Source organism: Pseudomonas sp. GW821-FHT02H06 (genome assembly GCF_059421525.1).
In genome coordinates, this window is sequence record NZ_JBWKVD010000018.1 from 1 (window position 1) to 57,671 (window position 57,671).

Consider the following 57,671-nt stretch of genomic DNA (forward strand, 5'->3'; position numbering starts at 1 on the left):
GGCGTCGAGGGTGAAACGCGCGCTCACTTCGGAGATCCGGCCGGCACCTTTGGTGACGACGACGAAGTTGATGATCATGAGGATGGCGAAGACGACGATACCGACGACGTAGTTGCCGCCGATGACGACTTCACCGAACGCCTGGATGACTTTACCGGCGGCGGCGTGGCCGTCCTGGCCGTGGAGCATGACGACGCGGGTGGAGGCGACGTTGAGGGCCAGTCGCAACAGGGTGGCGACGAGGAGGATGGTCGGGAATACGGAGAAGTCGAGGGGCCGCAGGGCATAGATACAGACGAGCAGGACGACGATGGACAGGGCAATGTTGAAGGTGAAAAAGACGTCCAGCAGGAACGGCGGCATGGGCAGCATCATCATGGCGAGCATGACGAGGAGCAGTAGCGGGACGCCAAGTTGTCCACGGCCCAGGCCGATCAATCCGGTTCTGGCATGGGAGATGAGTTGTGAGCGTTCCACCGATGGGCACCTGCGCGTTAAATCAATCTTTTGACGCCGAAGCGTTGTATCGGGGTTATTGCAAGAAGGGGTCCAACATTTGGGATTGGGTGAAAATATCAGAGTGCCAGTATTTAGATTTGAAATCTGAGTCGTGGCTTAGTACGCCAAGATCACAAGCGTCGGCCTAACGGCCTCGGTTTCGCCTTCGGCGAGTTACTTGGAAAAGCACCCCAAGTAACCAAGGGTGCCTGCTCCTGGCTAGGTCCCTCCTCCGTCGGGATTCCCTCACTCCGACGACGCTCCGTGGGCCCGCGCCGAACGGACATCCATGTCCTGACGGCGCTCTCGCCGCATCCATGCGGCTCGACCCACTCCGCGTCGTCTGCGTTCGGCCTGCACCCAAGTCGCGTTTTGTGGTGTCTGGACTTTTTGCGTAGGAAGATCAAAGGCAAAAGCTTCCCGGCTAAAGCCGGTCCCACTGACTGCACGCGGTGCCCTTGTAGGACCGGCTTCAGCCGGGAAGAGGCCGGTGTGACCACCACCCATTTCGCTGAATGCACGCGCTGCTATTTGTGGGACCGGCTTCAGCCGGGAAGGCGTCAGATGTGACACCGCAAATCATCAAGGGCAAACGACGCTCATGTGGGAGTGAGCTTGCTCACGAAAGCGGCCTTCCAGACGCTAGATGATTGGCCGATCGTTCCCCCGCTCCGCGTGGGAATGCCGCCCCCGACGCTCCGCGTCCAGCCGCTAGATCACTTTCACCGCCCGCCCAATAAATTGAATCGGCCCCGTAGGCTTGCCGGTCGGGGAGCCGTTGGGGTTTTCGAGGGTGAGTTCGAAGAGTTGGTTGGGTTGCAGCGGCGGCAGTTTGTTCACCGGTACGGAGAGGGTCTGGCCGGGTTTGACCAGGCCCAGGGACACGGGGCCCTGCCAGCCGTCGGCCTTGGTCCAGAACTGGAGGGCTTTGTCGGCGGGGACTGGGGTGGCGCCGAGCGGTATCAGCTGGATTTCTTCCGGGTTGCTGGCCTGGATGACCCAGCCGGGGGCCTGGTTTTGCGGGGCAACGAGCACGACGAGGTAGGTCGTGGGGTTCACCGGGGCGGTTCGGGTCAGGAGCATCGAGCCCAGCAGCAGGGTCGCAACGAGTCCTGCGCCGGCCAGTCCGCGCCACAGGGGCAGGAGATCCCACCAGGAGTGCGACGTCACGGCCGGAGTCTTGACGGAAGCCCGGCGGTCACGGCTGTTGACGCTGCGCTCGATTCGATCCCACAGCCGTGGGCTTGGGGTGTGCGGTTCGGCGAGTTCGGTCAAGGCCAGAAGGCGCCCTTCCCATGCGTCCACCGCCGTACGCAAGTCGGCGTCCGTGGCGAGGCGGTTTTGGACATTGAGGCGTTGCTCGGCCGGCAGTGTGCCTAGCACGTACTCGCTGGCCAGTGCGTCCAGTTCATCGGCGCTGTCGTTCGACGGATAGCCTGTCAACCCATGCACTCCCGCAATGCCACCAGACTGCGTTTGATCCAGGCTTTTACCGTGCCCAGTGGCGCGCCGATTTTCTGCGCTATCTCCGAATGCGAAAAACCGTCTACGTACGCATGAAGAATGCAGTTGCGACGCGCCGGTTCCAGTTGTTCGAGGCACCCGTAAATACGCCCCGAGCGGGCACGGTATTCGAAGGTGTCGGCGTCGGTGGCTGCCTCCAGAGAGACCTCGGCCAGCACCGCGTTTTCGCTTTGCTCGCTGACCTGAACGATGTGCGCGTTGTCACGCATGAAGTTCAGCGCCAGGTGCCGGGTCACGCTGAAGATCCAGCCACGGGCAGTGCCTCGCGCCGGGTCGAAACTGCCAGCGCGGGTCCAGATTTTGAGGAAGGCGTCGTGCACGATGTCCTCGGCCAGCGCGTCGCTGCGGGCGATCCGTTTGGCGACGCCGAGCAGGCGGGCGCTCTCTTGCGTGTAGAGCCCGTGCAACGCCTGCTGCTCACCTCGGGCGCACGCGGCCAGGCAGGCTTCGTAGTCAAAACAGTCTTCAGGTAGGGACAAAATGTTCAACCGCCAACGAAAAGAAATACCCCAGCCCAAAGGCCGGGGTTGCGTCGGTGCAGCGTAGATGACTTTGTGCGTCAGCGACGCTGCCTGACGTGGGACGTTGGTCTACTTCGCGGCCCAGAAAATATACTCCGCCTGATATTTCACGATTTCCTGCTTGCCCTTGGTCGCCGTCGAGCACTCCATCTTCGGCGCGACACCGCCTTTGGTCGCCACCCGCTGGATGTAACTGACGTTGCTCATCGCGCCGTTGCCTTCTGCAGGGTTGGCTTTCACCAACTGATACGGAATGTCGCCCGTCCCGGCGGGAGCCACGGCGAGCTGGGTGCCGGTGATCTTCGAACCGTCAGCGGCCTGCCACGTCGCCGGTGGCCCGAAGTAGGTGCCGACCTGCTTGCCGCTGCGATCATTCAATACCGCTTTCGGGCCGACGAATGTCCATTCGGTCTGGCCGGCGGCGTTGGGCTTGTCGCGGCATTCGTAGGTGATCTCGCCCACGCCTACCGTCTCCATGGCGATCTTGTGACCGTCCGGTACCTTCACCGCATCCGGCAACGCCATCTGCGCGAAAGCCGCCGGCGCCGTTGCCAGCAGGCAAGTGGCAGCCAATGAAACACCGAACGAACCCAGTAATTTTTTAGCGTTCATGCCATCTCTCCATTGGATAAACAGGTCAGCAGCCATCGCTACTACTTGTACTACCCGGGGGAAAGGGAACTGGATGCAGGGATTTGAAAATAAATCTGTGCGGCGAGTGGCGGGGATACGGGGAGGATGAGCAGAAGGGCGCTAAGTCGATCGACATGGCGCCCGCAGAAAGGCCAGGCCATGGAGCCGGCGGACGGAATGAGCGTCCGCCGGGTACTGCAACGATCAGGTCAGCGATTACGGCATCAGCACCGAATCGACCACGTGGATGACGCCGTTCGACTGCATCACATCAGCGATGCTGACCGCGCTTTTGCCACCTTTAGCGTCCATCACCCAGAGCTTGCCGTCATGGGGCATCACGGTGAGGGATTCGCCCTGTACGGTTTTCAGCATCACCTTGCCGCCGTTCATTTTGGCGTCCGCCATCAATTGTTTGGCGGTATGGGTGCCGGCAACAACGTGGTACGTCAGAATTTTGGTCAGGTCAGCCTTGTTCTCCGGCTTGACCAGCGTTTCGACAGTGCCGGCCGGCAGCTTGGCGAATGCCTCGTTGGTGGGGGCGAAGACGGTGAACGGGCCTTTGCTGTTGAGGGTGTCTACGAGACCTGCAGCTTTGACCGCCGCCACCAGGGTCGTGTGGTCCTTGGAGTTGACGGCGTTCTCGACGATGGTCTTGGTCGGGTACATGGCGGCGCCACCGACCATGACGGTATCGGCGGCAAAGCCGGGGGATGCAGCAAGACAAAGGGCAGCGAACGAGACAGCGGCGATGCGTTTGGCGAGGGTCAACATGGTAGTTCTCCCGGATTCTTAGGTCCTTCGGATGAAGGTGGGAGATATACGAAGCGGGCGCCGGAACGGATGCATCAGAGTGAGGATATTTTTCCCTGGGCGACGACCGGTCCGGTCGGCAGCCCGCTCGGCGATCCGTTCAACGGCTCAAGGGTGATCGCGAGCACCGCACCGCTGGCGAGCAGGTCAGCCAGTGGCGGCGTTACGTTCAACGTCGCGGGGGCATTGGCCGGCAGCAGGCCCAGCGACCGAGGCTTGCCATCGGCGGCGATTACCCACGCCTCGGCACTTTTACCCGGCCAGTCTGCGCGGCCCGTGTTGACGAACAGGACGCTTCGCCGGTCAGGGTTGATCGTCGCGGCAAACAGCGTCGTGCCGTCGCTCTGTTCGAGACGCGCCAACAAGGCCGGCCCCGACGTCGGTCGAGGAACAGGTTGCTGAAGCGTCAGCACCGACGCCAGCAACCCGGCAGCCAGCGCCGCCGTTGTCCAGCGCCAGAGCCCTAAGCTGTTCCACCAGCCTGACACCCGTGACGGCGAATGGCTGGCACTCGCAAACAACCGCTGCTCAATCCTGCCCCAGGTGCCCGCGGGAGGACTGGACACGGGCAATTGACCGAGCCACTCGGCGAACTGCTCCTGCCATTGCGCCAGCGCGCGTTGATGGCGAGGCTCCAGCGCAATCATCGCCTCCACCCGCTCACGCTCTTCACGGCTGAGCACGCCCAGCACGTACTCGGCGATCAGCAGGTCCGGGGTCTCGTCGGGCGGCACGGGATGCTCGTTCATAGGCCGAGGCACAAGCGCAGTCGAAGCAGCCCGCGGCGAATCCAGCTTTTCATCGTCCCCAGCGCAATACCGTGGCGCTCGGCCAGTTCGGCGTAGGAACAACCCTCGAAGAACGCCACGCGGATATAGCGTTGCTGCGCGTCTTCCAAGGTTTCAAGGCAGCGGTCCAGCTGACTGCCCTCCTGCTCGCGCTCGAGGGCGTCCGGGATGGGGTCGTCCTGGGTGGGTAATTCGGGGATGGTTTCAAGGGGATCTTGACGGCGATGGGCCCTGCGCCGGTCAATCGCCTTGTGGCGGGCCATGGTCGAGAGCCAGGTGATGGCGCTGGCCCGTTGCGGATCGAATCGAGAGGCCTTCAGCCACGCCATGATGTACACCTCCTGCAGCACCTCTTCCGCCTCGGCCCGATTGCCGGAATAGTGCAGGCATATACCGAACAGCCTGGACGACGTGGCGTGATACATCGCTTCGAACGCCAACCGATTGCCTGTGGCGCATGCCAGCAACAGGACATTCAACGCTTCGGCGCTGGACTGAGCGTCAGACAGTGGCGCTGCATTCGATCGAATGGTCAAGTGGCGAGGCCTTGAAAGGGACTGAGGTCACTCTAGACGCTTTCGGTTTGCGCTGTCATCAAGCTGACGTCCGCCCTCCGTACGAAGATCAAGAGCGTCTGCCTGGGGGCAGACCGTTTCGCCTTCGGCGAGTTACTTGGAAAAGCACCCCAAGTAACCAAGGGTGCCTGCTCCTGGTTGGGCCCGACTTCGTCGGGTTCCTTCACTCCGGTCTCGCTCCGTGGGCCCGCGCCGAACGGGCATCCATGCCCTGACGGCGCTCTCGCCGCATCCATGCGGCTCGGCCCACTGCGCGAGACCTGCGTTCAGCCTGCACCCAAGTCGCGATTGGCGGTGTCTGGACTTTTTGTGTACGAAGATCAAGATCAAAGGCTTCCCGGCTAAAGCCGGTCACACAGTGTGTACGCGGTGCCTTTAGTGGGACCGGCTTTAGCCGGGAAGAGGCCAGCTCAGGCGCCGACATTTTTGCTGACAGTCTCCCTCCCTGTGGGAGCGAGCTTGCTCGCGAATGCTGCATTTCAAACACCAGAAATTCGGTGGATGTACCAACCCCTTCGTGAGCAAGCTCACTCCCACAAGTCCTTAGCGACTGATCTGCTCTTGATCTGCCTTGCTTCGCTTTTGATCTTTCCTACGAAGCAAGTCCAGACACCACAAAACGCGACTTGGGTGCAGGCTGAACGGAGGTTTCGCGGAGTGGGCCGAGCCGCATGGATGCGGCGAGAGCGCCGTCAGGGCATGGATGCCCGTTCGGCGCGGGCCCACGGAGCGTCGTCGGAGTGAGGGTACCCTGACGAAGGAAGGGCCCAACCGAGAGCAAGCACCTTTGGTTACTTGGGGTGCTTTTCCAAGTAACTCGCCGAAGGCGAAACCGAGGCCGTTAGGCCGACGCTCTTGATCCTAAAAACACCCGCCTTAGCGCTTGAGCTTCTTGGCCACCACCGGCAACGGCGCAAACAACGCCGCAATATCCTCATCCTGCAACTTCCAGTCCCCGGCCTTGCGCCCATCCAGCACACCGGCCGCCAGCGCCGCCTTCTCCTGCTGCAAATGCTGAATCTTCTCCTCCACCGTCCCCCGCGCAATCATCTTGTACACGAACACCGGCTTATCCTGACCAATCCGATACGCCCGATCCGTCGCCTGATTCTCCGCCGCAGGGTTCCACCACGGATCGTAGTGAATCACCGTATCGGCCGCCGTCAGGTTCAACCCCGTGCCACCCGCCTTCAGACTGATCAAGAAGATCGGATGCTTCCCGCTCTGGAAATCTTGCACCGGCACCCGCCGATCCTTGGTCTTCCCGGTCAGCAGCGAATACGCGATCCCGCGCTGCTTCAACTCCGCCTCGATCAACTCCAGCATCGACGTAAACTGCGAAAACAAGAGAATCTTGCGATTCTCCGCAAACAACTCCTCCAGCATCTCCATCAGGCTGTCCAGCTTGCCCGAACTCGACTGCCGCGGATTGACCGGCGCACTGTTGACCAGCCGCAGGTCGCAGCAGACCTGACGCAGCTTGAGCAGCGCCTCAAGAATGATGATCTGACTGCGCCCCACGCCCTTACGGGTGATCTCGTCGCGGACCTTCTTGTCCATCGCCAGGCGCATGGTTTCGTATACATCGCGCTGGGTGTCGTTGAGCTCGACCCAATGCACGATCTCGGTCTTCGGCGGCAGCTCGGTCGCCACCTGTTCCTTGGTCCGGCGCAGCAGGAACGGCTTGATCCGTGCGTTGAGGTGCTCCAGACGCTGCTCGTTGCCCAATTTCTCGATCGGCGTGCGGTAATTGCTGTTGAACTGCTTGGCATCCCCCAGCCAGCCCGGCATCAGGAAATGGAACAGCGACCACAACTCGCCCAGGTGGTTTTCCAGCGGCGTACCGCTCAGACACAGACGCTGCCGAGCATTCAACTGACGCGCCGCCTGGGCCGCTTTGCTGGTGGGGTTCTTGATGTATTGCGCTTCATCGAGCACCAGCACATGCAGCAGTTGCTGGCTGAGCACCTCGACGTCACGGGGCAGCAGCGCGTAAGTGGTCAGGATCAGGTCGACATCCTGCAGACGCTTGAAATCCTGATGCCGCTGGGTGCCGAACAGCGCCAGCACCTTGAGTTGCGGCGTGAAGTGCTTCGCTTCGTCCATCCAGTTGGGGATCAGGCTGGTGGGCATCACCACCAGCGCCGGCCGGTCGAGACGTCCGGCCTGTTTTTCCAGCAGCAGGTGCGCCAGGGTTTGCAGGGTCTTGCCCAGGCCCATGTCATCAGCGAGCACGCCGCCGACTTCCAGCTCGCGCAGCGCCTGCATCCAGCTGAGGCCCTCCAGCTGATAAGGGCGCAACGTGGCATTCAGGCCCTCCGGCACCTCACCGCGCACGTCCTTGATATTCACCAGTCGCTCGGAAAACTGCCGCAGCCGGTCGCCGCCCTGCCACACCAGCGGCAGGTCATCGAGCTGCCGCAGCCGCGCGGCGTCGGCGGTGTTCAGGCGAATGGCGTTGTTGCCATCCTCGCGCCAGTAGAAATCGCCGAGGGTTGCCAGCACCGGTTTCAGCCGCCCATAAGGCAGCGCCACCTGAATCGGCACGCCGCCGCGCTGGGTGAAATGGTTGAGCTGAACCAGCAGCTGCTCGTCGTCGCGGCGCTTGGCGATGCCGCTGGCGGTCATCAATTCCGGGTGCGTGCGCAGCAGATTGATCAGAATCGGCAGCAGGCTCAGCCGCTCGCCATTGACGATGATCCCCAGCTCCAGATCGAACCAGTCGCGCTCCGGCTCGTCGTCGACCACTGCGTACCAATCGTCCACCGGCGTCACGTCGAAGCCGAAGTCTTCGCTCATCTCGATCTGCCAACCTTCGGCGCGCAGCCGGGGCAGGTCATCGAGAATGAAACTCAGCCAGGCCTTGTCGGTGGGCAGTTCGAACATCTCGCCGGCACTGTCGGGCAGCGCCTTGCTTTGCCGGGTGGCGATGCGAAAGCCCAGTTCCTGAAGCTGCTTGCGGTACTCGCCTTCACGCTCCGGATGGCGGCGGGTGCGCAGAATTTCGTCCGGCAGATGCCAGAGGATGTCGCCGCCACGGCCGGGGGCGGGCACGCCAGACACATAGGATTCACGGTAGCGAAACGCCAGGGCGGCGCGGTGCTGGATATGCCGCTGCATCTTGCCGTTGCGCGGATCGTAGGCGCTGTACTCGAAGCTGGCGAGAATCAGCCGCGGCTCGGGCTTGATGTTCTTTTCCAGGCGCTCGGGCAACTTGGGTTTTTGCTCGACGACTTTCGGTCTGCGCGCAGTTGGCTCGCCGTCCACCGCTGCAAGAATGCCGGGGCTGTTTGCCGGGTCCTGCAAGAAGAACAGCGCCGCCGCACAGTGCTTGCAGTTGTTTCTCACCGGGCAGGTGCATTTGCCGACAATGAAATTGCGCGTGCGCTCGGGGTCCTTGAACAACAGCGTCTGGGTGTAGTTCTCCAGGCTTGAACCCCGGCACACCGTGCGCACCACATCGCCGCTCAAATGTTCGAGCATCACGCGCTTCTGCCGCGCGTACTCCAGACCCCGCTCGACCGCCTGGGTTTTGAACAGCGGTTCCCACGGCAGGGCGAGGGCTTTTTCCAGTAGGGACGCCACGTCTAGGCCTGCGTCAACGCAGTGGCTGGACGGGGGAAACCTTGATCAGCATGGCGAGGCTTCCGTTGTCCATATAAGTAAGTTCTCCGTTTCTGACGCGAGTGGCCTGACGCATGCGCTCGCTGGTCTCCAGCACGCCGTGGCTGTCCAGCTGGTTGACCCAGAAGTTAGCGTCGATGTCGGTAAAGCGTGCCAGACCCAGGCTCACCGTGCCCTCGATGGGGAAATGGCCGAACTGCTCCTGGCCGTCGCTGATCGCCACCTTGCTCGGCGTGGCACTGAGGTCCTGTTGCCAGGCGGTGTGCAGCAGCACTTTATAGCCATCGCTCGATTCGAGCTTGTTCACCAGGGTATCCAGCGCCGTGGGCGTCTGGCTGTCCGCGCCCAGCCGTTGCGCCCCGGCGGCCCAGTCTTCCGGCGCGGGTTGATTGGTCGCCGCCGGCTCGCCGTTCTGACGGAACAGGATCAGTTCCACCTGATAGGTGCCATCGGCGAAGGCCGCCGGGGCAAACAGCACCAGCAGCAGGGTGAAGGAGCGGATCAAACCCATGGTGAATCCTTAAGCCGATTTTTTGGAAGGCGGTGGGGTCAAGCGTTCGAACAGCGCCTCCAGTGTGGCGAAGCGCTCCTCGGGACGCTCCATCGGCACCATGAATTTGAACAGCGTGGCGCCTTCGAACTTGTAGCGTTTGGGCTGGCTCTGGATCAGCTTGATCAGCGTCAGCGGGTCGACCGGGGTCTCCGCCGCGAATTCGATGCGTCCGCCCTGGGGACCGGCATCGACTTTCTTGATGCCCAGTTGCTCGGCCTTCAGCTTGAGCGAGGTCAGGCGCACCAGATTCTTGGTCGGTTCCGGCAGCAGCCCGAAGCGGTCGATCATCTCGACCTGCAGGTCCTTGAGGCCCTCTTCGTCGGCGGCGTTGGCGATGCGCTTGTACAGAATCAGGCGCGTGTGCACGTCTGGCAGATAGGCTTCCGGAATCAGCCCCGGCACCCGCAGATTCACCTCGGGACCGCCACCCAGCGGCTGGTCGAGATTGGGCTGCTCGCCCTTGCGGATCGATTTGACCGCGCGTTCGAGCATTTCCATGTACAGGGTGAAACCCACCGCCTGGATCTGCCCGCTCTGTCCATCGCCCAGCAGTTCGCCGGCGCCACGGATTTCCAGGTCGTTGGTGGCGAGCACGAAGCCCGCGCCGAGGTCCTGGGTGTTGGCGATCGCCTCCAGACGCTTCTCCGCATCCGGGGTGATCTGCTTGCGTGGCGGCGTCAGCAGGTAGGCGTAGGCCTGGTGGTGACTGCGCCCGACCCGGCCGCGCAACTGGTGCAGCTGGGCCAGACCGAATTTGTCGGCGCGCTCGATGATGATGGTGTTGGCGCTCGGCACGTCGATGCCGGTCTCGATGATGGTCGAGGCGATCAGCACGTTGAAGCGCTTGTGGTAGAAGTCGCTCATCACCTGTTCGAGATCGCGTTCGTGCATCTGCCCGTGGCCGATGCCGATGCGTGCTTCCGGCACCAGTTCGGCCAGGTCCGCCGCGCATTTCTCGATGGTCTTCACGTCGTTGTGCAGGTAGTACACCTGACCGCCGCGCAGCAACTCACGCAGCAACGCTTCTTTGACCGTCGGCTTGTTCTGCTCCATGACGAAGGTGCGCACCGACAGGCGACGTGCCGGCGGGGTGGCGATGATCGACAGGTCGCGCATGCCGGCCACGGCCATGTTCAGGGTGCGCGGGATCGGCGTGGCGGTGAGGGTCAAAATGTCGACCTCGCTGCGCAGGGCCTTGAGCTGTTCCTTCTGACGCACACCGAAGCGGTGCTCTTCGTCGATGATCACCAGCCCCAGGTTTTTGATCTTGACGTCGTCCTGCAGCAACTTGTGCGTGCCGATGACGATGTCGATCTTGCCCTCGGCCAGGTCGGCCACGGCGGCGTTGATCTCTTTCGCCGATTTGAAGCGACTCATCACTTCAACCGTCACCGGCCAGTCAGCGAAACGGTCGCGGAAACTGTTGTAGTGCTGCTGGGCGAGGAGGGTGGTCGGCACCAGAATCGCCACTTGGCGGCCACCGTGCACGGCGATGAACGCCGCGCGCATGGCCACTTCGGTCTTGCCGAAACCGACGTCGCCGCAGACCAGACGGTCCATGGGCTTGGGCGCGAGCATGTCGGCGCGCACGGCTTCGATGGTGGTCTGCTGGTCCGGGGTTTCTTCGAACGGGAAGCCGGCGCTGAAGGTGTCGTAGTCCAGCTTCGGATCGGCGAAGGCATACCCCTCGCGAGCCGCGCGGCGGGCATAGATGTCGAGCAGCTCGGCGGCCACGTCGCGCACCTGTTCGGCGGCTTTGCGCTTGGCTTTCTGCCAGGTCTCGGAACCCAGGCGGTGCAAGGGTGCGAGCTCGTCATCGCTGCCGGTGTAGCGGGCGATCAGGTGCAGGTTGGTCACCGGCACATACAGTTTGGCTTCCTCGGCGTAGGCCAGCATGAGGAACTCGGCGACCTGATTTTCGACTTCCAGCGTTGCCAGCCCCAGATAACGGCCGACCCCGTGATCGATGTGCACCACCGGGGCGCCTTCACGCAGCTCGGCCAGGTTCTTGATCACCGCATCGCTGGCGTGGCTGTCGGCGCGCTTGTCGCGGCGGCGACGCTGCATGACCCGTTGACCGAACAGCGGGCTTTCCGCCACCAGCGCCAACGCCGGATCTTCCAGCACCAGGCCTTCGTCCAGTGGCGCGATGGTGATTGCCAGACGCTCCTTGCTGTCGACAAACTCCTGCCAGCTGTCCAGGGTTTTCGGGCGCAGCTTCAGGCGTTCGAGCAGCTCCAGCAGCACTTCACGGCGACCGGCGGATTCGGCGGTAAACAGCACGCGGCCGGGAAATTCGCCGAGGAATTTCGACAGTGCTGCCAGCGGCTGGCTGGCCTTGGCTGCGATGGCCAGATCAGGCAGCACCTGCGCCGGAAAACGCTCGCGGCCAACGCCGCTTTCGACGTCGTCCTGGCTGGCGACCACCCGCGGCCAGTTCTTCAGGCGCGCGAAGCAGTCGTCCACCGGCAGGAACAGCTCGGCCGGCGGCAGCAACGGGCGTTCAGGATCGACACGACGTTCTTCGTAACGGTTGCGCACGTCCTTCCAGAACGTCTCGGCCGCCGCTTCGATGCCCGGCATGGAAAACACCTGGGTGTCCTGGGGCAGGTAGTCGAACAGCGTGGAGGTTTCTTCGAAGAACAATGGGATGTAGTACTCGATACCGGCCGGCGTGATGCCGCTGTTCAAGTCCTGAAAGATCGGGCTGCGCCGGAAATCGACGTCGAAGCGCTCGCGGAAGCGGGCCTTGAAGCGCGTCACGGCTTCCTTCTGCAGCGGGAATTCTTTCGCGGGCAACAGACGCACCGAATCGACCTTGTCGATGGAGCGCTGGGTTTCCGGTTCGAAGGTGCGCAGGGTTTCGATTTCGTCATCGAACAGGTCGATGCGGTAAGGCAGTTTGCTGCCCATCGGAAACAGGTCGATCAGCGCGCCACGGACGGTGAATTCGCCGTGCTCGTACACCGTGTCGACATAGCGATAGCCGCTGGCTTCAAGGCGGGTGCGCATGGCGTCGACGTCGAGCTTCTGGCCGACGTCGAGGACCAGGCTGCTGCCCAGCAGAAAACTGGTCGGCGCCAGACGGTGCAAGGCGGTGGTGATCGGCACCACCAGTACGCCGTGCACCAGCTCCGGCAGCCGGTACAGGCTGGCGATGCGCTGGGAGATGATGTCCTGATGGGGCGAGAACAGATCGTAGGGCAGGGTTTCCCAATCGGGGAAATGCAGGACCGGGAGATCAGGGGCAAAAAACTTCAGTTCCTGCTCCAGTCGCTCGGCGCTCTGGCTGTCTGCGGTAAGCAGCAGGGTGAAGCGTTTCGCGGCGCTGGCAGCCTCGGCGATGGCGAGACTCAGGGCGGCACCGGGGAGGTTACCCCAATGTTGTTTGCCTGCTGCAGCAGGCAGAATCGGAAGGCGCAGAACGGGCACGGAAGTTAAAGCTCCAGGCGTTGCGGCAAAGCCGGGGAGTGTAACTAATCCGCAGATACGCTGTCAGTTTTGTGCGCCGGGAATTATGTAGTGCTCCAGCTCGTGAAAAGTCTGGATTGCTCATAAACAAAGGCCTGTGCATAATGTAGTCCCTTTTTTCAGCCCCTACATGTGGAAGGTTCCCGTGACTCAGAAGCCCGACCAGTGTCTTGGTGAATGGATCGATCGTGAAGCCCTCGCCGAGGCGATGATCCCGCTTATCGGTCAGCTCTACCGCAATAATAATGTGGTGAGTTCGATCTATGGCCGCAGCCTGATCAACCGTTCAGTCATCGCGATTCTCAAAGCACACCGCTTTGCGCGTCACCGCCAGGCCGACGCCAGCGAGTTGTCCGTACACGAGACGTTCCCCCTCGTCAAAGCCATGAGCGAGCTCAAACTGGGCGCCGCCTCGGTGGACCTGGGCAAGCTGGCGGTGAAGTACAAGGCCGAAGCCAATGGCCGCACTCCTGAAGAATTCATCCGCGAAGAAATGGCCGAAGTCATTGGTCAGCAGAACTCCGGCGAGCGCAAGGGCACTGACGTCGTCCTGTACGGCTTCGGTCGCATCGGTCGTCTGCTGGCACGCATCCTGATCGAAAAAACCGGTGGCGGCGACGGCCTGCGTCTGCGCGCCATCGTGGTCCGCAAGGGTGCTGAAAACGATCTGGTCAAGCGCGCAAGCCTGCTGCGCCGTGATTCGGTCCACGGTCCTTTCGACGGCACCATCACCATCGATGAAGCCAACAACACCATTTGCGCCAACGGCAACCTGATTCAGGTGATCTACGCCAAGAACCCGGCCGAGGTGGACTACACCCAGTACGGTATCAAGGACGCATTGCTGGTCGACAACACCGGTGTATGGCGTGATGCCGAGGGGCTGGGCCAGCACCTGCAGTGCCCGGGCATCGACCGCGTGGTCCTGACCGCGCCGGGCAAGGGCAAGCTGAAGAACATCGTGCACGGCATCAACCACCAGCAGATCACCGCCGATGACAAGATCATCTCCGCGGCATCCTGCACCACCAACGCCATCGTGCCGGTGCTCAAGGCGGTCAACGACAAGTTCGGCATCGTCAACGGTCACGTTGAAACCGTTCACTCGTACACCAACGACCAGAACCTGATCGACAACTTCCACAAGGGCGATCGCCGTGGCCGCAGCGCCGCGCTGAACATGGTCATCACCGAAACCGGCGCCGCCACCGCTGCGGCGAAGGCACTGCCCGAGCTGGCCGGCAAGCTGACCGGTAACGCGATCCGCGTTCCAACGCCAAACGTCTCGATGGCCATCCTCAACCTGAACCTGGGGACGGCGACCACTCGCGAAGAGATGAACGAATACCTGCGCCACACCGCGCTGTATTCCGATCTGCACAGACAGATCGACTTCGTGAACTCCCTGGAAGTGGTGTCCACCGACTTCGTCGGCTCGCGTTACGCCGGTGTGGTGGATGCCGAAGCGACCATCGCCATGGATAACCGCGTTGTGCTGTACGTTTGGTACGACAACGAATTCGGCTACAGCTGCCAGGTGGTCCGCGTCATGGAAGAAATGACCGGGGTCAACCCGCCAGCCTTCCCGAAGTAGGTTGAAAGCAGCGGTAAGCGGTGAGCTTAAACGCTAAGCACAAAAAACGCCCCGACTGGTTCGGGGCGTTTTCATGTGTGCGCAAGTCCAGCGAACTGGCAGAAATCCCGAGGCGACCCACGATCCTGTGGGAGCGAGCTTGCTCGCGAAGGCTGACTGTCAATTACCAGAGAAGGTGGCCGTGTCATCAGGAAACAAAAACGCCCCGAATCAATCGGGGCGTTTTTTTGCTTGAGCTTATGGCTTGAAGCTTGAAGCTCTCAGCGATCAGCTCACCGCCGTCACACCCTGAATCCGTGTCTGACCCTTGCGGAACAGCACCAGCGTGGCGATCAGGCCCAGTACCGCAGCGCCGCTCAGCCAGATGCCCGGAGCCGCTTTGTTATCCAGCACGTGAATCAGGTAAGTACAGGCCGCCGGCGTGAAACCGCCGAACGTCGCGGTCGCCAGGCTGTAGGCCAGGGAGAAGCCGGTGGTGCGCACTTCGACCGGCATGATCTCGGTCAGGGAAACCACCATCGCGCCGTTGTACGAGCCGTACAGGAAGGACAGCCACAGCTCGACCATCAGCAGGTTGCCGAAGCTCGGGTTGGCGGTCAGCCAGGACAGGGCAGGGTACGCCGTGATGATCGCCAGAATGGTTGCCGCCAGCAGCAGGGGCTTGCGGCCGATCCGGTCCGACAGCGCGCCCATCACAGGCAGCCAGATGAAGTTCGAAATCCCGACGCAGACGGTCACCAGCAAGCTGTCCAGATCAGACAGGTGCAGCTCATTTTTGCCGAACGTCGGGGTGTAGGCGGTGATCAGGTAGAACGACACCGTGGTCATGACCACCAGCGCCATGCCGGCGATGACCAGTCCGAAGTTCTGGCCGATCGACTTGACCACTTCGCCCAGGCTTGGGCGGTGGTGTTGCGCGCGGGCTTCGAACTCAGGGGTTTCTTCCAGCGAGCGACGGATCACGAAGATCGCCGGAACGATCAGGCAGCCGATCAGGAACGGCACGCGCCAGCCCCATTGGCCCATGTCTTCCGGGCTCAGCCAGTGGTTGAGGCCAACACCCAGCAGACCGGCGAAAACCACCGCCGCCTGTTGGCTTGCCGATTGCCAGCTGACGAAAAAGCCCTTGCGGCCTGGCGTGGAAATCTCCGCCAGATAAACCGAGACACCGCCCAGTTCAACGCCTGCGGAGAAGCCTTGCAGCAGACGCCCGATCAGCACCAGCAGCGGCGCGGCGACGCCCAGGGTCGCGTAGCCCGGCACGCAGGCAATCAGCACCGTACCCATGGCCATCATCGCCAGCGTAATGACCAGGCCCTTTTTCCGGCCGTGGTGGTCGATGTAGGCGCCGAGGAAAATCGCACCCAGCGGGCGCATGAGGAAACCGGCGCCGAAGGTCGCCAGCGACAGCATCAGGGATGCGAATTCGCTGTCGGCGGGGAAGAAGGTTTTGGCGATGGCCGTGGCGTAGAAGCCATAGACCATGAAGTCAAACATTTCAAGGAAGTTGCCGCTCACAACGCGAAATATCGCCTTGCCTTTGCCCGTGTTCGAGGCCATCTGGAATTACTCACTTAAGCTGTCTAGCTGGGGGGATCCGTTATATTTATGCGTCCTCTGCTGCGGCGCCCGCGCTTGGCCTCGGGCGCCCCAGATTTGTAACGATATGTGTAAAGCTGGCGGTTGGCAATCAGAACGCCCCGGCCATCGACCACGGACCTCCCGCTGCGCCCGCGTGAAAACAATATTTATGTATCCCATCGATGGACTCGTTCCCGGTTTAACTCCCCGCACATTCTCTCAGTGCCTCACGGGGCCCTGAGCGATCCTCAATCCATTGCACGAGTTAACTGGCCAATGAGCTCAACCCTTCATCTGATCGCTGGAGTTTCCCGGCGACCGACCTTGCATAACGTCGCGATCAAACAGCTGCAATGCGCACTGCAACAACAATTCCCGGACCTCGAAATCGATCCCGAGATTTGCGTCATCACCCGAACCGCCTCCGACGGCACCCAGCGTGCGGAAACACTGTTGAGAAATCTGCAGCAGGCATTCCTGACGGGCAAGACTCCCCTCTGGCGCTCCGAGGCCAACACACTTGTCATCGATCCCGCCGTACAGGACGCGACCCCGACGCCCATCGATTTCGATCACCTGAATATTCTGGTCGATACGGTTGCTCTGGCGCTGAACGAACAGTTCCAGCAGGCGCTGATGGATTTCTGGGAAGCGCCGGCTGCCGATGGGCAGAGCCCTTGGGCGCGGCTGTCTGATGCACTGAAGAAGGGCTATCTGCGAGCGTTGAACGACACCCCGGCGCTGCACAAAAACGAGGGCGATTTCCTTCGTCCCATCGCTTATTTTCCCGACCAGACCCAACGCAATTTCATGCTGAGTATCGACAAGGTCCATGCGGATGATGTCGTTCGTGCCTGCATCCCCCAGCCAGTGGCCGCTTCCTCACCGGCGTCAGTCCTGCCCGTGCTGGCAGCGACCGGCGTGTGGGGCGGCACGGAGATGTTTTTCACCTGGCAGTCGCCGGGTCTGATCGTTAGGCATGGCTCGCTGGCTGATCTGCTGGCCAGCCTCGATACTTCGCCGGCAGCCACCCACCCCGAGACCTGGGCATTGCGCGACGTTGAGGGAGACCTGTTCGACGCATTGGCCCAGTCAATCCTTGCTTGCCAATTGCAGCAGATCACCCGGCTCGATCACGCCGACGCAGAGGATTTTGCCGATCTAGATCGCCGGATGGCCATCGCCACAGACATCACGCCTTTTCTGATCCCCGCCATCCCCGGGATGGAAACCCCCGAAACCCTTCCTGACTGGTTGCGCAACGCCAGCGTTGCCGACCGCATGGATTTCAGCCGTCGAATGATTGCGTTAGCGAGCGCTCCAGCGGGCGCAGGAAGCACGTTCAACGAAGACATTCCGCCGTTGCTCAATTACGCCAGTCAGCAGCTGCAGCGCGAAATGCTCGCCGATCACCCGGAGGCCGCAGATCTGCTGATAGCCGACCTGGACGTCGTTATCCGCAAAGTGGTCGCCGCCGCGATTCCCGGCGGTGGTCAGGTGGTCACCTCGGGCGTGGTCGAGCCAGTGCGCATGAGCCTGGCCGAGTTTGCTCTGGAGAACCTTTCCGGCGAGCCGGCCGGTGCGCTGCACGTCGTGCACAGGGACGGCACCCCGGCGCCGGACTGGTTCAGCGCCGATTATCTGCGGCTGCTGGTGTGTCAGGTGGACATCGGGCGCCACTACCCTGCGCTGCTGAGACGGGTGCTGGTGACTGACCCCGGTGAATCCGCCAAGCATCGGGCGGCGTACATCGATCAGCTTCGTGCGCAACTGCCATTGCAGGCGCTGGAGCTGAAAATGCGGAGCGAGGGGCACTTTTGTGACAGCGCCTGTCAGCGTGTTGCCGACCTCGTGCAGCCGCCGGAACAGCGCCCTTCAGCGCTGCGCAACACGACGTTGCGTCCACTGGCCTTCCGCGCCATGGTTGGCAGGAAGGCTGATGCGGTCGCCAACATGTTCGTGATCAGTGACCGCGATACGTCCAGGGATCCGGTGGTGCTGTATCGGCCGTTTTCCCGTCAGTCGCTGATCGAATTCGAGTCCTGGGCAGCCCTGCGCGCCGCCATCGTCGAACCCGGTGAGCTTCAGGATGACGTGCTGACGTGGATGGACGATCACGCGCGGCAGATGTACGGCAATGGCGGCTTCGATCAGCCGCACATCGTGCGCTTCGGTCAGGGTTCGGAGTTCGAACCCCTGGAAATCCCGGCGCCTGCACAGTTGGCTGTCGACGAGGTCGTCGGCGACCCGCTGGTTGCGCTGTTCAAGGCCAATGCAGCCGCGCTGGTCGAGCTGGCGGACCGGCAGTCCACGTCCAACGCCGAAAGTCGCTGGGCCTTGCTCAAGCGCGGTGGCTGGCTGGCGCTGGAAACCCTCATGCCCTTTGTCTCCGGCCCCGTCGGCAATGCGCTGTGGCTGGTGCAGATGATAAACGAGGCGCAAGGAGCCCTGGCGTCTGAGCGCAATGCCACTGACCGTGATCGTGAAGAATCCATGGGCAATTTGCTGCTCACCGTGGCGATGTTGCTGTTGCATAGCACCCAGGCTAATCGTGTCATTCCGGCGCGCGGGCGATCAGCAGGGGTAGCTCGGCCGAATCTGGCAGACCTGCTGGCAGCACCCAGTCCGACCCTTGCCCCGGAGCCAACGCCTGTAGCAGAGCCCAACCCGCTGCCCGGCACAGTGAGAACACAGCTGGATTTTTCCTGGTCGCGCGCCGATCTGAGCCTGACGGCTGCCCAGCAGGTTGCGCTGCAGGCGTTTGAAGTCCGGCCAGCGCCTTTGCTGACGGAGCCATCAGGCGCCGCTGGCACCCAAGGGCTGTATGAGCTGAATGGCGCGTGGTACGCGCGCATCGATGGCGCGGTGTACAGGGTTCAGGTGGGCGACAACGTGCAGATTGTCGACCCGCGAAACGATGAACTCACCGGGCCCTGGCTTGCGCGTGAGGGTGAGGGCTGGCGTCTCGATCTGGGTCTGCGCCTTCGCGGCGGCGGCCCCAAGCGCAGCGCCCGGCAACTCGCGCTGGAAAACGCCGCCCGACTCAAGCTGGCCATCGCGGAAAAGTCCGAGCTGCTCAAGCGACAGAACGATCTTTACATCAGGATTGTGGAGAACGACAACCGTATCGATGCCCTGCCGCTCGAAAGGCACCATGAGATCACTTCGTTGCTGGAAACAGACATCCGCGCCGTGATGGAGATCATCGACCGCAAAAATGCTATCGACCAGTCATTGCGTCCTGCCGATCGCACCCCTGACAAAACCTATGCCAAGGATCTGCAAGGCATCGCCCGGCGGATCTGTCTGCTTGAAGGCGTGCTGCTCAGCGACATGCTCATTGTCGCTAAAGAAGAATTGGCCCGGATGCGCGCCGTGTCCGGGATTCTCTCTCTCGAGAATGTCGGTATCTATCTGGGGCTGTTCGAGAAGTCCCTGGTGCTGCAAGAGAGCGGAGTGCACTGGGCGCTGGTCAGGGAAGGACTGTGGCAGCGGTTGCGCGAGGTGCCGAAAGTCGGCGAGGCATACTGGCGCACGGAAGCGCTGGAGTTTTACAACAACCGGATGTTCTCCCTCGTCGATTGGCGCGCCAGTCGCATGTGGTCGTCCCTCGAACTGTGTTTCAGCGCCGAGACCATCCTGGACACCCACAGGGCGGTGACGCTCAAACGCATGCTCAATGACGACTCGCTGCACTCGGCGCTGAGCTCTCAGGCCGAGCTGGAAAGGCCACACGATTACACGATCGCCGAACAGATCGCTGTGCTGGAAAGCTCCCTCAGGGAATATGACCGGGCCTCGATAGTCGCGCTCGCCGCCTTTGAAAGTGAGCCCGAAGCGGTCAATACCGGGCATTTCAATCGTTTTCTCGAGGATCTTTCGTTGATCTCCGACCGCGCCGAGCACCGGCTTTCGGACCTCATTCGCGAGAGCGAGGAGCCCGCCGAGACGCTTGCCGAATATGTTCCGCGCGCGGCCCAGACGCGCAAGCGGGTGATCAAGACCCGAGGCCAACGCACGTTGATTGGCCGTCTGCGCGAAGGTGAAGAGCCTTCACTGGGTGAAGTCGTGGAGGTCAAGGACGCCACCGGTGATCGCGTCGTCGGCACGTACCACCAGCACGCGGAAGGGGAGTGGGTTGAACTCGAGGACCAGCGCCGCCAGCCGGCCAATCGTGACAGCATCGTCCCGCTGGCAGAGCTCATGCGTCGCGGCCGCGCCTTGCTGGAACGGATAGAAACTGACATCGCCAGTGCGGTGCGCCAATCCCTTCGCGCCAGTGAGCCCGAGGACATGGAAGACATCCTGGTGCAAAAGGCCGACAAGCTCGGTGAGCTGGCGGAGAAGCTGCAGATTCATCTGGACGATTCCGACGCGGGGGAAAGCAGGGCCCAGGCCGTGCAGACGCTGCTGGACGAGTTGCGTGAGGCCGGGCAGCGACTTCGCGAGCAGGGCCGGCAATTGCGCATCGACATGATCAAGCGACAGCCGCCGACAGCCAGCCGGATCAGTTATCTGGATCGCCAGCACGAGGTGCACATCGCCCGGGTTGACGGCCGAAAAAATATGTCGGGCGCCCGCCGCAACGACTTCGTGCAGGAATACGCCATTCGCGACAAGGAAGACCATCTGCTGTGGTGGGCGCATTTTCATTACGCCAGTGAAGATGCCGCAGCCGACGCCTTCACCGCCGCGCACCTGAAACTGCCTGAACAGCGACTGATGGGTTACAGGGCGATGCTCAAGGCGGCCAAGGACAATAAGGAAGTCGTGAGCATTTATCGCAGTGCCATCGGCAAGGAACTCGCGCAGCGGTTGTTTCTGCATCTGGCCGAGTAAATTCCAAGGCAGCTGCAGAGGCAGTTGCCTGGACGTGCGATTTTTTTAGGATTCGTCACGCAAGGGATTTATCATCCGCAGCAATTCTGCAGTCGAGTAAGGCTTCCGCCCCTCGACCTGCAACAGTGCAGTGAAGTCTGCCGAGGGACGCGACCAAGGGTTAATGGTCGTTTGCCCTCGGTGCGACTAGACTGCGCCGCGAGTTTCGATCCTTCATGCCGCCCGGAGCGGCATGATTCAGCCAGAGGCACCAGAGTGGTGGCTCGGCCAGTTCTGAGGAGTACGCATGGCTGTCTACAACTACGACGTGGTAGTGCTGGGTTCGGGCCCGGCGGGTGAAGGCGCGGCAATGAACGCTGCCAAGGCCGGGCGTAAGGTGGCAATGGTCGACAGCCGTCGGCAGGTCGGCGGCAACTGCACGCACCTGGGCACGATCCCGTCGAAGGCCCTGCGTCACTCGGTCAAACAGATCATCCAGTTCAACACCAACCCGATGTTCCGCGCCATCGGCGAGCCACGCTGGTTCTCGTTCCCGGACGTTCTGAAGAACGCCGAGAAGGTCATCAACAAGCAAGTGGCGTCGCGCACCGGTTACTACGCGCGCAACCGTGTCGACGTGTTTTTCGGCACCGGCAGCTTCGCCGACGAGCGCAGCATTGATGTTGTGTGCAACACCGGCGTCGTGGAAAAACTGGTTGCCAACCAGATCATCATCGCCACCGGCTCGCGGCCTTATCGGCCCGCCGATATCGACTTTTCCCACAAGCGCATCTACGACAGCGACACCATCCTCAGCCTGGGTCACACCCCGCGCAAACTGATCATCTACGGTGCAGGCGTCATCGGCTGCGAATACGCGTCCATCTTCAGTGGCCTCGGCGTCGAGATCGAACTGATCGACAACCGTGACCAACTGCTGAGCTTCCTCGACTCGGAAATCTCCCAGGGCCTGAGCTATCACTTCAGCAACAACAACGTGATGGTTCGCCACAACGAGGAATACGAGCGCGTTGAAGGGCTGGACAACGGTGTGATCCTGCACCTCAAGTCCGGCAAGAAGGTCAAGGCCGACGCCTTGCTGTGGTGTAACGGCCGTACCGGCAACACCGACAAGCTGGGTCTGGAAAACGTCGGCATCAAGGCCAACGGTCGCGGTCAGATCGATGTCGACGAAGCCTACCGCACCAGCCAGCCGAACATTTATGGTGCAGGCGACGTAATTGGCTGGCCGAGTCTGGCCAGTGCGGCCTATGACCAGGGTCGGTCGGCCTCGGGCAGCGCGGTGGACAACGGCGCGTGGCGCTTCGTCAACGACGTGCCGACCGGGATCTACACCATCCCCGAGATCAGCTCGATCGGTCAGAACGAGCATGACCTGACCGTGGCCAAAGTGCCGTACGAAGTGGGCAAGGCGTTTTTCAAGAGCATGGCCCGCGCGCAGATCTCCAACGAGCCGGTCGGCATGCTGAAGATCCTGTTTCACCGGGAAACCCTGCAGATCCTCGGCGTGCACTGCTTCGGCGACCAGGCATCGGAGATCGTGCACATCGGTCAGGCGATCATGAACCAGCCGGGAGAGGCGAACACCATCAAGTATTTCGTCAACACCACGTTCAACTACCCGACCATGGCCGAGGCCTATCGGGTAGCGGCGTACGACGGCCTCAACCGGCTTTTTTGAGCGGCTCCGGCCGGTGGCCTGAGCCGGCCGGGGAGACCGATTTCAGTACTTCCCAAGGGTGGCGCTGGCCAAACCGGGAAAGTCTGTAATCAGGCTGTCAACGCCGAAGTCGGCGAGTCTGCGCATAAGCGCGGGCTCGTTGACTGTCCACACCGACACATGCAGGCCCTGATTCTGGGCTTTCTTCAAGCGCTCGGGCGTGCACAGCGTCCAGTTCAGCGCGAGTATCTCGCAGCCGTAGCCCTGAGCCACTTTCAGCGGGTCGAGCCAGGCGTATTCCGCCACCAGCCCGCGCGAAATGTCTGGCGTCAGTTCCAAAGCCGCGCGCAGCACTTCTCGGGAACTCGACGTGATCGTTACTTTCTCCAGCAGTCCGTGGCGCTGAGCCATTTCGCGGATGGCCAGCACGGTCGTTGCGGCACGGGTGCGTGACGCGCTTTTGACTTCCAGCTGCCAGTGATCGAAGGGGCATTTCTCGAACAGTTCTTCCAGGCGCGGAATGGGGCAGGGCTGCACCCAGCCCGGGCCGCCCTTGCGCGCGTCGTAGGTCACCAGATCAGCGGCGTCGTGTTCGACGACTTTGCCGCGCCGGTCGGTGGTGCGCTTGAGGGTAGGGTCATGGATCACCATCAGCTCGCCATCGCGGGACAGGTGCAGGTCCAGTTCGCAGCGTTTGACGCCGTGTTTGAGGCATTCCTGAAAGCTGGTCAGGGTGTTTTCCGGTGCTTCGCCCTTGGCGCCGCGGTGGCCGTAAATAAGGGTCACAATCACTCCTTGGTAAGGGAATAAATCGCTCTGAAATAAAGTCGAGCTTGAAGTGGCGCTGGAATCAGTAGGGCTTTACGTCGGGGTCACTTTGCTCACGGGCCAGTCGCCTCTGAGCGGCTTGTCGTTGCAGGATGTGTCGGGCCAGCAGCTGGCGCTGGGCATCGGTGAGGTCGATCCACTCCGTGCCGACGTCAAAATCGCCGATGGTCAAGGCATGGCACTGCGTCACCCGCGCGCGCAGCATCATCCCGGATGCCTGCGGCATCAGCACCATTTTCACCGACAGCAGGGTGCCGGGCTGGAAGGGTTGAGGGGTTTCGAATTGCAGGCCGCCCTCGGACATGATCACGCGCTGCGGGGCGCCGAGCTTGCCCAGTGCGGTGTGCGCAACCACTTGGCCGAGCAGGTCGATGCGTTTGCTCATCGCCCTAAGGAAGCTGTTGGTGGTGCGGTCGCGATCATCCAGCTGACGCAGCAGGTGCTGGGATTCGAACTCAGCGACGTGCAATTCGCTCAGCAGATCGAAGAGCGTCGAAGTGTCGTGATGGCCAGGTTCGTCTCCCGTGCCGGGGCCGGCAATCCGGTTAATTTCCAGTGCGACGCTGTCCTCGATACGGTAGTATTCGCGGCGTTCTTCTTCATCTAGTGTCGGCATGGCGAACCCATGGTAGCGGCGGTTGTCAGAGTGATTGCTCAAGATCATAGCTCAGCTTTCCGAGCATGATTCGGCGGTGATTCGAGTGTAAAGCCGCTTGCCCCAGGCCCGCCACAAGCACGTTCCCATTCCTCCGAACAAGCGCCTAAATGTTCAGACCTCTTTTTGTATTCATCGGCACGCGCTACACCCGTGCAAAGCGCCGTAATCACTTTGTCTCCTTCATTTCCCTGACGTCGATGATCGGCCTCGCCCTGGGCGTGGTCGTGATGATCGTCGTGCTGTCTGTCATGAACGGCTTCGACCATGAGATGCGCACCCGCGTGCTGGGCATGGTGCCCCACGCCACCATCGAGTCCGGCGAACCGATCAATGACTGGCAGGCCCTGGCCGCTCGGGTCAAACAGAACAAACAGGTCGAAGCCGTTGCGCCGTTCACCCAGATGCAAGGCCTGCTGACCAACAACGGCAACGTGCAGAAGATCCTGCTCAACGCCATCGACCCGGCGCAGGAGCGCAAGGTGTCGATCATCGACGGATTCATGAAGCAGGGCAGCCTCGATGATCTGGTTGCGGGCGGCTTCGGCGTGGTGATCGGCGACAAGGCCGCGACCAAGCTCGGTGTCGGCATGGGCGACAAAGTCACTTTCGTGTCCCCGGAAGTCACCGTGACGCCGGCCGGCATGTTCCCGCGCATGAAGCGCTTCACCGTAGTCGGCATCTTTCATGTCGGCGCCGGCGAGCTGGACGGCTACCTGGGCGTCACCAATCTGCAGGACCTGGCGCGGCTGCACCGCTGGAAACCGGACCAGGTGCAGGGCTTGCGCCTGAAATTCACCGATCTGTTCAAGGCGCCGCGCACAGCGTACGAAATCGCCCAGAATCTCGGCGAGCACCAGTATTACTCCCGCGACTGGACGCGCACCCACGGCAATCTCTATCAAGCGATCGGCATGGAGAAATCCATCATCGGCCTGCTGCTGTTGCTGATCGTGGCGGTCGCGGCGTTCAACATCATTTCCACGCTAGTGATGGTGGTCAACGACAAGCGCGGTGACATCGCCATCCTTCGCACGCTGGGCGCGACCCCGGGCCAGATCATGGCGATCTTCATGGTCCAGGGCACGGTCATCGGTGTGGTCGGCACGCTGATCGGCGCAGGTGTCGGCATTCTCGCGGCGCTCAACGTCAGTTCGGCGATTTCCGCGCTGGAAGGTTTGATCGGTCACAAGTTCCTCAATGCGGATGTCTACTTCATCGACTATCTGCCTTCGCAATTGATGGCCCAGGACGTGCTGCTGGTATGCGGCGCGGCGCTGGTCCTGAGTTTCCTCGCCACCCTGTATCCAGCCTGGCGTGCTGCGCGCACCCAGCCGGCGGAGGCGCTACGTTATGAGTGAGTCGGGCATGAGTGATAAAGCTGTACTGAGCTGCCGCAACCTGGGCAAATCCTACGAGGAAGGTCCGGAATCCGTGGTCGTGCTTTCCGGGCTGCAACTGGAATTGCACCCGGGCGAACGCGTGGCGATCGTCGGCAGTTCGGGGTCGGGCAAAAGTACCTTGCTCAACCTGCTCGGCGGCCTCGACACGCCCACCGAAGGCAGCGTCTGGCTGGCCGGTGAAGAGCTCTCGGCGCTGAACGAAAAGGCTCGCGGCCTGCTGCGCAATCGCGCCCTTGGCTTCGTCTATCAGTTCCACCACTTGCTGGCCGAGTTCACGGCGCTGGAAAACGTCTGCATGCCATTGTTGATTGGCAAGACGCCTATTCCGGAAGCCCGTCAGCGTGCAACCGCGCTGCTGGAGCGGGTAGGGCTCAAGCACCGCCTGGCGCACAAGCCGTCGGAGTTGTCCGGCGGCGAACGTCAACGGGTGGCGATTGCCCGCGCGCTGGTCAACCAGCCGGGTCTGGTGATGCTCGACGAGCCTACCGGCAACCTCGATTCGCACACGGCCCAGGGCATTCAGGACCTGATGCTGGAACTCAGCACGTCGTCGCGCACCGCGTTTCTGGTGGTGACCCACGACATGACGCTGGCCCGGCAGATGGACCGCGTGTGGCGTCTTGAAGAAGGCCGTCTGGTCGAAGCCTGACCCGCACGATCGGTGTCTTTCGGGCATCGGCTTTTTACTTTTAGCTGCTTAGTTACGGTGCTCCACGAATGTTCAGACCGTTATCCATCTTTATCGGAACGCGCTACACGCGGGCCAAGCGTCGCAACCACTTCATCTCGTTCATTTCCATGACCTCGATGATCGGGCTGGCGCTGGGCGTGCTGGCGATGATCGTGGTGCTGTCCGTGATGAACGGTTTCCAGCAGGAAATGAGTTCGCGGATCCTCGGCATGGTCCCCCATGCAGTCATCTCCGGGGTGAAGCCCCTGGACGACTGGCAGCCGGCCGCGAAGGCGTCGCTCAAGGACCCGCAAGTCACTGCCGCCGTGCCGTTCACTGAAATGGACGGCATGCTGTCGTACAAGGGCTCGATGCAGCCGATTCAGATCAACGGCGTCGATCCGGCCCTGGAATCCAAGGTCTCCATCGTGACCCAGCACATCGTGCAGGGCCGGCTGCAGGACTTGAAGGCCGGTGAGTTTGGGGTGGTGATCGGCGAAATCACCGCCCGGCGCTTTCGTCTGAACGTCGGCGACAAACTGACCCTGATCGTGCCGGAAATCAGCAATGCCCCGGGTGGCATCACCCCGCGCCTGCAGCGTTTGACGGTGGTCGGCGTGTTCAAGGTCGGCGCTGAGCTGGACGGTTCCATGGCGCTGGTGAACGTTGCGGACGCCGCCGTGATCCAGCGCTGGCAGCCCAATCAGGTGCAGGGTGTGCGCCTGGCGCTGACCGATTTGTACGCCGCACCGCAGGTGTCCACGGCGATTGCCGCCGGACTCGGTGCGGACTACAAGGCGGATGACTGGACTCACAGCCAGGGCAGCCTGTTCAGCGCAATGAAGATGGAAAAGACCATGATCGGTCTGCTGTTGCTGATGATCGTTGCCGTGGCGGCGTTCAACATCATCGCCACGCTGATCATGGTGGTAAACGACAAGGGCGCTGACATCGCGATCCTGCGCACCATCGGCGCGACACCGGGCCAGATCATGGCGATCTTCATGGTGCAGGGCACCGTCATCGGCATCGTCGGTACCGTGATCGGCGGCGTGCTGGGCGTGATTGCCGCGATTAACGTCAGCCAGATCGTCGGCTGGGTCGAGCGCGTGACGGGCCAGCACATCTTCACCTCGGACGTTTACTTCATCAGCAATCTGCCGTCGAAGCTGGAAGGCAGTGACGTGGCGCTGATCTGCAGTGCCGGGTTTATCCTCAGCTTCCTGGCAACGATCTACCCGGCTTACCGCGCCGCGCAGATCCAGCCGGCCCACGCCTTGCGCTACGAATAGGAAATGAGGATGACCCGTCTTTTCGCCATTGCCCTGGTGCTGGGAGCAAGCCTCTCGGCGCAGGCGTCACCCGGCGAGCATTTCGCCTTCGGTCATCCCGCCGATGCGGCTCAGGCAACGCGTACGGTTGAAGTGACCTTGGGCGATATCTACTTTGAGCCTAAGTCGCTGGACGTGAAAAAGGGCGAGACGGTGCGGTTTGTGCTGGTCAACAAGGGCCGGCTGCTGCATGAGTTCAACCTGGGTGACGCGGCAATGCACGCGGCGCATCAGCAGGAAATGCTGAAAATGACGGCCAGCGGCATGCTGACCCCGACCGGCATGAAGCACGACATGGCCGGCATGGATCACGGCATGGCGCATGGCTCGGAGCAGGGCGCCGGGAGCATGAAACATGACGATCCCAACAGCGTGCTGGTCGAACCGGGCAAAACCGCCGAGCTGACCTGGACGTTCACCGACGCCACTGGCCTGGAGTTCGCCTGCAATATTCCCGGGCATTACCAGGCGGGCATGGTCGGCAAGGTGGCGATCAGTCAGTAAACGCTGAAAACCCGGTCCGAACCCGATAAACTTCGCGGCCTTGGTTTTTAACAGCCGCTTTTTAAGGTTCAGGTCCCGCCATGCATCCCGCAGCCGAACACTCGCCGCTGGGCAAGTCCAGCGAGTACATCGCCACCTACACGCCGTCTCTGCTGTTCCCGATACCGCGCGCTGCCAAATGGGCAGAGCTGGGGCTGACCGCCGAGACGCTGCCTTATAAGGGTGTCGATTTCTGGAATTGCTACGAGCTGTCCTGGCTGCTGCCGTCGGGCAAGCCGGTGGTGGCTATCGGTGAGTTCAGCATTCCGGCGGACTCGGCCAATATCATCGAATCCAAGTCGTTCAAGCTCTACCTGAATTCGCTCAATCAGACCGCGTTTGCGTCTGAAGCCGAGCTGATCGCCACGCTGGAGAAGGATCTGTCGGCTGCCGCTGGCAAGCCGGTGGGGGTGCGCATTCGAAGCCTGAAGGACATCGAGGCCGAGGGGATTGTCGCGGTGCCGGGCGTGTGCGTCGATGACCTGGACGTGAGCATTTCAAGCTACGACCGCCCTCAACCCGAGCTGCTGCGCTGCGATGAATCGCGTGTGGTGGACGATGCGCTGCACAGCCATCTGCTCAAGTCCAACTGCCCGGTGACGAGTCAGCCGGACTGGGGCAGCGTTGCGGTTGAATACCGTGGCGCGGCGCTTGATCACGCAAGTTTCCTGGCCTACATCGTCAGCTTCCGCCAGCATTCGGATTTCCACGAGCAGTGCGTGGAGCGCATCTTCATGGACCTGCAGCGCTTGCTGACGCCGGAGAAACTGACCGTGTACGCGCGTTACGTGCGCCGCGGCGGGCTGGACATCAACCCTTACCGCAGCACTGAAACGCTGACGCTGGAGAACGGACGTCTCGCGCGGCAGTAATAGCTCACTCACTTTCTGCAAGTGAACGCACTGTGGGAGCGACCGGCTTGGCGCTCTCACATGAATGGGAAGGGATGATTCAGATCCCCATGCTGCCCAGGGTGACCAATACATTGCGCAGGGTGCCGGCAATGGTGGGGTGATCGACTTCAAACCGCTCGACCGCCAGGTTGACGCCATCGGAGATACTCGGGTCTTGAGAGACTGTTTCGAGTTCGATCTGCGCCTGGATCTGCTCCATGACCTCGGTCAGATTCCCGCGCTCCTCCAGCGTCAGCTGCGGATTCTGCTCAAGTTGCTCGCGCAGCGTGTTGAGTTGTAGTTGCAAGTCACTGACGGACATGGGGTCTTCCTTAATCTGATGAGTCTCACGATGGACCGCAATGCGCAGGCAAAGGTCCTTTACGGTCATAGACTAATCCACTCCCGGCCGCTGTGCATGACCTCAGTCAGCTCAAGGCTTTTCTGATTTCTGCCGGCGCAGCGTGATATCCGCCAGACACGACTCCAGTTCGCCCAAGTGATCGATGACCGAATGCGCGCCGGCGGCATACAGCTCAAGGGTGGCGCGGCCGCGACGGCGCTCGCGATCCAGATCACTCAACGCCTCCCATTGCTCGGGTGACAAACCGCACAGCGGCCCGCAGGACGCCAGCCCGACCGTCCACAGTCCTGCGTTGATCCCGGCCATGAGCAGACGCGGATCGCCGCTGACCAGCACGCAACCGTCCAGTTGCCTGACGCCGAGGGTCATCAGCGCCTGCCAGCACGCATCAGGCGCGGGCCAGCGGTTGGTCGGCGTGGGGGTGGGCAGAACCAGAGTGCCGAGTGGCGCAGCCAGTTGGTCGGTGATAGAGGAGGGGTATTCATCGATCCAGGCGCAGGGAATGCCGAGCTGCTTCAGATGCTTCAACGCGTTGATCGCACCGGGCGCGAGCGTTGCGAATGGCTGGGCGTCCTGCGAGACAAGAGACTTGCCATCACTCCCGAGCAGCGTGCGCGCCTGTGCCCCGAAGTCGACGAGGCAACCGCTCAATCCGAACAATACAGCGGTGAACGACGGCGCAGCGACGGCAACTGGGGCGAGCATGGCATTCCCTCTCAAAGCCGATGACGCTAAGGGATTGCCATGACAAATCGATGACCGAACGATGATAGTGATTCAGGATGTTTATTGCCCTACAAAACACCGACCATTTCAGCGACGTAAATAGTCACAGAACGCTTTATACTCTCGCCTTTGGTTTGGGGCGTAGCGCCCACTTGATTACTTTGACTGGGAGTCTCAGCTATGCCCGAGAACGGTGCTGGCTTTATCAATCGTCTGATTCGAACGTGCGTGTGGGCCAGCCTGGCCGTGGCGCCGATGGCTGCAAATGCGGCAGACGAAGATCCGTGGGAAGGCGTCAACCGTGCGATTTTCCGTTTCAACGACACCGTCGACACCTACGCGCTGAAGCCCATTGCCCAAGGCTATGAGTTCATCACGCCGCAGTTCCTCGAAGACGGCATCCACAACATGTTCAAAAACGTCGGCGAAGTGACCAACTTTGCCAACGATGTGCTCCAGGCCAAACCTGAAGCCGCCGGCGTCGACACCGCCCGCCTGATCTTCAACACCACCTTTGGTCTGCTCGGCTTCTTCGACGTGGGCACCAAGATGGGCCTGCAGCGCAACGACGAAGACTTCGGCCAGACCCTCGGTCATTGGGGCGTTGCCAGCGGCCCGTTCGTGATGCTGCCGCTGTTCGGTCCAAGTACCGTGCGTGACGCGTTCGCCAAATACCCGGACACCTATACTCAGCCTTGGCGTTACATCGATCACGTGCCGACGCGCAACACTGCGCTGGGCGTGAGCGTTGTCGACACCCGCGCCAGCCTGTTGTCGGCTGAAAAGCTGATCAATGGTGACAAGTACATCTTCATCCGCAACGCTTACCTGCAGAACCGCGAGTTCAAGGTCAAAGACGGCAAGGTCGTCGACGACTTCTGATCCAGCGGTCTGCAAAACGATGCTAAAAAGGCGACCCGAGGGTCGCCTTTTTATTTTCGCTATTTTTCGAAAATGTGACGGAGTTCCGGGCTGCCGTCACTTCATCGCCAGAATCGTCAGCCCCAGTTTCTGCTCGCCGCCGTCGATGTCGGCGATCCACACCACCTCGGTATCGGCCTCCAGGCCCTTGAGCGCGGCGTGCTCGGAATCGATGCTCACGCTGATCTTGTCGCCCACCTGGAATGAGCGGGGCGCCTGTATTTGCATGCCGGAGCTGGAGAGATCCACGCAGACCGCCGGGATAATCTGGCCGGCGTAGATCAGGTTGATGTCCGCATCGACCCGCATGCGAATGTAATCCCGTTTTTCTTCGTAATCGCGATCGAGCTGGCCCATGGCACATCCTTTGTTTTGATTGCTGATTTAAGGGTTCTTATAACTCCGGGCGATTTGCGATGTAAAGACACCGCTCGGCAGCGGGGCCCGCTTGAAACGCCAGGCGGATGGGAGTACCGTCTGCGCCTTGAAGGGCAGCTCTGTCATGTGAAGCGTTTGACCAAAAGTCCGCTACCTGAGCCAGAGAGGCTAGAAGCGAATCCAGTACGCGGGCTGACTGCAACCAGCCGCCTACGCCAACCTAATCTGGCGCCGTTTGCCCACATGCAAAAAACCAGTGCCACGCTGCTGATCATCGATGACGACGAAGTAGTGCGCGCGAGTCTCGCAGCCTATTTGGAAGACAGCGGGTTCAGCGTTCTGCAAGCCGGTAATGGCCTGCAGGGTCTACAGACTTTCGAGCAGGAAAAGCCCGATCTGCTGATCTGCGATCTGCGCATGCCGCAGGTGGGCGGTCTCGAACTGATTCGTCAGGTCACCAGCCTCGCGCCGGAAACGCCGGTCATCGTGGTGTCTGGCGCGGGCGTCATGAGCGATGCCGTCGAAGCACTGCGCCTTGGCGCTGCCGATTACCTGATCAAACCCCTCGAAGACCTCGCCGTGCTGGAGCACTCGGTCCGACGCGCGCTGGATCGGGCGCGCCTGCTTCACGAAAACCAGGAATACCGACAGAAGCTGGAGACCGCCAACCGCGAGCTCGAGGCCAGTCTGCATTTGCTGCAGGAAGACCAGGACGCAGGCCGTCAGGTGCAGATGAACATGCTGCCCACCAGCCCCTGGGCCATCGACGCGTTCGAATTCGAACATGAGATCATTCCGTCGCTGTACCTGTCGGGCGATTTCGTGGATTATTTTCGGGTCGATGAGCGACGTGTTGCGTTCTATCTGGCGGACGTGTCCGGCCATGGCGCATCGTCAGCGTTCATCACCGTGCTGCTGAAGTTCATGACCACGCGTCTGCTGTTCGAGTCCAAGCGCGGCGGCAGCCTGCCGGAGTTCAAGCCGTCCGACGTGCTGGGCCACATCAATCGCGGGCTGATCAGCTGCAAGCTGGGCAAGCACGTGACGATGGTGGGCGGCGTGATCGACGAGGAAACCGGGCAATTGACCTACAGCGTCGGCGGTCATCTGCCGCTGCCGGTGTTTTACACCCCGGGCGACACGCATTACCTTGAGGGGCGCGGTCTGCCCGTCGGGCTGTTCAACGAAGCGACTTACACGGATCACGTCATCGATCTGCCTGAGTCCTTTAGTCTGACGCTACTGTCCGATGGCATTCTAGACCTTCTGCCAGGTGATACACTCAAAGAGAAAGAAGCCAACTTGCCCGAACTGGTCAAGGCGGCGGGGGGCAGCCTGGATGGTCTGCGCCAGACGTTTGGATTGGCCACGCTAGGGGAGATGCCGGATGATATCGCCTTGTTAGTGTTGAGCAGGAACCTTTAATGAGTACCGGTAGAATCCAGTTCGCCGAGCAAGATGGCACATTCGTCCTCAAGTTTGTGGGTGAAGTACGTCTGACACTGTGCTCGGCGTTGGATGCGACAATTGAGCGGATCTTCACCTCGATGAACTTTTCGACGGTGGTCATCGATCTGACCGAAACCCGCAGCATCGACAGCACGACCCTCGGTCTGCTGGCCAAGCTGTCGATCCTCTCGCGCCAGAAGGCCGGGTTGTTGCCGACAGTCGTGACCACCCACGAAGACATCACGCGCCTGTTGCAGTCCATGGGCTTCGATCAGGTGTTCAACATCGTCGGTCGGCCGATTCCCCGCCCTGAGGCCCTGAGCGACCTGCCGAGCCAGGATCAGTGCGAAGACGTGGTCAAGGCCAAGGTGCTGGAGGCCCACAAGATCCTCATGGGCTTGAACGATTCGAACCGCGAAGCCTTCCGTGATCTGGTCAACGCCCTCGAACACCAGTAGAAGCGCCATCAGCAAGATCAGTAACACGCCCCGGTCCTGAGCCGAGGCAATAAAAAAGGGCGGCACCCTCACAGGTGCCGCCCTTTTTACATGCCTGACGCGTTAGGCTTTGGCCGACAGCATCTTTTCCAGTGCCACCTGGTCACGGGCGAACTGACGAATGCCTTCGGCCAGTTTCTCGGTGGCCATGGCGTCTTCGTTGGAAGCCCAGCGGAACTGGCTTTCGTTGAGGGTCACGCGTGGCTCGCCGCCATTGCCTGGCTTGAGTTTCTGCACCAGCGTGCCGTTGTCTTCTGCCAGCTTCTGCAGCAGGTCGGGGCTGATGGTCAGACGGTCGCAGCCGGCCAGTTCTTCGATCTGGCTGAGGTTACGGAAGCTGGCGCCCATGACCACGGTCTTGTAGTCGTTGGCCTTGTAGTAGTTGTAGATGCGGGTCACCGACTGCACGCCCGGATCTTCTGCACCGACGTAGTCTTTGCCTTCGGCTTTCTTGTACCAGTCGTAGATGCGACCCACGAATGGCGAGATCAGGAACACGCCGGCGTCGGCACAGGCCTGGGCCTGAGCGAAAGAAAACAGCAGGGTCAGGTTGCACTGGATGCCTTTCTTTTCCAGCACCTCAGCGGCCTTGATGCCTTCCCAAGTCGACGCCAGCTTGATCAGGATGCGGTCGCGACCGATACCGAAATCTTCGTACAAACCGACGATGCGGTCGGCGCGTTCGATGCAGGCCTGGGTGTCGAATGACAGGCGTGCGTCCACTTCGGTGGAGACGCGGCCCGGGACCACTTTCAGAATCTCGCGGCCAATGGCGACGGCGAAACGGTCGCTGGCGACGTTGATGTCGTTGTTGCTGCCGGTGAACGCTTCTTTCAACCGTTCGCTGTTGCTGTCGCTGGAAGCGGCCTTGAGCAAGAGGGAAGGGTTGGTGGTGGCATCGACGGGCTTGAGTTTTTCGATGGCAGCGAAATCGCCGGTGTCGGCCACGACGGTGGTGAATTGCTTGAGTTGTTCCAGCTTGGAAGTCATGAGCGTGCTCTGTCCTGTGGTTGTGCTGACATTACCCGAGCGCCGCCGGTCACTCAAGGGCGTAAACCGCGACAGACACGCCGGTTTAGACGCCTGCGTTTGCGCAAACGGCCTGCCTGCGCGTCAGCCATGATCCGGGCGATCCGAGCTTTTTACAAAGGGCGGCGCGGGGTCATGGCCTGTCGGTTCCCGAGGAGGGCGGATACTCGATCCAGACTGGTTGGAGCCCGGACCGCCCGGGATGTTCCCGGCGCCTGGCATCTAATCCGCCGATGGTCAGGGACTGGCACGGGCAGGGGGCTCTGAGCGGCTGATCCTCGCAAACCTGCCGCGGTCTTAATCAGCGAGCGGGTGTCTCGCCGCAATCGCTGTCCACCGCTTTGATCAGCGTGGTCCGGTCGAAGACTTCCAGATGAACCTGACACGTCGCCTCGGCCAGCAGGGTGAGGCTCACGCTGTTCGCCGCGACGCCGTTCTGCAGATCGCCCTGCTGGTTGATGGCCGACGTGCCTTGCGCGCTGGTCTGCCTGACGGTCATTCGGTACTGCAGCGTCAGCGGCGCAGGATTTTCCAGGTGCGGGCGGATCACCACCGTCGAACCACTGCGCTGGGCGTCAACCGTCACCACCAACTGCGTGAAGTCCATCATCGAGGTCACCGTTGGGTCGCGCTGGCGTTCATGTTGTCGCCGAACTGCTTGATGGAGACGGCGCCGCCGAATCCGGCTTGGGTGACGCTGGCCTGATTCGCCTGACCATACTGCCCGACGAAGGCCTGATTGTAGGCGCCGGTCTGCACCACGCTCGCGGCGTTGTCGGTGCCGTGCTGGGCCACGCCGGTCTGGTTGTTGTTGCCCGACTGACTGACCTGCGCGGTGTTCGCCGTGCCGTTCTGCTGTGCAGTGATTGCGTTGTTCACGCCACTCTGGTTGACCACCGCCTGGTTGCGACTGCCGGTCTGACTCACGGCCTGATTCTGTCGGGCCCCGCTTTGGTCGACGCGCGCATTGTTATAGGCGCCGATCTGCAAAATGGTGGCGACGCTGTTGCCGACGGTGATGTCCGCGTAGCGTGCTTCGCGCACCAGATCCTGCGCCTGGGCGAGCGAGCCGGTGAGCAGCAGTGCCGCTGCGAACCGGCCGAATCCTTTAGCGTTGCGTTCCATTCTTATCTCCTGTGGCAACGATGTCCTTCTCCGCATCAGCCAGCGGCAAGGTGGTCATCTGTTCGTCGTAGCTCTGCAGATAGCCCTGCAGCAGCGGCTTGTTCAGGTCAGCGGGGTTTTTCAGGTTCCAGCTGCCGTCACGCGCACCCTGGGCAATCATGTGAATCAGCGCCGTTTCGATGGCTTCGCGCACGCATTGTTGTACCGGTTCGTTGCGCGACACCCCGGTCTCGACCTCCAGCAGGTGCTTGAGGGAGACGAAGCGGAAGATGCCGAAATCGACCTGAATCGAGAAGATGGTCTTGGTGGTGGTGATGCTCTGGATGATGTCGCCGGTGCGGATGTCCACCGCCCTCAGGTTGACGGTCACCTGATCCTGGCGGTAAAGCTCCGACGGCCCGACACCCAGATAGCGAACACCGATGCCGCCGGTGCGCACGTTGCTTTCGTAGGCGACGATGGCGCCTTCGATGATCATGTTCGCCGGTCGCAGGGCAGGCAGTTGCACCTGTGCCTGATCCTGGGGCTGTTCCAGCGCGCGGATGATCTTGCGCTCGGTGAGCAGGTCCTGAAGATTCTCGCGCTCCACCGGCTTGAACCAGCGTGAGTCGCGCAGGGCGCTGATCAGCAACGACGCGGCGCCCTGGGTCACCGAGGTGGAAAACGAGCTGTCGGGGGACGGTTTGTATTGCCCGGTCTGGTCGCGCAGGCCGTACACCGCGACGCTGATCGGTCCTGCGGGTGCCGGCAGATGGGTCAGGTCACGCAGGCTCTGGGTCGCAGGCGACAGCGTGGCCGGGGAAATGGTCGCAGCAGGCCGGGACGTGGTGCAGCCGGCAAGCAGTATGACGGCAGTGAACATCAACATGAGGGGGCGGACGCGCATTGTTTTTCTTCCCGCAAGAAAACCCCGCCAGACCCTGGCGGGGTACATCATCTTAGTGTTGGTAGATCGTTGCCCTGTTGCCGCTGCCGCCGGTCTGGCTGACGTTGGCGACCATGTTGTTGCCTGTTTGGGTCAGGCCGACGAGGTTGACGGACTGATAAGTGCCCGTGCCGGTCTGGCTCACGACAGCGCGGTTGTTGTTGCCGGTCTGCAGCAGGGCTTCTTCGTTGTTGAGGCCGGTCTGGGTGCTGGACGCGTAGTTGTTGTTGCCGTTCTGCTGGACGTCGGCTTTCAGCAAAGCGCCGTTCTGCGAAACGGAAAGCGTGTTGAAGTCGCCGCGCTGTTGAGCGTTGGCGGTGGTGACGAGGGTGTCGTTCTGCTGGATCGAGCCGAGGTTGTTGTTGCCGTTCTGTTGCAGGGTGGCGGACACCTGCTGGGAGTTATGCCGTTGCGAAACAATTCCGGTATTGCCGTTGCCCGCCTGGGTGAGACTGCTGGTGACGGTGTTGTTGTTGCTCTGCTGCGAGACGCTCGCCAGGTTGTAGCTGCCGGCTTGGGAGACAGTCGTGCCGACGCGAGTGCTATTGCCGATTTGCGAAGTGCTGGCGGTGTTGTTGCCGCCGCCTTGGGTGATGGAGGCGCTGGTGCTGTAGTTGGACTGTTGATCGATGGTCGCTTTGCTGTAATCACCGGACTGATCCAGGCTCGCGATCTGCGGTTGAGGGCCACCACCGTTCTGGGTGATCGAGCCCGTATTGTTGTTCCCGGCCTGTTTGGCGCTGGTGAGGTTGTAGTAGCCGGTCTGATTGATCGTCAGGTTGCTGTAAGTGGCCGTCTGATTGATAGCGCCTGCGGTGTTACGGCCGCCGTTCTGATTAACGGTGACAGTGGACTGGGTGGCGCCGCGCTGCTCGACGTTCAGTCCGTTGTCAGAACCTGCCTGGGTGGTGTTGACGGTGCTTGAGTCGGCCATGGCCGCACCGGAGACAGCAAACAGGATGGCCAGAGACAGTAAAGACTTGCGTGCTTGCATGATGATCTTCCTTATTCAATGTTGTAGTGGGTTGTTGCGGGGTAGCGGATGCGACGGGTGTTACGGTTGATTCACTTGAAACTGGGTGGTCTGGCCGGTGTTCTTGTCGGTCGTGACGATTTGCAACAGGCCGCCTTGCAGATTGGTAATTGCGATGCGGAAGTCGGTGGTTTCGACGGTGCCCGGCACCAGCTGGCCGTTGGCGCCGACGATGCTGGAGGTCACTGCCGACGACACGCGGCTCAGAATCGCGCTCTGCAACATGCTGTTGAACTGGGTCAGCGCGGTCTGCCCGGAAGCGCCCGACGATGAAGACTTCTCGACGTAATGGTTTTGCGCCTGGGCCTGATTGAGCAGCACCGGGCCGTTCAGCGGATTGCCGCCAAATGACGGGTTGTTCGGCACATACGCCAGTTCGCTTGCCTGAACGCCTGAACAGATGCCGGCCATCAAGGCGAGGCTGGCGACAACCACCAAACTGCGATTAATAGTGAGTGCTTTCATAGCTCGTCTCGTCCCATGTCCGGGTCGCCAAAGAATTGTGCCAATTGATAGTCAAGAATGGCCTGGTACACCTGGCCGGCCGCGTCGGCTGCAATGGCCGGAATAAGCGTGCGGTTGGGCGGCAGGAACATTTGAAACAAGCGGCGATTGCCATAATCCACGAATACCTGGCTGCCTAAACGCGCAGTAGGGCGTTCGGTGATGGTCACAGTGAATGTTTCCGCTTCATCTTTTTCCCGCCAGGTGTTTGCAAAACTGTCATAAAACGTCCGGCCTGCCAGGGTCATGGTCTGCCCGATAACAATGCCGCCGACATCACGATGGTTAAGCGTCCGGTGTTGTTCGACCGTCGGGGAAGTATTCACGCTGGGCTGAGCAAACACCGTAGTTGCGGCGCACAGGGGCAGCAGCCATAGGCCGATAACGTTAAGAGTTGTCATGTTTGTACGATCTTGGGTACAGGTTGTTACTTGTTATATCTCAATAAAAATACTTTGCCAGTGGTTAATTAAAATAAAGTTCATTTATTTTGTTGGCGTCAACTTCCGTTCTTATTTAAATAAGCTTGTTTAAAGGGCGGTGGCGCAAGAGGGGTGCGAATCAATGGCGTCAAATTATCTGCCAGGAAGCGGGCTGTATTAAAACAGCGTCTATTGAGAGTTAATAAGGGGTGCTTTAAACAGGAGGTTGTTAGCTTGCTAATCTTTGGAGAGCGAGTTCAGGTTATGACTGCGTGTTGTCGAGTTAGTTGTTAAACGTTTTTTTCACCACCGGCTTATGCAAGTCCCGGGTGAAGTCGGTCCTGCAAGGGGGGGCGTGTTTCAGCAGCGTCCCCTTTAGCCGGGCGTGCAAGCTGTTAGAATGCCCGTCCTCTTCGACCGACCTGCTAATTGCTCCCATGCTGCCTATCACAGAACCCCGCACCGACCGCCTTCCGTCCGAGCCTTCACGGCGTTTTTCCGTGGCCCCGATGATGGACTGGACGGATCGTCACTGCCGTTTCTTCCTGCGTCTGCTGTCGAAGCATGCGCTGCTCTACACCGAGATGGTCACCACCGGCGCATTGCTGCACGGCGACACCGAGCGCTTCTTGCGCCACGACGAGGCGGAGCATCCGCTGGCCCTGCAGCTGGGCGGCAGCAACCCGGCCGACCTCGCCGCCAGTGCGCGGCTGGCACAGGCGGCGGGCTACGACGAAGTCAATCTCAACGTCGGCTGCCCGAGCGATCGCGTGCAGAACAACATGATCGGCGCAGTGTTGATGGGGCATCCGCAGTTGGTCGCCGATTGCGTCAAAGCCATGCGCGACGCGGTGACGATTCCGGTGACGGTCAAGCACCGCATCGGCATCAACGGACGCGACAGCTACGAGCAGCTTTGTGAGTTCGTCGGCACCGTGCGCGATGCCGGCTGCACCAGCTTCACCGTGCATGCCCGCATCGCCATTCTTGAAGGCCTGTCGCCGAAGGAAAACCGTGACATCCCGCCTCTGCGCTATGACATCGCCGCGCAGCTTAAGCAGGACTTTCCCGAGCTGGAGATCATCCTCAACGGCGGCATCAAAACCCTGGAGCAGTGCCAGGAACACCTGAACACCTTCGACGGCGTGATGCTCGGTCGCGAGGCGTATCACAACCCGTACCTGCTGGCAGGCGTGGACCGCGAACTGTTTGGCAGCGATGCCCCGCAGATCACTCGCGCCGAAGCTTTGGCGCTGATGAGGCCCTATGTGGAAGCGCACCTTCGCGAGGGCGGCTCGATGCACCACATCACCCGCCACGTGCTGGGTCTGGGCACCGGCTTCCCCGGGGCGCGCAAGTTTCGGCAAATGCTCTCGGTGGACATTCACAAGACGGACGATCCGCTGGGGTTGCTGGATCGGGCGGGGGAGTTGCTGGAGGGGCGGTGAGTGGGCTACTGCTTCCAGCGCCGGGCTCGCATATTGGCTTGACGGGGAATCCTTGTTTGGGAGCGACCGGGGTGGCGCTCCACTTTGCTCGCGAATGCTGTATTTCAGACGCTGAAAATGCGGCGGCTGTACCGGCCTCTTCGCGAGCAAGCTCACTCCTACAGGTTTTGTGCCAACCGGAAATCCCTAGCCAGACCACCATCCTGTGGACGCGACCGGGGTGGCGCTCCACCTTGCTCGCGAAGGGGGTATGCCAAGCGCTGAAAATGAGGCGGCTGGAGCTCATCAAACATCACCGCCGTCCCGCCCGCGTACTCACATCCACCCACACCGCCAGCACCAGAATGCTGCCCTTGACGATCATCTGCCAGTAACTGTCGACGTCGAGCATGGACATGCCGTTGTCGAGGCTGGTGATGACGAGGGCGCCGAGCAGGGCGCCGTAGACGGTGCCCGAGCCGCCGCGCATGGAGGTGCCGCCGATGAAGCAGGCGGCGATGGCGTCGAGTTCACCCATGTTGCCCGCCGACGGCGAACCGGCGGCCAGGCGGGCGGTGTTGACCAGGCCGGCGAGGGCGCACATGACGCCCATGATGCCGAAGATCCACAACTTCACCGCCTGCACGTTGATCCCGGAGAGGCGCGTGGCTTCCATGTTGCTGCCCACCGAATAGATCCGCCGGCCGAACACAGTCTGGCTGGTGATGTAGCTGAACACCCCAAGCAGGACCAACAGCAGCAGAACCGGCACCGGAATCCCGTCATAGCTGTTCAGCGTGTAGACGAAGCCTGCCAGCACGGCACCGATCGCCACGACCCGCACCACATCCCGTGCCAGCGAATGCGCGGCCAGCCCGTGCAACGCGCGGTTGCTGCGCTGGCGCCAGGTCAGGAACAGCGTCAGCGCGAAGAGCAGCACGCCGAGCACCATCCCCACCAGCGGCGGCAGATAACCCTGGCCGATGTAGACCAGTTCCGGCGACACCGGCGCGATGGTGGTGCCGCCGGTGATCCCCAGCAGAATCCCGCGAAAAGCCAACATGCCGCCCAGGCCGACGATGAATGACGGGATGCGCAGGTACGCGGTCATGCAGCCGTTGGCGAGACCGATCAACAGCCCGCAGCCGGCGACGATGCACAGGTTCAGCGGCAGCGGGACGTGGTAGACCACGTCGAGAATGGCCGCCACGCCGCCGAGCAAGCCGAGCAGCGAACCCACCGACAGATCGATCTCGCCGCTGATGATCACCAGCACCATGCCGCAGGCGAGAATCCCGGTGATCGACATCTGCCGCAGCAGGTTGGACAGGTTGCGCGGCGTCAGAAAACCCCCGTCGGTTTGCCAACTGAAGAACAGCCAGATCACCGCGATGGCGATCACCAGCGCGAGCATTTTGTAGCGGGTGAACAGTTGCTTGAGTTGATTCATTGACGCGCGTCTCCCACAGCACCTGGCCGGTCGTTATTGTTTTTGTTGTACGCAGTGTCGCCGGATTGGCTGAGCGCGGCCCCGAGCACCTGTTCCTGGGTCAGGCCTTGGTTGATGAAGTCCCCGCGCAACTGGCCGTCGCCGATCACCAGCACCCGGTCTGAGACGCCCAGCACCTCGGCCAGCTCCGACGACACCATGATGATCGACACGCCGCTGGCCGCCAGCGCGCCCATCAGTTTGTAGATCTCGTACTTGGCGCCAACGTCCACGCCGCGAGTGGGTTCGTCGAGAATCAGCACCCGTGGCTTCGTCAGCAGCATCTTCGCCAGCACGGCCTTTTGCTGATTGCCGCCGGACAGGCTGGTGATCGGCAGGAACGGGCTCGCAGTCTTCAGGTGCATCCGCGCGATTTCCTTGTCGATGCTGCCCAGTTCAGCCTCGGCGTCAATGCGGGTCAGGTGGGCGAAGCTGTCGAGCACGGCGAGGGTGATGTTCTGGCCCACGCCCAGGTCCGGAATGATGCCTTGGCGCTTGCGGTCCTCGGGAACCATGCACAGCCCCGCGCGGATTGATTTAAGCGGCGTGCGGGTGTCGATGGGTTTGCCGTCCAGCCACACTTCGCCGGTGTAGCGCCCCGGGTAGGCGCCGAACAGCGCCGACACCAGTTCGGTGCGCCCGGCGCCGACCAGCCCGGCGATGCCGAGGATTTCCCCGCGCTTGAGCACGAACGAGATGTCGTCCACGCGCTTGCGTTTGGGGTTGTCGACGTCGTAGCAAGTGACGTTGCGCGCCTCGAAAATCACGTCGCCGACAGTGTGGGGTTCGGTGGGGTAGAGGTTGCTCATTTCGCGGCCGACCATCTGGGTGATGATCTTCGGGATGTCCATGTCGGCCATGGCCGTGGTCGCGATGTGCTTGCCGTCGCGGATCACCGAGATGGTGTCGCAAACGGCGGCGACTTCATCGAGCTTGTGGGAGATGTAAACGCAAGCGACGCCCTTGGCTTTGAGCTCGCGAATGATGTCGAGCAGGACCTCGATTTCCGAGCGGGTCAGGGCCGACGAGGGTTCGTCGAGGATCAGCAGGCGCGCCTGTTTGTTCAGCGCCTTGGCGATCTCCACCAGTTGCTGATAACCGCCGCCGTATTGCGAGACCGGCAAGGCGACGTTCATGTCCGGCACTTTCAGTTCGCGCATCAAGGCTTCGGCGCGGTGGATCATCGCCGGGTAATTCATGCGCCCGCCCGGCAGGGTCAGTTCGTGGCCCATGAAGATGTTTTCCGCCACCGACAGGTCGGGGACGAGGGTGAGTTCCTGGTGAATGATGACGATCCCGGCAGCCTCGGTTTCGCTGATGGATTGCGCCTTCAGCGGCTGGCCGTCCCAGAGGATTTCACCCTCCCAGGTGCCGTGGGGATAGACCGCCGAGAGGACCTTCATCAGCGTCGATTTGCCGGCGCCGTTCTCGCCGCACAGGCCGACGCATTCGCCGGCCCGCACTTTGATGTCGATGCCGTTGAGCGCCTTGACGCCGCCGAAGGATTTGACGATGCCGTTCATTTGCAGCAGGTAATCGGACATTGCGGGATCTCGTGCAGAAGCAGCCAGTAAGGGATCGAGCTCCGCCCGCACTGGTTTTTACGCAGCAGCTCTCACGGCAGATGAGCGTTGGTGGGAGCGAGCTTGCTCGCGAAGAGGTCAGACAGCCCTGACAAACTTTTTGGCTGTAACACCGCATTCGCGAGCAAGCTCGCTCCCACATGGCCCCCGTACTTGCTGAGAAAGCGGGCGAAATGACAAGAAGGCTACTTACCCGCGATCTGATCCTTGGTGTAGAACCCGTCCTTCTCCAGCAGATCGATGTTGTCCTTGGTCAACGGCGTCGGGGTCAGGAGGATGGTGTCGACCTTCTTCGCGCCGTTGTCGTACTGCGAGCTGTACGTAGGCTTCTCGTTGCGCGCCAGTTGCACCGACAGTTTCGCCGCTTCCGAGGCGATCAGTTTCAGCGGTTTGTAGACGGTCATGGTCTGGGTGCCGTCGATCACGCGCTTGACCGCTGCCAGGTCGGCGTCCTGGCCGGAGATCGGCACTTTGCCGGCGAGTTTCTGCGCGGCGAGGGCCTGAATCGCGCCGCCGGCGGTGGCGTCGTTGGAAGCGACGATGCCGTCGATCTTGTTGCTGTTTTTGGTCAGGGCGTTTTCGACGATGCTCAGGGCTTCGGTCGGGTTCCACTCCTTGACCCACTGCTGGCCGACAATCTTGATGTCGCCCTTGTCGATGGCCGGCTGCAGCACTTTCATCTGGCCTTCGCGCAGGACCTTGGCGTTGTTGTCGGTGGGCGCGCCGCCGAGCAGGAAGTAATTGCCTTTCGGAGCCGCCTTGAGCACGCCGGTCGCCTGCATCTCACCGACTTTTTCGTTATCGAAGGAGATGTAGGCGTCGATGTCGGCATTGAGGATCAGCCGGTCGTAGGACACCACTTTGATGCCGGCCTTCTTGGCTTCGGCGACGGCGTTGGTCAGCACGGTGGCGTTGAACGGCACGATGACGATGACGTCGACGCCGCGGGAAATCAGGTTTTCGATCTGGGAGATCTGTTTGCCTTCGTTGGCATCGGCGGACTGGACGTACACCTTGGCGTCCATTTTTTCTGCCGCTGCGACGAAGTAGTCGCGGTCCCGGGCCCAGCGTTCGAGGCGCAGGTCATCGATGGAAAAGCCAATTTTCGGATGGGCCGAATCGGCCATGACGGGCAGGCTGAGCAGGGCCAGGGCACTGGCGAGCAGGGTGGTCTTGAAACTCTTCATGGGGGTGCGTCCTGTTATTTTTGTTTAGAGACACTGTCCGAGCGTGTACGGGTTTTCCGGTGAAACTGTAGATACTGGTTGTGCGCCGCGAGCGGGGAATTGTCGTGAGAATGTAACCAACGCTATTCCCCTCTGATGCCGGTCCTGCTCACCCATCGCGTCCATCCAACGGCATTGGCGATGACCTCGACTGTAGGACCGGCTTTAGCCGGGAATGCGTCAGTCGTCACACTGCAAATGTGAGGGTGCCACCACTGGCCTCTTCCCGGCTGAAGCCGGTCCTACGAAAGACATAGCATCCATCCAGCAGATCGCGGGCGCCTGTTGTCAGGGATAAATAAACCGGTTCACCACGCCTTCGAGCATTTCCTGGCGACCGCTCACGGCCTGCGGGTTGAGTTCGTTGTCCATGGCATGTTGCGCCAGTGCATCCAGACTGAAATCCCCCGACAGCACGGCGCGCCCGAACGGTTGGTCCCAGCCGGCGTAGCGCTGGTCCTTGAACGCCTGCAGCTTATCGTCCTGAATCATCGCCGCCGCCCGTTCCAGCGACAGCGCGAGCACGTCCATGGCGGCGACGTGGCCGTAGAACAGGTCGATTTCGTCCAGGCTCTGCCGGCGCACTTTGGAGTCGAAGTTATAGCCGCCGTGCTTGAATCCGCCGGCCTTGAGGATCTCGTAGGTGGCCAGGGTCAGCTCTTCGACGCTGTTGGGAAACTGGTCGGTGTCCCAGCCGTTCTGCGGATCACCCCGGTTGGCGTCGATGCTGCCGAAGATGCCAAGGGACGCCGCCGTTGCGATTTCATGGTGAAAACTGTGCCCGGCGAGGGTGGCGTGGTTGGCCTCGATATTGACCTTGATCTCTTTCTCCAGACCGAACTGTTGCAGAAAGCCGAACACCGTGGCCGTGTCGTAATCGTATTGGTGCTTGGTCGGCTCCTGGGGTTTGGGTTCGATCAACAGGTCGCCGGTAAAGCCGATCTTGTGTTTGTGCTCGACCACCATGCGCATGAAGCGGCCCAGTTGCTCGCGTTCGCGCTTGAGGTCGGTGTTGAGCAGCGTCTCGTAACCCTCGCGACCGCCCCACAGCACGTAGTTCGAACCCTTGAGCCGATGGGTGGCGTTCATCGCGCTGAACACTTGAGCGGCGGCGAAGGCGAACACCTCCGGGTCCGGATTACTCGCGGCACCGGCGGCGAAGCGCGGGTTGCTGAAGCAGTTGGCCGTGCCCCACAGCAGCTGAATGCCGCTCTGCTCCTGATGGCGTTCGAGCTCGTCGACCATCTGCGCGAAGTTGTGGCTGTACTCTTTCAGGCTCGCGCCTTCGGGTGCGACGTCGGTGTCGTGGAAGCTATAATAGTCGATGCCCAGTTTTGAGAAGAATTCGAACGCGGCATCGGCCTTCAAACGCGCCAGGTCCATGGCGTCCCCCGGCTTGACCCACGGACGCTTGAAGGTGCCGACGCCGAACATGTCAGCGCCCGGCCAGACGAAGGTGTGCCAATAGCAGGCGGCCATGCGCAGGTGTTCGCGCATGGGCTTGCCGAGGATGATCTTGTTGGCGTCGTAATGGCGGAAGGCGAGGGGCGACTCGCTGCCGGGACCTTCGTAGCGAATGGTGTCGACATCGGGGAAGCAGGGCATCGGGGTTTCCTTATTGTTTTTGTTGACGGCGGTCTTCATGTGTTTGTTCTTGGCTGATCCCGATACTAGCAACGGCCCCGTCCGCGCCGATTGCGAAAATCACCAACCCGGTGTTCGATTTTGAGTATTGAGATTCCCCCGGCGCAGGCCTAGTCTGTGCCGACTCGCTTCACAGGCCCGGGGAACAATAATGAAAACCGTCCCGCCCGCTCACCGCATCGCCCTGTTGTTCAACGGCGGCAAGATCTACGACCGCGGCATCATCACCGGCATCGGCAATTACCTGAGCAGCACCCGCGCGACCTGGGATCTGTTTCTGGAAGAGGACTTTCTCTGCCGTTTGAAGGGCATCGAGCGCTGGCAGGGCGATGGCATCATTGCCGACTTCGACGATCCGCTGATCGGCGAGGCCCTGGCCGGAAGCACGGTGCCGGTGGTGGCCGTGGGCGGTTCCTACGAGGACAAGCGGGCCTATCCGAAACACATTCCCTACGTCGCCACTGACAACTTCGCCCTGATCAAGCTGGCCTACGAACACCTGATCGAGGCTGGCCTGACGCGCTTCGCCTGTTTCAGCCTGCCGGAAGCGCAAAGCAATCGCTGGGCCCAGGAGCGTGAAAAAGCCTTCCGCCGGCTGTTGCAGCGCGACGGTCTGCACGGTGAGGTCTATCGCGGCCTGAGCACCAGCGCGCCATTGTGGGACAGCGCCGTCGAACAGCAAATCACCTGGCTGCAAAGCCTGCCCAAACCCATCGGCATCATCGCCGTCAGCGACGCCCGCGCGCGGCAGTTGCTGCAGGCGTGCCTGACAGCGGGCATTGCGGTGCCCGAGCAGGTGGCGCTGATCGGCATCGACAACGACCCGCTGACCCGCACCCTGACGCGGGTGCCGCTCAGTTCGGTCACTCAGGGGACTCAACTGATGGGGCGCACGGCGGCGCAGTTGCTGCACCAGATGCTCCACGGCATGCCCTCGACCGCGAGCCAGATTCTGGTGCCGCCCGAGGCCATCAACGTTCAGGCCTCCAGCCTGCATCAGCCGCTGGGCAATCCGTATGTGATGCAGGCGCTGCACTTCATTCGCCAGTACGCGTGCCAGGGCATCAAGACCGCCCAGGTCGCGGGCTACGTCGGCATTTCCCGTTCCTCCCTGGAATCGCACTTTCGCAAGGAACGCGGCTGCAGCGTGCATGACGAGATATTGAGCTTCAAACTCACGGCCGCCGCGTCAGGTCTGAAAGACGGTGACTCAGCCATCGCCGACATCGCGCAAAACTGTGGCTTCAAATCCGCGCAATACCTGCACACGGTGTTCCGCCGGGAGTTCGGCTGCACCCCCCGCGAATATCAGCAGGGCGAGGAAGCACCGATTCATTGATTTGCTTTAGGGCGTCCCGTTTGGGGCGCGTCTGTCATAACAACGACAACATCACAGGAGTCATCGATGCATCCGATTCGTTTAGGGCTGGTGGGTTACGGCAAGATCGCCCAGGACCAGCACGTGCCGGCGATCCACGCCAGTGACCGCTTTGAGCTGGTGGCCGTGGCGACGCTGGGTCAGCACTGTCCGGGCGTGCCCAATTTCAGCTCGCTGGCTGAGCTGCTGGCAGAAGGTCCGGCAGTGGACGCCATCGCCTTTTGCACGCCGCCTCAGGGGCGTTTTGCGCTGGTTGAAGAGGCGCTGAAGGCTGGCAAACACGTGCTGGTGGAAAAACCGCCGTGCTCGACCCTGGGCGAAGCGCTCGCCCTGATCGACGAGGTCAATGCAGCGGGCGTCAGCGGCCTGTTTGCCTGGCATTCACGCTTCGCCCCGGGCGTGAGCAATGCGGCGCAATGGCTGGAAGGCAAGACCCTCAAGCGGGTGCGTATCGACTGGAAAGAGCAGGTGCGCAAATGGCACCCGGGCCAGGCGTGGATCTGGCAGGCGGGCGGGCTGGGGGTGTTCGATCCGGGGATCAATGCGCTGTCGATCGTCACCGAGTTGTTGCCCCGCGCGCTGTTCGTCGAATCGGCGAACCTGAGCGTGCCGAGCAACTGCCAGTCGCCGATTGCAGCGTCGTTGCAGATGCGTTCCGGCGAGGAGGTGCGGGTAATCGCCGAACTGGATTTCGATCACAGCGTCAACGAGCAGTGGAGCATCGAGCTGCACTGCGACGAAGGCGTGATGCGCCTGGACGCCGGCGGCGCGCAGGTCAGCATCGACGGCGTGGCGCAGACCGTGTCGGAGGAGGGCGAATACCCGGCGATGTACGGGCACTTCGCGCGCCTGATAGACGCGGGCAAGAGCGATCTGGATTTGCAGCCGCTGCGCATCGTCGCCGACAGCTTTTTTGTCGGCAGCAAGGAGGCGGTGGCGGCTTTTCACGAATGAATAAGTGACGATCGATGGCCCGGTCTGGTTTCTAGGGTCGGGCTTAGGCGCTGACTGCGCTTTTGCAGCCAGTGTCAGATCAGATATGCACCACGCCGGCCAGAGCGATCGAGAACGAAACAATCAGGGTCAACAGAATGGTCATGTTGATGGACATTGCGGGCAAATCCTTGTCTGGTTAATCAGTGCCGCCATCATCCGGATTTGCACGGGCAAACAGAACGGCGTTCGTGCCTATGTTGGCAATCGATGGAAATAATAGTTCGGGGTTTTTCAGAGAGATGCCCTTGCAGCTGCGCCACTTTTCGCGAGCAAGCTCGCTCCCACAGGATTTGCGGCAACTGATACATCTCTGGTGTGGTCATGATTGAGCAGAGCCCATCTTTCTGACGCGCTGCTTTCGCAAGGCAAACGCTGCCCTTGTGGGAGTGAGCTTGCTCACGAAGATGGCATTACAGCCGCTGGAGATGTGGCGGATGTACCGGCCCCTTCGCGAGCAAGCTCGCTCCCACAAGGTTTGCGTCATTGCCTAATCCTCGTTAGCCGCCCGAGCCCAAGCCCAATCCAACCACCCCCTACCCATAAGGACCACCATGCCTTCCACCCCCATCCGCATCACCGACGAACAACTCCTCTCCGACAACTGGTACGTGCTCAAGAAATACAGCTTCGAGCTGCAACGCCGTGACGGCAGTTGGCAGTCGCAGACCCGCGAGGTCTACGACCGGGGCAATGGCGCGACGATTCTGCTGTACAACCTCGAACGCCGCACCGTGGTGCTGACCCGCCAGTTCCGCATGCCGGCCTTCGTCAACGGCCACGATGGTTATTTGATCGAAGCGGCAGCAGGATTGCTGGACAACGCCAGCCCTGAAGAGCGCATCCGCATGGAAGCCGAAGAAGAAACCGGCTACGTCGTGCGTTCGGTGAAGAAGATCTTCGACGCCTTCATGAGCCCCGGTTCGGTGACCGAGCGCATTCACTTTTTCATCGGCGAATACCAGCCCGGCGATCGGGTCAGCGACGGCGGAGGACTGGAAGAGGAGGGCGAAGACATCGAAGTCCTGGAGCTGGATTTCGAGCGGGCCATCGCCATGGTGGAAAGCGGCGAAATCAACGACGGCAAGACCATCATGCTCCTGCAATACCTGGAGCTGCGCCTGATGAAGTGAAGACGGCAGGGCCAGAACGACTCGGGTATCGACGATAAAGTTTCACCATTCGGTAAACTTTCTTACGTTGCAATGAGAATCGTTTGCGTTATCCTTCGCGTTCCTTTGTTACCAGGGATGTCGAACAAGATGGATTTTCGCCCTGCAATGAGCCAGCCCGCCCGGCTTGGCTCACCTTGTGTTGGCGCCACCCGTGGCGCGAGAGACCCGCGCCTCGAGGCGCTGATGGGCACCTACAACACCCACCGCGAGGCACTGTTGCGCCTCGCGGCGAAATTCCTCGGCTGTCGCGCCCGCGCCGAAGACGTGGTCCAGGACGCTTTCGTGAAGATGCTCGAAAGCGACCTCGCGTCCTCGGAACCTGCGCGCTACATGTTTCGCGTCGTGCGCAATCTGTCGATTGACCGTCTTCGCCGCCAGCGTCTCGAACGCAACCACGGCGCCGAAGCCGAGCAGCAAGAGCAGATCCGTTTCGAGGTGTCCCCCGAGCGTGTGCTGGCCGGTCGCGAGTCCCTCGGTCAATTGGTCGGCGCGCTCAATGAACTGCCCAAGCGCATGCGCATCGTCTTCGACCTCAGCCAGATCCAGGGTTATACCCAGCGCGACGTGGCCAAGGTCATCGGCACCTCGCCGACCATGGTCAATTTCCTCCTGCGCGACACCCTGTCTCACTGCCGCGCGCGGCTCGGCGAGCTCTAGGCATCGCCGCGTCATGTCTTTCGTTTTCACTGCCCGGAGTCATTCATGAAATTAGTTCGTCTGGTCTTCCAGCAATACCGCTGGCCGCTTGCGATGGTGCTGTTGCTGAGCGTCAGCAGCGGGCTGTTGAGCGTGGGCGTAATTGCCTTCGTCAACCAACGCATGATCAGCAGCCACGAAGGCCTCGGCACCGCGCTGTGGCAATTCGGCCTGATGCTCGCCGTGCTGCTGGCGCTGGCGTCCGGAGCGTCGTTGTCGCTGACGGCGTTGGGTCATCGGTTCGTCTACGGCCTTCGCCGGGTGATGGTCAAACGCCTGCTGGACACCAACATCGAGCGCATCGAATCCATCGGCGGGGCGAAGATCTTCGCCAGCCTGTCCAGCGACATTCGCGCCGTGACCATGGCTTTCGTGCAGCTGCCGGACCTGATCTACGGCTCGGTACTCAGCGTCGCGTCGTTCAGTTACCTGGCCTGGCTGTCGCCGTCGCTGTTCATCACCACCCTGTGCTGGATGGCGTTCACCCTGGGCGTGGGCTGGTTGCTGGTGGGCAAGCTCAACGCCCACATCCGCGCGCTGCGTGAGTCCGAAGACAAGCTCTATCAGAGCTATCAAGGCGTGATCGACGGGCGCAAAGAGCTGACCCTCAACCGCGACCGCGCCCGCCGGCTGTACGAAGAAACCTTCGACGTCGCCGCCCAGCGCTACCGCGAGCATTTCACCTTGGCCGACCGGTATCACGGCCTGGCCAGCAACTGGGCCAACATCATGGTCCTCGGCACCATCGGCCTGGCGTTCTACCTGGCCAACGGCCTGGGCTGGGCGCCGACGGAAGTGGCGGCGACCTATGCGCTGACCGTGCTGTTCATGCGCACGCCGCTGGTGCTGGCGGTGGCAGCGATTCCGGCGCAGATCTCCGGGCGCGTGGCGCTGGATAAAGTCGAGTCGCTGGCCCTGGCCGAGCACCACGAAAGCTTCGACGTCGCCCCGAGCCACATCGCCGGTCACTGGCAGACCCTCGAACTGCGTGACGTCGAATACCACTACGCGCCCCAGGGCGACGAGCCCGGTTTCGATGTCGGCCCGGTGAACCTGACCCTGCGCCGGGGCGAAACCGTGTTCCTCATGGGCGGCAACGGCAGCGGCAAATCGAGCCTGGCGCGTTTGCTCAGCGGCCTGTATCGACCATCGGCGGGGGCGATCCTGATCGACGGCCAGGTCATCGGTTCGGACGACTGGCTGGCCTACCGTCAGTTGTTCGCCAGCGTGTTCACCGACTTCCACCTGTTTGCGCAATTGCTCGGTCCCGACGGGCAGAACGCTGACGTGGCGGATGTCGAGCACTGGCTGGAAAAGCTGCACATGAAGCACAAGGTGCAGCTCGCCGACGGGCACTTGCTCGACACGCGTTTTTCCCAGGGACAGCGCAAGCGCCTGGCGCTGATGCTGGCGCTGCTGGAGAAGCGCGACATTCTGCTGCTGGACGAATGGGCCGCCGATCAGGACCCGTTGTTCCGCCGCTTTTTCTACCGCGAGCTGCTGCCGATGTTCAAAAAGGCTGGCGTCACGGTGTTTGCCATCAGCCACGACGACCAGTACTTCGACCTCGCCGACCGTCTGGTGAAGATGGAGTCCGGGCAGCTCAGCGAGCTGCAGGGTGATCGCCGCGAAAACGCCAGCCGCGACGCGGTGGAGGAGATCGGTGCCGCCTACCAGATAAAGGCAGCCGAGGCGTTGTAAGAAATTTCGGCGACCGGGACTAAACAGTCGTCAGCCTCAGTCGTCATGTTAATGAGAATCAGTCTTAAACATTTTTGATGCGCGTGAACGGCCATCCGGCGCCAGCGACCTTGTCGTCCGGCTGCCGGAGTCGATCGCGCATCGCGCCTTACGAGAGGGAAGCATGGAACTCGTCTACGACTTCATCGGCATCGGTTTCGGCCCGTCGAACCTGGCTTTGGCCATTGCCACCCAGGAGCATGCCCAGCGCAGCGGTCTGGCGCCCCACGTGTGTTTCCTCGAGAAAAAGCCGGCGTTCAACTGGCACGAAGGCATGCTGATCGACGGTTCTACCATGCAGATTTCCTTCCTCAAGGACCTGGTGACCCTGCGCAATCCGTCCAGCCGTTTCACCTTCGTCAACTACCTCAACGAGCGTGGCCGCCTGCAGGACTTCATCAACCTGAAGACCTTCTTCCCGACCCGCGAGGAATACACCGACTACCTGACCTGGGCCGCGTCGCACTTCAACGAACAGGCCCATTACGGCGCCGAAGTGATGTCGGTGGAGCCGCATTTCGAAGATGGCCGCTTTGTCGCCATGGACGTGCTGTCCCGGGATGAGCAGGGCGAAATCTCCCGTCGTCGCGCGCGCAATCTGGTGTTCGGCATCGGCGGCATTCCCCAGGCGCCGGCGGCCTTCGACGGCCTGGAAGACGCGCGCGTGCTGCACTCTGCCGGCTATCGCGGCGGCATCGAAAAACTCCTCGCCAATCGCCCCGGCCCGGTGCGCGTGGCGGTGGTCGGCGGCGGCCAGAGCGCGGCGGAAATCTTCGAAGACCTGGCCTCGCGCTTCGACAATGTCGAGGCCACCCTGGTGATTCGTGGCAGTGCGCTGAAACCGTCCGATGACAGCCCCTTCGTCAATCAGATCTTCAACCCGTCGTTCACCGACACCATCTTCAACCACAGTCAGGAGCGCCGCGTCGCGCTGTTCGACGAGTTCCGCAACACCAACTATTCGGTGGTCGACACCGACCTGATCGAGACCATTTTCCAGCGCATGTATCAGCAGAAGGTGCGCGGCGAAGAGCGTCACCGCATGCTCACCAACCGCGAAGTGGTGCACGCCGAAGTCGCCGCTGACGGCATCGAGCTGTTCCTGCGCGATGCGCCCCATGACCAGATGCACAGCGAGACCTTCGACGTCGTGGTGCTCGCCACTGGTTACCGCCGCGACTATCACCTGGAGCTGCTCTCGGGCATTCAGCAATACATCCAGGGCGCCAACGTCGACCGCCACTACCGTTTGCCCCTGACCCCCGGCAGCGAAGCGGGGATTTTCCTGCAGGGTTGCTGCGAAGACAGCCACGGTTTGAGCGACACGCTGTTGTCGGTGCTGGCGATCCGCTCTCAGGAAGTCGTCGAATCGATCTTCGGCGATCAGGCGCAACCTTGTTCAGCGCGCTCTGGGCATGGGGCGTTGCAGGCTGAGCCTCGGGTAGCGCTGAAGCTCGCGCGCTAAGCCCGGGCCTTCAAAAAAGCCCGTCACTGCGGTGGTCGTAACGGCCACCCACTCTTTTCTCACAACGTTGTGGGCCGCCTTTGCGCGGCCTGCGGGTTGAGCCTTGCCGATACAAACAGGTGAAAGAATGAAATCCATACGAGATCAGGCCGCGCATTTTCCCGAACTGGTGGGCTTTTATGCGCAGACCCAGCCGGACCGGATTGCCCTTCGACACATCGTCCACGAGGACCAGCCGCCGCTGCTGACCACCTACGCCCAGCTGGATGCCAAGGCGCGTTCGATTGCCGCCTGCCTGCAGCAGAATCTCGGTGCGCAGGGCGGCGAGCGGTGCGTGCTGATCCTGCCGACCGGCGCCGATTACGCGGCGGCGTTCCTCGGCTGTTTGTACGCCAAGGTCATCGCCGTGCCGGCCTTCGCCCCCGAGTACAACCGCCAGACCCACCTCGACCGGTTGACCGGCATCCTCCACGACGCCGCGCCGCAGATGGTCCTCGGGCGCCGGGAAGACCTGGATAAATTCCAACACCTGTTGCAGCCGTTCATGCCCGCTGGCGGGCGTTTCGCTGCGGTCGAAGAGATCACCGACGGCCACGCAGGCTTTCAGGCGCCGCTGATCGACACCGCGTCGCTGGCCTTCCTGCAATACACCTCGGGCTCCACCAGCGCACCGAAAGGCGTGATGGTCTCCCACGACAATCTCATGGCCAACGAAGTCGCCATGGCCCGGCACTTCGTCTCCGATTCGGGGTTGGAAAGCTGGGTCAGCTGGCTGCCGCTGTACCACGACATGGGCCTGATGTGCGGCCTGCTGCTGCCGCTGTACTACGGCGGTACGCTGACGCTGATGTCGCCGAACTATTTCCTCGGCCGCCCGGCGCGCTGGCTGGAAGCGATGAGTCAGTACGGCGGGACCTTCTCCGGCGGCCCGGATTTCGCCTATCGCCTGTGCGTCGAGCGCATCAAACCCAGCGCGGTGAAAAACCTGACACTGGACAACTGGAGCCTGGCGTTTTCCGGCTCCGAGCCGATCCGCATCGCCACGCTGGATGCCTTCAGCGAGCATTTTGCGCCGGCCGGTTTCAATCGCCGCGCCCTGACGCCGAGCTATGGTCTGGCCGAAGCGACGCTGTACGTGAGCGCCGCCGAGCGCGACAGGCCGTTCGGCATCAAGCATTTCGACGGCAGCCAGCTCGCCGCCGGGGATGCCGCCGAGGCGGTGTTCGCCAATCAGAATGCCAAAAGCCGTCTGCCGGGGTGCGGCTGGTGCCGGCCCGATCATGACCTGCGGATTGTCGATCCGGCCACGCTGCAACCCCTCGCGTCCGGCCACGTCGGCGAAATCTGGATAGCCGGGCCAAGCGTCGCCCAGGGCTATTGGCAGAACGCCGAAGCCACCGCGCAGACCTTCGTCGAGGAAGACGGCCAGCGCTGGTTGCGCAGCGGCGATCTGGGCATTGCCAGCGACAACGAGCTGTTCATCACCGGTCGCTTGAAGGATCTGATCATCCTCAACGGCCAGAACCTGTACCCCCAGGACATCGAGCAGGCGCTGGAGAAAAGCGTCGAGCTGCTGCGTCGCGGGCGCATCGCCGCCTTCCCGGTGACGGACGAACAGGGCGTCGAAGGCGTTGGCCTGGCCCTGGAAATCAGCCGGAACGTGCGCCGTCTGATGAAGCCGCCGATGATTTGTGAAGCGGTGCGCGACGCGGTGTCCGAGCTGTTTCTGGTGGCGCCGAAAGTCATTGTGCTGCTGGAGCCGGGCGCACTGCCGCGCACCACCAGCGGCAAGCTGCAACGTTCCGCCTGCCGCAGCGGCTGGCAGAACGGCAGCCTCGACAGCTTCGCGATCTGGCAGGACGGCCGCTTGCTCGATACTGACAGCGCAGACGTTGCAGTTGATTTATCGCCGTTGCTGCCGGAAGTGCTGGCGGCGTGGCAGGAAGTCCTCGGCAAAAGCGACCTGAATGCCGCCGACCACTTCTTCGCCCGTGGCGGCGATTCGGTCGGCGTGGTGCAAGTGCTGTCGCGGCTGAACAGCGAGCTGGGCCTGACACTTGAGCCCGCGCACCTGTTCGAACACCCGACCCTTGGCGCCTTCAACGCCCACGTCGCCGTCCACGTCTCCACCCAGCCCCGCAGCGCCGAACGCCCTGAGGGCGTACCGCTGATCTCCCGTGACAGTGACCCCGAGCAGTCTTTTGCCCAGCAGCGCCTGTGGTTCCTCGCGCAGCTGGAGCCGGACAGCAGCGCCTATCACCTGTGCGGCCAGTTGAGCCTCAACGGCGCACTGGATGATGCCGCGCTGCAACGCAGCTTCGACGATCTGGCCGCCCGCCACGAAAGCCTGCGCACCACCTTCGCCATCGACGCCAACGAAAAGCTGGTGCAGCGTATTCACGCGCCGGGCCAGGTGCTGATTGAACGGCATTACCTGAGTGAGGACACTAACCCGCAGGACGCGTTGAGCGAACTGGCCAGAGCGGCGGTCGAGCAACCGATGGATCTGCAGAACGGCCCGCTGTGGCGCGTGCTCAATGTGCGGCTGGCGGCGGATCGGCAGCAACTGGTGCTGGTGCTGCATCACATCATCGCCGACGGCTGGTCGGTGCAGGTGATGCTCAAGGAGTTCGCCGCGCTGTACAGCGCCCATGTAAAGGGCGCAGAGCCGGCCTTGCCGCCGCTGCCGATCCAATACGCCGACTTCGCCGCCTGGCAGCGCGCGCGTCTGGCCGGTGGCGAAGGTCAGCGCCAACTGGCGTACTGGCGTGAGCAATTGGGTGATGCCCAGACCGTCTTGAATCTGCCTGCCGATCGCCCGCGTCCGGCGCAACAAAGCCACCGCGGCGCCCGCTATGCCATCGCCCTCGACCGCGACTTGAGCCAAAGCCTGCGCGACCTCGCCAGCCGACACGGCGCGACCCTGTTCATGGTCATGCTCGCCGCCTACAAAACCCTGTTGCAGCGTTACAGCAGCCAGACCGATTTGCGCGTCGGCGTCCCGGTGGCGGGGCGGACCTGCACCGAGTCCGAAGGCCTGATCGGCCTGTTCGTCAACACCCTGGTGCTGCGCAGCGAGGTGTCGCCGCAGCAGTCGTTCAGCACGCTGATTGAGGCCGTGCGCCACACCGCGCTGGGCGCGCAACACCATCAGGACCTGCCGTTCGAGCAACTGGTCGAAGCCCTCGGCGTGTCCCGTAACCTCAGCCACAACCCGCTGTGCCAGGTGAAATTCACCCAGCAGTTCCCGCTGCCGCAGAACGTTGAAATGGCCGGTGTGCGCATGGACGTCAGCCAGCTCGACGACTACTCGGCGCATTTCGATTTAGGCCTGGACATCACCGACGATGCCGACGGCATTCAAGCGGTTTTCACCTATGCCTGCGACCTGTTTGACGAGCCGCGCATCGCCGGTCTTGCGGGTGATCTGCTGTGGATCTGCGCGCAAGTGGTGGCGCAACCTCAGGTGCGTCTGGCTGATCTGCGGATCGGCGCCGAGCCTTCATTTGTCGCGGCGGAAACAGTGACGTTCCCGGCCACTGATGTGCTGAGCCTGTGGGATGCCAGTGTCAGCGCGCAGCCGAATCGCCTGGCCCTGCAAGACGAACAGCGCAGCGCCCGCTTTGCCGAGGTCGATGCCCAGGCCAACCAACTGGCGCAGCATCTGCGTCAGGCCGGTGTGGGCGTGGAAAGCCGCGTCGGTATTCTGCTGGAGCGCTCGCTGGAGTTCGTCGTCGGCCTGCTGGCGGTGCTCAAGAGTGGTGCCGCGTTTGTGCCGATGGACCCGAAATGGCCAGCCGAACGCCAGGCGTTTGTCCTGGCCGACAGTGGCGCAAGCGGGTTGATCAGCGATGTGGCTGCACCGGCTGACTTCAGTGGCGACCTTATCGGCGTGGCTGCCGATGCCGCGTGGCGTTCGCTACCGGCGACAACACTAGATGTGCCCGTAAACGCCGATCAGGCCGCGTACCTGATCTACACCTCCGGCACCAGCGGCACGCCGAAAGGGGTGGTCATCAGCCACGGCGCCCTGGCCGATTACGTCCAGGGCTTACTCGCACGGCTTGATCTGGCGCCCGAGGCGAGCATGGCGATGGTCTCCACCGTCGGCGCCGACCTGGGCCACACCGTGCTGTTTGGCGCGCTGTGCTCGGCGCGTTCGCTGCACCTGATCAGTCCCGAGCGCACCAACGACGCCGACCGCTTCGCCGCGTACATGGCCGAGCACAAGGTGGGCGTGCTGAAGATCGTGCCGACCCATTTGAACGGCCTGCTGCAGGCGACGAATGCGGCCGATGTGCTGCCCGACCACGCGCTGATCCTTGGCGGTGATGCGCTGCCGTGGGAGCTGGTGGCCCAGGTCAAACGCCTGAAACCCGGCTGCCGGGTCATCAATCACTACGGCCCGACTGAAACCACCGTCGGCGTGCTGAGCAATGAGGCGTTTGAAGCGTCGATGGGCGACAGCGTGCCCGTCGGCCGGCC

The 57,671-nt window shown here is 61.8% G+C and carries 46 protein-coding genes (1 of these 46 running past the window's edge); 19 read left to right on the forward strand and 27 right to left on the reverse strand.

The features are described 5' to 3' along the window. The 10 genes from AC07VF_RS22600 to mfd all read right to left on the reverse strand — a co-directional run. The coding region (locus AC07VF_RS22600) for an FHIPEP family type III secretion protein (RefSeq protein WP_495031063.1) at positions 1-477 on the reverse strand (477 nt) is incomplete at its 3' end. A 732-nt stretch (positions 478-1,209) separates the two neighbouring features. Then, on the reverse strand, positions 1,210-1,941 hold the full coding sequence (locus tag AC07VF_RS22605) for an anti-sigma factor (RefSeq protein WP_495009938.1): 732 nt from the start codon (positions 1,939-1,941) through the stop codon (positions 1,210-1,212). Continuing rightward, positions 1,938-2,501, reverse strand: a complete 564-nt coding sequence (locus AC07VF_RS22610; RefSeq protein WP_192174154.1) for a sigma-70 family RNA polymerase sigma factor — start codon at positions 2,499-2,501, stop codon at positions 1,938-1,940. The genes AC07VF_RS22605 and AC07VF_RS22610 overlap by 4 nt, the downstream gene beginning before the upstream one ends. A 111-nt stretch (positions 2,502-2,612) precedes the next feature. Continuing rightward, complete coding sequence (locus AC07VF_RS22615) at positions 2,613-3,155, reverse strand: DUF3455 domain-containing protein (protein ID WP_192174153.1); 543 nt, start codon at positions 3,153-3,155, stop codon at positions 2,613-2,615. A gap of 237 nt (positions 3,156-3,392) precedes the next feature. Next, on the reverse strand, positions 3,393-3,950 hold the full coding sequence (locus tag AC07VF_RS22620) for a fasciclin domain-containing protein (protein WP_495009937.1): 558 nt from the start codon (positions 3,948-3,950) through the stop codon (positions 3,393-3,395). A gap of 74 nt (positions 3,951-4,024) precedes the next feature. Further along, positions 4,025-4,738: an anti-sigma factor gene (locus tag AC07VF_RS22625; protein ID WP_495009936.1), complete on the reverse strand. Its 714-nt coding sequence runs from the start codon at positions 4,736-4,738 to the stop codon at positions 4,025-4,027. Beyond that, on the reverse strand, positions 4,735-5,313 hold the full coding sequence (locus AC07VF_RS22630; RefSeq protein WP_197984074.1) for a sigma-70 family RNA polymerase sigma factor: 579 nt from the start codon (positions 5,311-5,313) through the stop codon (positions 4,735-4,737). Before AC07VF_RS22630 ends, AC07VF_RS22625 begins: the two co-directional genes overlap by 4 nt. Before the next feature lie 915 nt (positions 5,314-6,228). Continuing rightward, complete coding sequence (locus tag AC07VF_RS22635; protein ID WP_495009027.1) at positions 6,229-8,937, reverse strand: DEAD/DEAH box helicase; 2,709 nt, start codon at positions 8,935-8,937, stop codon at positions 6,229-6,231. 13 nt (positions 8,938-8,950) lie between these two features. Then, complete coding sequence (locus tag AC07VF_RS22640) at positions 8,951-9,487, reverse strand: CsiV family protein (protein WP_495009028.1); 537 nt, start codon at positions 9,485-9,487, stop codon at positions 8,951-8,953. Between the two features lie 9 nt (positions 9,488-9,496). Then, entirely contained in the window at positions 9,497-12,961 is a 3,465-nt protein-coding gene (gene mfd / locus AC07VF_RS22645; RefSeq protein ID WP_495009029.1) for a transcription-repair coupling factor, read from the reverse strand. 169 nt (positions 12,962-13,130) lie between these two features. On the opposite strand from mfd, the gene AC07VF_RS22650 reads away from it, so the two are divergent. Then, positions 13,131-14,594: a glyceraldehyde-3-phosphate dehydrogenase gene (locus AC07VF_RS22650; RefSeq protein WP_495009030.1), complete on the forward strand. Its 1,464-nt coding sequence runs from the start codon at positions 13,131-13,133 to the stop codon at positions 14,592-14,594. 267 nt (positions 14,595-14,861) lie between these two features. Here the strand turns inward: AC07VF_RS22650 and AC07VF_RS22655 are convergent, their stop codons facing one another. Then, positions 14,862-16,154 carry an MFS transporter gene (locus AC07VF_RS22655; protein ID WP_192174302.1) on the reverse strand — a complete coding sequence of 431 codons (1,293 nt, stop codon included), beginning with the start codon at positions 16,152-16,154 and terminating at the stop codon, positions 14,862-14,864. A gap of 297 nt (positions 16,155-16,451) precedes the next feature. On the opposite strand from AC07VF_RS22655, the gene AC07VF_RS22660 reads away from it, so the two are divergent. Both AC07VF_RS22660 and sthA read left to right on the forward strand, forming a co-directional pair. Further along, positions 16,452-21,014, forward strand: coding sequence for a dermonecrotic toxin domain-containing protein (locus AC07VF_RS22660; protein ID WP_495009031.1), 4,563 nt, complete (start codon positions 16,452-16,454; stop codon positions 21,012-21,014). Between the two features lie 286 nt (positions 21,015-21,300). After that, positions 21,301-22,695, forward strand: a complete 1,395-nt coding sequence (sthA, locus tag AC07VF_RS22665) for a Si-specific NAD(P)(+) transhydrogenase (protein ID WP_122538030.1) — start codon at positions 21,301-21,303, stop codon at positions 22,693-22,695. A gap of 42 nt (positions 22,696-22,737) precedes the next feature. On the opposite strand, the gene AC07VF_RS22670 is transcribed toward sthA, so the two are convergent. Both AC07VF_RS22670 and AC07VF_RS22675 read right to left on the reverse strand, forming a co-directional pair. Beyond that, entirely contained in the window at positions 22,738-23,460 is a 723-nt protein-coding gene (locus tag AC07VF_RS22670) for a glycerophosphodiester phosphodiesterase (RefSeq protein WP_282372716.1), read from the reverse strand. Between the two features lie 64 nt (positions 23,461-23,524). Continuing rightward, on the reverse strand, positions 23,525-24,118 hold the full coding sequence (locus AC07VF_RS22675; protein ID WP_423574394.1) for a PilZ domain-containing protein: 594 nt from the start codon (positions 24,116-24,118) through the stop codon (positions 23,525-23,527). Positions 24,119-24,267: 149 nt separating this feature from the next. On the opposite strand from AC07VF_RS22675, the gene AC07VF_RS22680 reads away from it, so the two are divergent. The 5 genes from AC07VF_RS22680 (at position 24,268) to queF (ending at position 28,976) form a co-directional block, all read left to right on the forward strand. After that, the gene (locus AC07VF_RS22680) at positions 24,268-25,518 is read left to right on the forward strand and encodes a lipoprotein-releasing ABC transporter permease subunit (RefSeq protein ID WP_108119677.1); all 1,251 of its coding nucleotides are present in this window, start codon (positions 24,268-24,270) and stop codon (positions 25,516-25,518) included. A 7-nt stretch (positions 25,519-25,525) separates the two neighbouring features. Next, on the forward strand, positions 25,526-26,209 hold the full coding sequence (gene lolD, locus AC07VF_RS22685) for a lipoprotein-releasing ABC transporter ATP-binding protein LolD (RefSeq protein ID WP_167355799.1): 684 nt from the start codon (positions 25,526-25,528) through the stop codon (positions 26,207-26,209). 68 nt (positions 26,210-26,277) lie between these two features. Next, the gene (locus AC07VF_RS22690) at positions 26,278-27,522 is read left to right on the forward strand and encodes a lipoprotein-releasing ABC transporter permease subunit (protein WP_495009032.1); all 1,245 of its coding nucleotides are present in this window, start codon (positions 26,278-26,280) and stop codon (positions 27,520-27,522) included. Between the two features lie 3 nt (positions 27,523-27,525). Further along, a complete protein-coding gene (copI, locus tag AC07VF_RS22695; protein ID WP_495009033.1) occupies positions 27,526-28,065 on the forward strand; it encodes a copper-resistant cuproprotein CopI in 540 nt (179 codons plus the stop codon). Positions 28,066-28,145: 80 nt separating this feature from the next. Continuing rightward, complete coding sequence (queF, locus tag AC07VF_RS22700; RefSeq protein ID WP_495009034.1) at positions 28,146-28,976, forward strand: NADPH-dependent 7-cyano-7-deazaguanine reductase QueF; 831 nt, start codon at positions 28,146-28,148, stop codon at positions 28,974-28,976. A gap of 79 nt (positions 28,977-29,055) precedes the next feature. Here queF and AC07VF_RS22705 read toward each other — a convergent pair whose 3' ends face one another. Together AC07VF_RS22705 and pcrP are read right to left on the reverse strand one after the other, a co-directional pair. Then, positions 29,056-29,319: a DUF4404 family protein gene (locus tag AC07VF_RS22705; RefSeq protein WP_074885178.1), complete on the reverse strand. Its 264-nt coding sequence runs from the start codon at positions 29,317-29,319 to the stop codon at positions 29,056-29,058. A 111-nt stretch (positions 29,320-29,430) separates the two neighbouring features. Beyond that, positions 29,431-30,066, reverse strand: coding sequence for an HAD superfamily inactivated hydrolase PcrP (gene pcrP / locus AC07VF_RS22710; RefSeq protein WP_282372707.1), 636 nt, complete (start codon positions 30,064-30,066; stop codon positions 29,431-29,433). A gap of 201 nt (positions 30,067-30,267) precedes the next feature. Between pcrP and AC07VF_RS22715 the strand changes: the two genes are divergently transcribed. Continuing rightward, positions 30,268-30,969 carry an MlaA family lipoprotein gene (locus AC07VF_RS22715; protein WP_282372706.1) on the forward strand — a complete coding sequence of 234 codons (702 nt, stop codon included), beginning with the start codon at positions 30,268-30,270 and terminating at the stop codon, positions 30,967-30,969. A gap of 96 nt (positions 30,970-31,065) precedes the next feature. Here the strand turns inward: AC07VF_RS22715 and AC07VF_RS22720 are convergent, their stop codons facing one another. Continuing rightward, positions 31,066-31,365 carry a PilZ domain-containing protein gene (locus AC07VF_RS22720; protein WP_192174294.1) on the reverse strand — a complete coding sequence of 100 codons (300 nt, stop codon included), beginning with the start codon at positions 31,363-31,365 and terminating at the stop codon, positions 31,066-31,068. 264 nt (positions 31,366-31,629) lie between these two features. On the opposite strand from AC07VF_RS22720, the gene rssB reads away from it, so the two are divergent. After that, positions 31,630-32,811: a two-component system response regulator RssB gene (gene rssB / locus AC07VF_RS22725; RefSeq protein ID WP_282372705.1), complete on the forward strand. Its 1,182-nt coding sequence runs from the start codon at positions 31,630-31,632 to the stop codon at positions 32,809-32,811. After that, positions 32,811-33,293, forward strand: coding sequence for an anti-sigma factor antagonist RssC (gene rssC / locus AC07VF_RS22730; protein ID WP_037009276.1), 483 nt, complete (start codon positions 32,811-32,813; stop codon positions 33,291-33,293). The genes rssB and rssC overlap by 1 nt, the downstream gene beginning before the upstream one ends. A gap of 102 nt (positions 33,294-33,395) precedes the next feature. On the opposite strand, the gene tal is transcribed toward rssC, so the two are convergent. The 7 genes from tal to AC07VF_RS22765 all read right to left on the reverse strand — a co-directional run bounded on the left by tal (position 33,396) and on the right by AC07VF_RS22765 (position 38,349). Continuing rightward, positions 33,396-34,322 (reverse strand): transaldolase, encoded by a 927-nt coding sequence (tal, locus tag AC07VF_RS22735; RefSeq protein WP_346629666.1) that lies wholly within the window; start codon positions 34,320-34,322, stop codon positions 33,396-33,398. Positions 34,323-34,662: 340 nt separating this feature from the next. After that, positions 34,663-34,971: a curli-like amyloid fiber formation chaperone CsgH gene (gene csgH / locus AC07VF_RS22740; protein WP_495009035.1), complete on the reverse strand. Its 309-nt coding sequence runs from the start codon at positions 34,969-34,971 to the stop codon at positions 34,663-34,665. A gap of 5 nt (positions 34,972-34,976) precedes the next feature. Next, complete coding sequence (locus tag AC07VF_RS22745) at positions 34,977-35,486, reverse strand: curlin-associated protein (RefSeq protein ID WP_495009036.1); 510 nt, start codon at positions 35,484-35,486, stop codon at positions 34,977-34,979. Then, entirely contained in the window at positions 35,470-36,372 is a 903-nt protein-coding gene (locus AC07VF_RS22750) for a CsgG/HfaB family protein (RefSeq protein WP_495009037.1), read from the reverse strand. The genes AC07VF_RS22745 and AC07VF_RS22750 overlap by 17 nt, the downstream gene beginning before the upstream one ends. A 52-nt stretch (positions 36,373-36,424) precedes the next feature. Continuing rightward, complete coding sequence (locus tag AC07VF_RS22755; RefSeq protein ID WP_495009038.1) at positions 36,425-37,405, reverse strand: hypothetical protein; 981 nt, start codon at positions 37,403-37,405, stop codon at positions 36,425-36,427. Between the two features lie 60 nt (positions 37,406-37,465). Further along, positions 37,466-37,909, reverse strand: coding sequence for a curli assembly protein CsgF (locus AC07VF_RS22760; RefSeq protein WP_346626437.1), 444 nt, complete (start codon positions 37,907-37,909; stop codon positions 37,466-37,468). After that, the gene (locus tag AC07VF_RS22765) at positions 37,906-38,349 is read right to left on the reverse strand and encodes a CsgE family curli-type amyloid fiber assembly protein (protein WP_495009039.1); all 444 of its coding nucleotides are present in this window, start codon (positions 38,347-38,349) and stop codon (positions 37,906-37,908) included. Before AC07VF_RS22765 ends, AC07VF_RS22760 begins: the two co-directional genes overlap by 4 nt. Positions 38,350-38,807: 458 nt before the next feature. Between AC07VF_RS22765 and dusA the strand changes: the two genes are divergently transcribed. Next, positions 38,808-39,818: a tRNA dihydrouridine(20/20a) synthase DusA gene (gene dusA, locus AC07VF_RS22770; protein ID WP_495009040.1), complete on the forward strand. Its 1,011-nt coding sequence runs from the start codon at positions 38,808-38,810 to the stop codon at positions 39,816-39,818. A 292-nt stretch (positions 39,819-40,110) separates the two neighbouring features. Here the strand turns inward: dusA and AC07VF_RS22775 are convergent, their stop codons facing one another. The 4 genes from AC07VF_RS22775 to xylA form a co-directional block, all read right to left on the reverse strand. Beyond that, complete coding sequence (locus AC07VF_RS22775; RefSeq protein WP_495009041.1) at positions 40,111-41,247, reverse strand: sugar ABC transporter permease; 1,137 nt, start codon at positions 41,245-41,247, stop codon at positions 40,111-40,113. After that, positions 41,244-42,830 carry a D-xylose ABC transporter ATP-binding protein gene (gene xylG, locus AC07VF_RS22780; protein ID WP_495009042.1) on the reverse strand — a complete coding sequence of 529 codons (1,587 nt, stop codon included), beginning with the start codon at positions 42,828-42,830 and terminating at the stop codon, positions 41,244-41,246. Before xylG ends, AC07VF_RS22775 begins: the two co-directional genes overlap by 4 nt. A 224-nt stretch (positions 42,831-43,054) precedes the next feature. Then, complete coding sequence (gene xylF, locus AC07VF_RS22785) at positions 43,055-44,056, reverse strand: D-xylose ABC transporter substrate-binding protein (protein ID WP_192174283.1); 1,002 nt, start codon at positions 44,054-44,056, stop codon at positions 43,055-43,057. Between the two features lie 327 nt (positions 44,057-44,383). Then, the gene (gene xylA, locus AC07VF_RS22790; protein ID WP_495009070.1) at positions 44,384-45,700 is read right to left on the reverse strand and encodes a xylose isomerase; all 1,317 of its coding nucleotides are present in this window, start codon (positions 45,698-45,700) and stop codon (positions 44,384-44,386) included. A 190-nt stretch (positions 45,701-45,890) separates the two neighbouring features. Here xylA and AC07VF_RS22795 point away from each other — a divergent pair, with 190 nt between their 5' ends. The 7 genes from AC07VF_RS22795 to AC07VF_RS22825 all read left to right on the forward strand — a co-directional run. Then, positions 45,891-47,078, forward strand: a complete 1,188-nt coding sequence (locus AC07VF_RS22795; RefSeq protein WP_282371865.1) for a XylR family transcriptional regulator — start codon at positions 45,891-45,893, stop codon at positions 47,076-47,078. Positions 47,079-47,144: 66 nt separating this feature from the next. Further along, entirely contained in the window at positions 47,145-48,071 is a 927-nt protein-coding gene (locus AC07VF_RS22800) for a Gfo/Idh/MocA family protein (protein WP_495009043.1), read from the forward strand. A gap of 593 nt (positions 48,072-48,664) precedes the next feature. Further along, a complete protein-coding gene (gene nudK / locus AC07VF_RS22805; RefSeq protein ID WP_495009044.1) occupies positions 48,665-49,243 on the forward strand; it encodes a GDP-mannose pyrophosphatase NudK in 579 nt (192 codons plus the stop codon). Between the two features lie 147 nt (positions 49,244-49,390). Next, positions 49,391-49,942, forward strand: a complete 552-nt coding sequence (locus tag AC07VF_RS22810; RefSeq protein ID WP_495009045.1) for a sigma-70 family RNA polymerase sigma factor — start codon at positions 49,391-49,393, stop codon at positions 49,940-49,942. 45 nt (positions 49,943-49,987) lie between these two features. Continuing rightward, positions 49,988-51,682 (forward strand): multidrug ABC transporter permease/ATP-binding protein, encoded by a 1,695-nt coding sequence (locus AC07VF_RS22815; RefSeq protein WP_495009046.1) that lies wholly within the window; start codon positions 49,988-49,990, stop codon positions 51,680-51,682. Between the two features lie 163 nt (positions 51,683-51,845). Further along, on the forward strand, positions 51,846-53,186 hold the full coding sequence (locus tag AC07VF_RS22820; protein ID WP_495009047.1) for a lysine N(6)-hydroxylase/L-ornithine N(5)-oxygenase family protein: 1,341 nt from the start codon (positions 51,846-51,848) through the stop codon (positions 53,184-53,186). A 127-nt stretch (positions 53,187-53,313) separates the two neighbouring features. Then, positions 53,314-57,671, forward strand: partial view of an amino acid adenylation domain-containing protein gene (locus tag AC07VF_RS22825; protein WP_495009048.1) — the 5' end (the start) only. It continues 5,389 nt past the right edge of the window; the window shows 4,358 of its 9,747 coding nt (coding positions 1-4,358); its start codon is at positions 53,314-53,316; its stop codon lies off the right edge, out of view.

Bases quoted from the DNA above. Each gene is read 5' to 3' on its own strand.
- lolD (WP_167355799.1), top strand. From the start codon at position 25,526: ATGAGTGATAAAGCTGTACTGAGCTGCCGCAACCTGGGCAAATCCTAC.
- AC07VF_RS22745 (WP_495009036.1), bottom strand. From the start codon at position 35,486: ATGGAACGCAACGCTAAAGGATTCGGCCGGTTCGCAGCGGCACTGCTG.
- AC07VF_RS22765 (WP_495009039.1), bottom strand. From the start codon at position 38,349: ATGACAACTCTTAACGTTATCGGCCTATGGCTGCTGCCCCTGTGCGCC.
- csgH (WP_495009035.1), bottom strand. From the start codon at position 34,971: ATGATGGACTTCACGCAGTTGGTGGTGACGGTTGACGCCCAGCGCAGT.
- AC07VF_RS22775 (WP_495009041.1), bottom strand. From the start codon at position 41,247: ATGAATCAACTCAAGCAACTGTTCACCCGCTACAAAATGCTCGCGCTG.
- copI (WP_495009033.1), top strand. From the start codon at position 27,526: ATGAGGATGACCCGTCTTTTCGCCATTGCCCTGGTGCTGGGAGCAAGC.
- AC07VF_RS22625 (WP_495009936.1), bottom strand. From the start codon at position 4,738: ATGAACGAGCATCCCGTGCCGCCCGACGAGACCCCGGACCTGCTGATC.
- AC07VF_RS22750 (WP_495009037.1), bottom strand. From the start codon at position 36,372: ATGCGCGTCCGCCCCCTCATGTTGATGTTCACTGCCGTCATACTGCTT.
- AC07VF_RS22690 (WP_495009032.1), top strand. From the start codon at position 26,278: ATGTTCAGACCGTTATCCATCTTTATCGGAACGCGCTACACGCGGGCC.
- rssC (WP_037009276.1), top strand. From the start codon at position 32,811: ATGAGTACCGGTAGAATCCAGTTCGCCGAGCAAGATGGCACATTCGTC.
- AC07VF_RS22810 (WP_495009045.1), top strand. From the start codon at position 49,391: ATGAGCCAGCCCGCCCGGCTTGGCTCACCTTGTGTTGGCGCCACCCGT.
- AC07VF_RS22755 (WP_495009038.1), bottom strand. From the start codon at position 37,405: ATGCAAGCACGCAAGTCTTTACTGTCTCTGGCCATCCTGTTTGCTGTC.
- AC07VF_RS22620 (WP_495009937.1), bottom strand. From the start codon at position 3,950: ATGTTGACCCTCGCCAAACGCATCGCCGCTGTCTCGTTCGCTGCCCTT.
- dusA (WP_495009040.1), top strand. From the start codon at position 38,808: ATGCTGCCTATCACAGAACCCCGCACCGACCGCCTTCCGTCCGAGCCT.
- AC07VF_RS22640 (WP_495009028.1), bottom strand. From the start codon at position 9,487: ATGGGTTTGATCCGCTCCTTCACCCTGCTGCTGGTGCTGTTTGCCCCG.
- AC07VF_RS22650 (WP_495009030.1), top strand. From the start codon at position 13,131: ATGTGGAAGGTTCCCGTGACTCAGAAGCCCGACCAGTGTCTTGGTGAA.
- AC07VF_RS22815 (WP_495009046.1), top strand. From the start codon at position 49,988: ATGAAATTAGTTCGTCTGGTCTTCCAGCAATACCGCTGGCCGCTTGCG.
- AC07VF_RS22795 (WP_282371865.1), top strand. From the start codon at position 45,891: ATGAAAACCGTCCCGCCCGCTCACCGCATCGCCCTGTTGTTCAACGGC.
- nudK (WP_495009044.1), top strand. From the start codon at position 48,665: ATGCCTTCCACCCCCATCCGCATCACCGACGAACAACTCCTCTCCGAC.
- AC07VF_RS22615 (WP_192174153.1), bottom strand. From the start codon at position 3,155: ATGAACGCTAAAAAATTACTGGGTTCGTTCGGTGTTTCATTGGCTGCC.
- AC07VF_RS22720 (WP_192174294.1), bottom strand. From the start codon at position 31,365: ATGGGCCAGCTCGATCGCGATTACGAAGAAAAACGGGATTACATTCGC.
- AC07VF_RS22680 (WP_108119677.1), top strand. From the start codon at position 24,268: ATGTTCAGACCTCTTTTTGTATTCATCGGCACGCGCTACACCCGTGCA.
- AC07VF_RS22675 (WP_423574394.1), bottom strand. From the start codon at position 24,118: ATGCCGACACTAGATGAAGAAGAACGCCGCGAATACTACCGTATCGAG.
- queF (WP_495009034.1), top strand. From the start codon at position 28,146: ATGCATCCCGCAGCCGAACACTCGCCGCTGGGCAAGTCCAGCGAGTAC.
- AC07VF_RS22655 (WP_192174302.1), bottom strand. From the start codon at position 16,154: ATGGCCTCGAACACGGGCAAAGGCAAGGCGATATTTCGCGTTGTGAGC.
- AC07VF_RS22705 (WP_074885178.1), bottom strand. From the start codon at position 29,319: ATGTCCGTCAGTGACTTGCAACTACAACTCAACACGCTGCGCGAGCAA.
- AC07VF_RS22760 (WP_346626437.1), bottom strand. From the start codon at position 37,909: ATGAAAGCACTCACTATTAATCGCAGTTTGGTGGTTGTCGCCAGCCTC.
- AC07VF_RS22800 (WP_495009043.1), top strand. From the start codon at position 47,145: ATGCATCCGATTCGTTTAGGGCTGGTGGGTTACGGCAAGATCGCCCAG.
- AC07VF_RS22660 (WP_495009031.1), top strand. From the start codon at position 16,452: ATGAGCTCAACCCTTCATCTGATCGCTGGAGTTTCCCGGCGACCGACC.
- sthA (WP_122538030.1), top strand. From the start codon at position 21,301: ATGGCTGTCTACAACTACGACGTGGTAGTGCTGGGTTCGGGCCCGGCG.
- xylA (WP_495009070.1), bottom strand. From the start codon at position 45,700: ATGCCCTGCTTCCCCGATGTCGACACCATTCGCTACGAAGGTCCCGGC.
- rssB (WP_282372705.1), top strand. From the start codon at position 31,630: ATGCAAAAAACCAGTGCCACGCTGCTGATCATCGATGACGACGAAGTA.
- xylF (WP_192174283.1), bottom strand. From the start codon at position 44,056: ATGAAGAGTTTCAAGACCACCCTGCTCGCCAGTGCCCTGGCCCTGCTC.
- pcrP (WP_282372707.1), bottom strand. From the start codon at position 30,066: ATGCTCGCCCCAGTTGCCGTCGCTGCGCCGTCGTTCACCGCTGTATTG.
- xylG (WP_495009042.1), bottom strand. From the start codon at position 42,830: ATGTCCGATTACCTGCTGCAAATGAACGGCATCGTCAAATCCTTCGGC.
- AC07VF_RS22715 (WP_282372706.1), top strand. From the start codon at position 30,268: ATGCCCGAGAACGGTGCTGGCTTTATCAATCGTCTGATTCGAACGTGC.
- tal (WP_346629666.1), bottom strand. From the start codon at position 34,322: ATGACTTCCAAGCTGGAACAACTCAAGCAATTCACCACCGTCGTGGCC.
- AC07VF_RS22820 (WP_495009047.1), top strand. From the start codon at position 51,846: ATGGAACTCGTCTACGACTTCATCGGCATCGGTTTCGGCCCGTCGAAC.